At 52.0% G+C, this 44,693-nt stretch carries 37 protein-coding genes (1 of these 37 only partly in view); 21 read left to right on the top strand and 16 right to left on the bottom strand.

Going from position 1 to position 44,693, the window contains the following annotated elements:
* Positions 1–766, top strand: a 766-nt coding sequence (gene galE, locus IDAT_RS10355) for a UDP-glucose 4-epimerase GalE (RefSeq protein WP_034733379.1), incomplete at its 5' end; no start/stop codon positions are given.
* Positions 767–891: 125 nt separating this feature from the next.
* Here the strand turns inward: galE and IDAT_RS10350 are convergent.
* From IDAT_RS10350 to IDAT_RS10330, 5 genes are all read right to left on the bottom strand, one after another.
* Complete coding sequence (locus IDAT_RS10350) at positions 892–1,446, bottom strand: hypothetical protein (protein ID WP_051986723.1); 555 nt, start codon at positions 1,444–1,446, stop codon at positions 892–894.
* Positions 1,446–2,969, bottom strand: a complete 1,524-nt coding sequence (locus IDAT_RS10345) for an ATP-dependent Clp protease proteolytic subunit (protein WP_034733378.1) — start codon at positions 2,967–2,969, stop codon at positions 1,446–1,448. Before IDAT_RS10345 ends, IDAT_RS10350 begins: the two co-directional genes overlap by 1 nt.
* Positions 2,970–3,225: 256 nt before the next feature.
* Positions 3,226–3,522 carry an SHOCT domain-containing protein gene (locus IDAT_RS10340; protein WP_034733377.1) on the bottom strand — a complete coding sequence of 99 codons (297 nt, stop codon included), beginning with the start codon at positions 3,520–3,522 and terminating at the stop codon, positions 3,226–3,228.
* 1 nt (position 3,523) lies between these two features.
* Positions 3,524–5,488: a DUF7017 domain-containing protein gene (locus IDAT_RS10335; RefSeq protein ID WP_034733376.1), complete on the bottom strand. Its 1,965-nt coding sequence runs from the start codon at positions 5,486–5,488 to the stop codon at positions 3,524–3,526.
* Positions 5,475–8,207: an ATP-dependent DNA helicase gene (locus IDAT_RS10330; RefSeq protein WP_162178399.1), complete on the bottom strand. Its 2,733-nt coding sequence runs from the start codon at positions 8,205–8,207 to the stop codon at positions 5,475–5,477. Before IDAT_RS10330 ends, IDAT_RS10335 begins: the two co-directional genes overlap by 14 nt.
* Positions 8,208–8,405: 198 nt before the next feature.
* Here IDAT_RS10330 and IDAT_RS10325 point away from each other — a divergent pair, with 198 nt between their 5' ends.
* Positions 8,406–9,062 (top strand): hypothetical protein, encoded by a 657-nt coding sequence (locus tag IDAT_RS10325; protein ID WP_034733375.1) that lies wholly within the window; start codon positions 8,406–8,408, stop codon positions 9,060–9,062.
* Between the two features lie 149 nt (positions 9,063–9,211).
* On the opposite strand, the gene IDAT_RS10320 is transcribed toward IDAT_RS10325, so the two are convergent.
* Complete coding sequence (locus IDAT_RS10320) at positions 9,212–9,853, bottom strand: porin family protein (protein ID WP_034733374.1); 642 nt, start codon at positions 9,851–9,853, stop codon at positions 9,212–9,214.
* A 221-nt stretch (positions 9,854–10,074) separates the two neighbouring features.
* Between IDAT_RS10320 and IDAT_RS10315 the strand changes: the two genes are divergently transcribed.
* The 6 genes from IDAT_RS10315 (at position 10,075) to IDAT_RS10290 (ending at position 16,570) form a co-directional block, all read left to right on the top strand.
* On the top strand, positions 10,075–10,302 hold the full coding sequence (locus tag IDAT_RS10315) for a CopG family transcriptional regulator (protein WP_034733373.1): 228 nt from the start codon (positions 10,075–10,077) through the stop codon (positions 10,300–10,302).
* A 137-nt stretch (positions 10,303–10,439) separates the two neighbouring features.
* A complete protein-coding gene (gene csrA / locus IDAT_RS10310; RefSeq protein WP_034733372.1) occupies positions 10,440–10,634 on the top strand; it encodes a carbon storage regulator CsrA in 195 nt (64 codons plus the stop codon).
* Positions 10,634–11,551, top strand: coding sequence for a LysR family transcriptional regulator (locus IDAT_RS10305; protein ID WP_034733371.1), 918 nt, complete (start codon positions 10,634–10,636; stop codon positions 11,549–11,551). Before csrA ends, IDAT_RS10305 begins: the two co-directional genes overlap by 1 nt.
* 70 nt (positions 11,552–11,621) lie before the next feature.
* On the top strand, positions 11,622–14,345 hold the full coding sequence (locus IDAT_RS10300) for a TonB-dependent receptor (RefSeq protein WP_034733370.1): 2,724 nt from the start codon (positions 11,622–11,624) through the stop codon (positions 14,343–14,345).
* Positions 14,346–14,355: 10 nt separating this feature from the next.
* Complete coding sequence (locus tag IDAT_RS10295) at positions 14,356–15,207, top strand: N-formylglutamate amidohydrolase (protein WP_244441642.1); 852 nt, start codon at positions 14,356–14,358, stop codon at positions 15,205–15,207.
* Complete coding sequence (locus tag IDAT_RS10290; RefSeq protein ID WP_034733369.1) at positions 15,182–16,570, top strand: YfcC family protein; 1,389 nt, start codon at positions 15,182–15,184, stop codon at positions 16,568–16,570. Before IDAT_RS10295 ends, IDAT_RS10290 begins: the two co-directional genes overlap by 26 nt.
* Here IDAT_RS10290 and cysN read toward each other — a convergent pair whose 3' ends face one another.
* Genes cysN through cysQ form a run of 3 tightly spaced genes read right to left on the bottom strand, consistent with a single transcriptional unit; the run spans position 16,571 to position 20,216 of the window.
* A complete protein-coding gene (gene cysN / locus IDAT_RS10285) occupies positions 16,571–18,478 on the bottom strand; it encodes a sulfate adenylyltransferase subunit CysN (RefSeq protein ID WP_034733368.1) in 1,908 nt (635 codons plus the stop codon).
* Between the two features lie 17 nt (positions 18,479–18,495).
* Positions 18,496–19,440, bottom strand: coding sequence for a sulfate adenylyltransferase subunit CysD (gene cysD / locus IDAT_RS10280; RefSeq protein ID WP_280113586.1), 945 nt, complete (start codon positions 19,438–19,440; stop codon positions 18,496–18,498).
* Positions 19,437–20,216, bottom strand: a complete 780-nt coding sequence (cysQ, locus tag IDAT_RS10275; protein ID WP_034733367.1) for a 3'(2'),5'-bisphosphate nucleotidase CysQ — start codon at positions 20,214–20,216, stop codon at positions 19,437–19,439. The genes cysD and cysQ overlap by 4 nt, the downstream gene beginning before the upstream one ends.
* 156 nt (positions 20,217–20,372) lie before the next feature.
* Between cysQ and IDAT_RS10270 the strand changes: the two genes are divergently transcribed.
* On the top strand, positions 20,373–21,353 hold the full coding sequence (locus IDAT_RS10270) for a hypothetical protein (protein ID WP_034733366.1): 981 nt from the start codon (positions 20,373–20,375) through the stop codon (positions 21,351–21,353).
* Between the two features lie 93 nt (positions 21,354–21,446).
* On the opposite strand, the gene IDAT_RS10265 is transcribed toward IDAT_RS10270, so the two are convergent.
* Entirely contained in the window at positions 21,447–22,610 is a 1,164-nt protein-coding gene (locus IDAT_RS10265) for a porin family protein (protein WP_034733365.1), read from the bottom strand.
* A 340-nt stretch (positions 22,611–22,950) separates the two neighbouring features.
* On the opposite strand from IDAT_RS10265, the gene IDAT_RS10260 reads away from it, so the two are divergent.
* The 7 genes from IDAT_RS10260 (at position 22,951) to IDAT_RS13185 (ending at position 30,557) form a co-directional block, all read left to right on the top strand.
* Positions 22,951–24,114 carry an iron-containing alcohol dehydrogenase gene (locus tag IDAT_RS10260; protein WP_034733364.1) on the top strand — a complete coding sequence of 388 codons (1,164 nt, stop codon included), beginning with the start codon at positions 22,951–22,953 and terminating at the stop codon, positions 24,112–24,114.
* Between the two features lie 10 nt (positions 24,115–24,124).
* The gene (locus IDAT_RS10255; RefSeq protein WP_034733363.1) at positions 24,125–25,468 is read left to right on the top strand and encodes a hypothetical protein; all 1,344 of its coding nucleotides are present in this window, start codon (positions 24,125–24,127) and stop codon (positions 25,466–25,468) included.
* Positions 25,465–26,853, top strand: coding sequence for a sigma-54 interaction domain-containing protein (locus IDAT_RS10250; protein ID WP_051986719.1), 1,389 nt, complete (start codon positions 25,465–25,467; stop codon positions 26,851–26,853). Before IDAT_RS10255 ends, IDAT_RS10250 begins: the two co-directional genes overlap by 4 nt.
* The gene (locus IDAT_RS10245) at positions 26,846–28,294 is read left to right on the top strand and encodes an NAD-dependent succinate-semialdehyde dehydrogenase (protein ID WP_034733362.1); all 1,449 of its coding nucleotides are present in this window, start codon (positions 26,846–26,848) and stop codon (positions 28,292–28,294) included. Before IDAT_RS10250 ends, IDAT_RS10245 begins: the two co-directional genes overlap by 8 nt.
* 32 nt (positions 28,295–28,326) lie before the next feature.
* Positions 28,327–29,361, top strand: a complete 1,035-nt coding sequence (locus IDAT_RS10240; protein ID WP_034733361.1) for a cyclase family protein — start codon at positions 28,327–28,329, stop codon at positions 29,359–29,361.
* A 127-nt stretch (positions 29,362–29,488) separates the two neighbouring features.
* On the top strand, positions 29,489–30,028 hold the full coding sequence (gene abiEi, locus IDAT_RS10235) for a type IV toxin-antitoxin system AbiEi family antitoxin (protein ID WP_034733360.1): 540 nt from the start codon (positions 29,489–29,491) through the stop codon (positions 30,026–30,028).
* Positions 30,015–30,557: a nucleotidyl transferase AbiEii/AbiGii toxin family protein gene (locus tag IDAT_RS13185; protein WP_244441641.1), complete on the top strand. Its 543-nt coding sequence runs from the start codon at positions 30,015–30,017 to the stop codon at positions 30,555–30,557. Before abiEi ends, IDAT_RS13185 begins: the two co-directional genes overlap by 14 nt.
* Here IDAT_RS13185 and ilvY read toward each other — a convergent pair.
* Positions 30,470–31,351, bottom strand: coding sequence for an HTH-type transcriptional activator IlvY (gene ilvY / locus IDAT_RS10230; RefSeq protein ID WP_034733359.1), 882 nt, complete (start codon positions 31,349–31,351; stop codon positions 30,470–30,472). The genes IDAT_RS13185 and ilvY overlap by 88 nt on opposite strands.
* Positions 31,352–31,456: 105 nt before the next feature.
* Between ilvY and ilvC the strand changes: the two genes are divergently transcribed.
* The 5 genes from ilvC (at position 31,457) to ilvA (ending at position 38,666) form a co-directional block, all read left to right on the top strand.
* A complete protein-coding gene (ilvC, locus tag IDAT_RS10225; protein WP_034733358.1) occupies positions 31,457–32,941 on the top strand; it encodes a ketol-acid reductoisomerase in 1,485 nt (494 codons plus the stop codon).
* 253 nt (positions 32,942–33,194) lie between these two features.
* A complete protein-coding gene (ilvG, locus tag IDAT_RS10220) occupies positions 33,195–34,865 on the top strand; it encodes an acetolactate synthase 2 catalytic subunit (protein WP_034733357.1) in 1,671 nt (556 codons plus the stop codon).
* Positions 34,865–35,173 (top strand): acetolactate synthase 2 small subunit, encoded by a 309-nt coding sequence (gene ilvM, locus IDAT_RS10215; protein ID WP_051986717.1) that lies wholly within the window; start codon positions 34,865–34,867, stop codon positions 35,171–35,173. Before ilvG ends, ilvM begins: the two co-directional genes overlap by 1 nt.
* A 2-nt stretch (positions 35,174–35,175) precedes the next feature.
* Complete coding sequence (gene ilvD / locus IDAT_RS10210; RefSeq protein WP_034733356.1) at positions 35,176–37,038, top strand: dihydroxy-acid dehydratase; 1,863 nt, start codon at positions 35,176–35,178, stop codon at positions 37,036–37,038.
* On the top strand, positions 37,035–38,666 hold the full coding sequence (ilvA, locus tag IDAT_RS10205; RefSeq protein WP_081909818.1) for a threonine ammonia-lyase, biosynthetic: 1,632 nt from the start codon (positions 37,035–37,037) through the stop codon (positions 38,664–38,666). The genes ilvD and ilvA overlap by 4 nt, the downstream gene beginning before the upstream one ends.
* Here the strand turns inward: ilvA and leuD are convergent.
* From leuD to thrC, 5 genes are all read right to left on the bottom strand, one after another.
* Positions 38,606–39,232 carry a 3-isopropylmalate dehydratase small subunit gene (leuD, locus tag IDAT_RS10200; protein ID WP_034733355.1) on the bottom strand — a complete coding sequence of 209 codons (627 nt, stop codon included), beginning with the start codon at positions 39,230–39,232 and terminating at the stop codon, positions 38,606–38,608. The genes ilvA and leuD overlap by 61 nt on opposite strands.
* Complete coding sequence (leuC, locus tag IDAT_RS10195; protein WP_034733354.1) at positions 39,229–40,644, bottom strand: 3-isopropylmalate dehydratase large subunit; 1,416 nt, start codon at positions 40,642–40,644, stop codon at positions 39,229–39,231. Before leuC ends, leuD begins: the two co-directional genes overlap by 4 nt.
* Positions 40,635–41,717: a 3-isopropylmalate dehydrogenase gene (gene leuB / locus IDAT_RS10190; protein WP_034733353.1), complete on the bottom strand. Its 1,083-nt coding sequence runs from the start codon at positions 41,715–41,717 to the stop codon at positions 40,635–40,637. Before leuB ends, leuC begins: the two co-directional genes overlap by 10 nt.
* Complete coding sequence (gene leuA / locus IDAT_RS10185) at positions 41,714–43,279, bottom strand: 2-isopropylmalate synthase (protein WP_034733352.1); 1,566 nt, start codon at positions 43,277–43,279, stop codon at positions 41,714–41,716. The genes leuB and leuA overlap by 4 nt, the downstream gene beginning before the upstream one ends.
* Before the next feature lie 293 nt (positions 43,280–43,572).
* Positions 43,573–44,693 carry the 3' portion of a threonine synthase gene (gene thrC / locus IDAT_RS10180; RefSeq protein ID WP_034733351.1) on the bottom strand. 199 nt of this gene lie beyond the right edge of the window, so only the last 1,121 of its 1,320 coding nucleotides appear in the window; its start codon lies beyond the right edge, outside the window — the gene reads right to left on this strand; it ends in the stop codon at positions 43,573–43,575.

Here is a 44,693-nt window from a genome sequence, read left to right as displayed (position 1 = left end):
GTGGATCAATTTTACTCCGTTGGTAACACCGCTGATGTACTACCGCAACAATTTCAGTGGCACCGTGAGCCTGTGCGAAGTCATGAGCGAGTTCGGTGTGAAGCGCATCGTGTTCTCGTCATCGGCTACGGTGTATGGCGACCCAGCGAGTGTGCCCATCCGCGAAGACTTTCCTACGGGCAGCACCACCAACCCGTACGGCACCTCAAAGTATATGGTCGAGCGCCTACTTGCCGACCTCTGTATCGCCGACCCTGACTGGTCGGTCACTGTATTGCGTTACTTTAACCCGGTCGGTGCCCATGCGTCGGGCTTGATTGGCGAAAATCCGAATGGCATTCCTAACAATTTGGTGCCGTATATTGCGCAAGTGGCGGTCGGCAAACTCGAGGAGTTAAGCGTGTATGGCGATGATTACCCGACGCCCGATGGCACCGGTGTGCGCGACTACATTCATGTGGTCGACTTGGCGCGCGGGCACCTTGCTGCGCTAGAGCACATGCGTCCAGGCTTCGATGCGGTGAATTTGGGCACCGGTAGCGGTGTGTCCGTGCTGGAGATGATTCGCGCGTTCGAAGCCGCCTCAGGTCGTACCGTACCATTTCGCGTCGTTGCACGTCGCCCTGGCGACATCGCCCAATGTTACGCCGACCCAGCCTACGCCCTTGAGCGCCTCGGTTGGCGCGCCGAGCTCTCGCTCGACGCCATGCTGCGCGACACCTGGCGCTGGCAATCGCAAAACCCTGACGGCTACGATAAATCGTAGCCCGCAGTTCTACTGCGGGGCAGCGCATTCACCGCTAATCTCACCACCGCAGAAAGGGCTGCCCTTTTTTATAGCGGAAGCCGCAGCTGGCAAGGCGTGCGCGTTGTTAGAGTTTGGGGGTGGATTTAGCTCGTTTGGGCAGAGCTAGCGCTTTTTATCTGTGCACAATACTGCGCAAACCGCTCAAAATCTTTTCGGCTGTAAGCTCCGTCAGCGAGACTAAGTGGCTCGCCTTTCGCGTGCCGCTTGTGTTGAATGTAAGGCTCAAGCTTTGTCCATGCGTCGGTAAACATCGGGGCCCACATATTCGAAAAATGCTCTTTGCTGATAAGTTCAGCCTCAGCCAAATAGGATAACCGTTGCATGGTCACGCTTACTCGTTGAGCGGCAGCAAGTTCATCGTCCGACCATTTAACTTTGTGGTTTTTAGCTCCTAATTCACCAGATGCATAATCACCAGCGTTGGAAATCAAACGAATATCGGGTTTAATTTTCGTCATTTCTTCCATCGACCAAATGAGCAGGCTGCTGTCCCTGTTTTTAACCTCCTCTTTAATCGTTCGGTAGGCGAAAATGATTGAAATCAGCAAGAATAGGTTGATGAAAAGCATCAATATAGATGCGATAGCGGATACACCGTCCCAGTCTAATGGGTTTAGAACGACTTCAAGTGATTGCATTAGTTGTCATCCGTCAGTAAATACCGAGTGAGATTTGCGGCGCGTTGGATTGGCAGTGTGTCGTAAATGAGTTCGTAAAATTCGACGACCGCCTCACAATGCGCTTGATAACCTTCGAGAGTGGCTTCGGGAGGCGTGAGAGCATCCGCAGTACCCCCCATGGCGGCGATTATCATATCTAGGTCAGCTTGTCCTTGTGCTGCGTCGACGGCAACGTAATCGCGCTGAAATGCTTGCGTAAAAATCTCGTCCACCTCTGCGACCAGCTCATCCTCGTTCTGAAAGAGCATCACGTTCTCGTAGGTTGGATAACCATATTCCCAAGGATAAAGTGATTGCATGCATAGCTCGGGGCTCGATGTGTTCATCGCGCCATACATGCGTATTTCGCGCATGAGCGTTTTCATTACTAGTAAATCGTCGATACGAAGCAGGGCATCTGCGCGCAGTTGTGAGATGAAGTCTCGAGAGATTATCTCAACGTTCGTAAAATAGTCTTCGTTTTGAGGGATTGCATCAAGCAGTTCTATCAACTCTTCGTACTTAGCTGGCACCGTGCGCTTGATGATGCTCATGTAATCGGGCGAATTCGCGGCAGCTGCCTTCATCGCATTCCGCTTTGCCACCGACTCTTCCGAAATCACCTCATGCACCACATAGGTGTCGAGAAGCTCCTGTTTGTCGGGATACCACATGTCATCTGCGTCAGCTTGGAACATGACGCGAGTGAAGCGCTTGAGCACGCCTTGCTGCTCGAAGTAATCACTTACTTTGCTGTTCAGGCGAGCAATATTTTGCGTCGTAGATGAGTTTGCCGCGTACATCTGAAATTGATGAAAACCAAGCTTGGCGTCGACATGCAGCAGCCGCTTCGCCCCGCTCACGTAAATGATGGTGCAGGCTGAGGCACAGTGTTCGTGCACATAGGTGTTCAGCGGACGTCTGTTGGCCTGGTAAGTTTCGAGCGCATCGATGATCCTGAAGGTTTCATCCAGGTCGCCACCGTGGCTGTTAAGAATGACGGTTTTTAAATTGGGATGCTGCTCGAGAGTGCTGATGACCACGTCGGAAATCGTCACACCAATCTCACCGGAAATCGTCATGATCTCTTTGTTATCCGAGACTTTGACAACGAAGTTCTGCTCACTCGCATTTTCATGGCGCACGTTGAGTTCTTCAAGCGTCAGCATAATATTGCTAGACAGCGACAGCGCCCCAAACCCCATGAGCACTTTCACTAGCCCCGCGATAAAGCCCTTGCCACCGTTCTCACGATAACGCGTCGCGCTACTCCAGGTGCCCACAATTTGCCACGCACCAATGATGAGCCCCACAGCGATAGTGCCCACCAGCATTTTCTGAGTAGTTTGCCATGGCATCCCATCGAAGCTGCCTGCATACCAAAACAGGTTGATGACGAACGCTCCGACAAAATTCAGCAGCACCACATTCACCCAGAACGACACCGCCAGCGGCAACTCCCCGCGCCAATGCCGCACAAAATAATTCCCTTTCCCCGCCATATCCCTTCGCTCTCTTTTTGTTTTTATGTTGTCGTGCAAACCTCAAAGCCGAATATACCCTCCCGTAGCCCGTACTTCTAGTGCGGCGTAGCACGCATTCACCACCCCGCAGAAAGGGCTGCCCTTTTTTATAGCGGAAGCCGCAGCTGGAGCGGCGTGCGCGTTGTGGGAAGGTGGGGGTAGTTATGCTGAAGTAGCAAGCTTTTTGCGCTATACCAGAATCGATATAGAAGCGGAAAACGGCGATGCAATCTTGTTAGAACTTTGCCAAAATCTTCTCTTTTGCCCGTTGAAACTCTTCGTCTGACAGTGCGCCTTTCGCTTTTAAATTGGCTAGTCTTTCCAGAAGTTCAATCGGATCACTGGAAGTCACTCTGTTCTGCGGAACAGCCGCGCTCTGCTCGCGATAGCGTAACCATTTATTCGCCAAATCCGCCAGCGCCTCAATTTCTTTGCGCGTGCCAAAAGTATCGTGCACAACTCGATTGAGTGCGCTGATTGCGCGCCAATTGCGAGCCTCGGTCAGGCGTTGGTATTCGTCGAAGTTTTCCATGTTATCGCCGCCCCTCGATGCGAAAAGCTTTGAGACCCCATGTTTGTTTTTTGGGGTTGAAATTTACAACGGCGTAACCGCTCAACCGGTCGCCATCGTGAAGCTGGAACTTTTTGACGATATCGGGTGGCAGAAATACATCATCATCGACAAAACCAAAACCGTTGTCGGTAATCGTGCATTCGCCATCGAAATGTTGAATAGCTTTGCAGCTATCGATAGATGCGTTGCTTTTCTCAATCTGTGCGGCACGAAATGAGCTTCCTCGTTTTCCAATTGATTGAGCTAATTTAACGCTTACCAGATCGCCCAAGCGGAGTGGCTCGCGCAACTCATTTTCACGAACGGTAAAGTCAACACCTTTAGAGACTGTAATATGAACCAGCGATTTATGGCTGTTAACATGGTCAACAATACCTATTTCCTCATGAAAGATATCGAAAGCTTCGTCGCTTTGTCGCTTTTGTACTTTCAGTATTTTGAGTGTATTTTCTGCTGCGGTTTGCACTTTGATGGCTACTGAGTCACCGCATTTAAAACCTGTTAGTTCCGGTGATTGAGACGGTAAAGACAGACTAATTGGACGGGGTGCTCCAGCCAACAAAGTATAAATGGTGGTTCTTTTTTTGTGCGGCGTTTTAGGGAGGCTGAATGTTTCCCCAATACATGCGCTCTCCCATGGTAGATCCGCAAAAATGAAGTCTTCTGCTTGTGCCGACATCTCTTGATAGAATGCTGAATTATTGTTCTTAGTTACAGCCGATAGATAATCCGCAGATTGGGTCAGCAACTCAACGTCGTTACTAAGCTCTTTCCCGGATTCATTGAGAAATTTGCGTACTCGCTCAATCTCATATTTGGCCGCTGAATACTCTGATATCGAAAGCAACAGTTGAGCCAGCTTTATTCTCAGATTTGACGCATACATATCCTGAGGATTACAGCTCAGTGCTTTGCAATAACAAGATATAGCGAGCTCAATATCATCGTTTTTGTGAGTATCGCCGAGAAACTCCCAGACCCAATACTCGCTCGTTTTCGCCTTAATGACGGGGATTAAAGCTTGCTGAGCCTTGTTGAAGCGCTCGACAACTGCCAGCGCTTTCGCTTTCATCCAATATAACCACAACGGATCTGCTGAGTGTTCAATGGCTTTGTCAACGAGTGGTAGGCTGAGCTCTATAAATTGTCTATCTTGAGTTGAAATTGCATGTTTCAGCGCTAGCCTTGTCGTTTTTTCAACGAGGGGTTCATAAGTATTGCCGTTGTATTCGTTGGCTTCGAAGTCCTCTCCCTGGAAATTATCGAGGCCCCATAAATTCATAAACTTAGCTAAATTAAATTCTTGAGGGTTGTCGCTGGTTTTTGCTAATTTGTAGGCGAGGTCGAGTATCAAAGAGTGAAGTCGTGACGGCGTGGTTACGCCCAAGTGCAAATATTGTACTAACAGCGACTTTGTAGGTGACAAGCCTTGCTTGCCTTTGCCAAGCAAAAACTTAGCTTGACGATAAAAGTTCCAACCAAGTTGCTCTCGCAAATAAGAGTCGTCTGGATTTAACTTAACCGCTTCTTTTAGCAACCTGATGGCCTCCAGAAAATCCTCTCGGTCGCTAGCAGCTCTTGCCTGCAAAGCTAATTGTTTTGTGGGGTCTCTCAGTGAAGTTATACGTTGAAGATTTTCTTTGATGATGTCATCGTCTTCCGGAACTGGAATATCGGAAATCAGCTGAAGATATTCATCAAGAGAAGCTTGATTGTTCTGTTTTGCTGCAAGCTTACAGTAATCTATCAAGCACCATAGAATTGCGCGTTGAACCCAAGGATCACTGGGGGTTTTCGAATACAGCTCGCGAGCAAGATGATAAGCGTCATCAAGATCGCCGTTTCTTCTCAACTCAAACACTCGTTTGCTTGAAAAGTCGTTACTTCGTGAATTTACCGTACTCGGTTTACTAATGAACACCATTGATGCCACCATCGTCACCAAAGCCCTGTTCTATAGCATTCATGAGCTGATTTTTGAGTTCAGGATTTATACTGAAATTCGGCAGGGCATCAAACTTTGTAAATCTTCGCTTGCCGTTGTAATAGAATTTTAGTGTTATTGTGCCACCTTCATCATCGGCGAGCGTGTATCGTTGTTCAAAGCTCAACGATTTTAGATTTGTGATATGAACGGGTAAAGGGGTAACCAATTCACTCAGTCTGTCGTGGAAATCCCTAAGAAACGGCTGATCGAATTGGTAGGATTCGATGTCGTCTGCGCCCGCATTGATGTTTGCAAATTGCAAACCTTCTAATGCCTTAACGAGTGGAGCAAAAGTGTTCTCGCCGCGCAACAACCGGACGCGTGTCACTTCGCCATTTTTGTTGTAATAAAGGTCAATAGATCCCGTATGTCCTTCGTTTAATTGAATATGAAAACGTTCTAAAAACTGTAAATGTTGAACACTTTCAATGTTAGCACCAAACGATTTAATGATTGTTTCTGACTTGTGTTTTAGAGCTTCTAATTGGCTTTCCAGGTCAGTGATGTTGGCCCCGACTTTTTTAATTCCTGTTCCAACCTTGATGTGAGGCTCATCCAGCAGCAGAAGCTTTTCAGAGGTACGCGTAATTGCAGTGTATAGCCAGCGGAAATAGCCTTCCGTTAAACTACTGAATTGCGGTGCGGAACATTTTACGAACACATTCCGCCACTCGCTACCTTGAGCTTTGTGAGCTGTGATAGCGTACCCGAACTTGACGCGCAAGGCGTTGAAGTAGGGATCGCTGCGCAGGTGATTTTTAAATTCCAGACTCCCCTGCTTTAATTCCGGTCGTCGCATACAGAAGTCGACATAAAGCGCTTTGTTCTCGTCTGATGTTAGCGTGCCTTCTTTACTGAATAGCAAACTTTCGATGATTAACTTTTCAAACCGTAGGACTAGCCCAGCCTCATCTCGAAGTGCAAATTCGATTCGACGAAATTGCAGTGGTACTTGCGTAACCTCAACGGAACCGTCTGATTTTTTTCGTTTCAGCGGAATCGTGCGTGCTTCATGTTTGCTGCTGACGTTGGTGACATATATAAACTCACCGTTAGAAATAAACTGACCATCGATCTCAGTGTTCTGTACAACCAACAATTTCTCTTTTGGTTGCAGTTCTGTGCAATCAGGGAAGAGCTCTTCACGAATGCGTTGATTAAAATCTGCGACATCTGAATTAGAGCCACACACCACCATTGTATCGTCGCTGACAGCAGTACCATTCAACTCAAGATAACGCGTAATAAACTCACTGTATTCAATATGATCAACATTAGGGGCGGATGTATCAAAATCGAGTTTTGAGTAATCGTGCGCTTCAAGTTGTTGGCGAAGCATTGATGCATTGGCCAAGACACCGCTACCTTCTCTTTGCCGAACTATTTCTACGAGTTCGTAATCAGCGCAGGAGAGATTGAATTTTGTCCCCAAATAGTCCATGTCGAGAGCTGGCGAACGGTTCATACCTACCGGCGGTAACTGAGCATTATCACCGATGAAAATCATTTTCTTCTGATGGTCATTATGGTCGATATTCACAAATTTCATCAGATCAGAAAGAAGAAACCCGCTACCGAACCTAAAAAATTCAGACTCCTGATAACAGTCAGCGATCATTGAAGCTTCGTCGACTATAAAAATGGTATCGGCTGAGTATTCGTTAGGCGTCAGATCCGCATAGAATTTGTACGTTTCTGATCCATCAAGCTCTTCTTCTTTGTATTGTTTGATGTCGCGCATGGAGTAAATGGTGCGATGGATTGTGTAAGCATCAACATTTGCCTTTTTGTTGATTACTTTTGCAGCTTTCCCAGTCGGCGCTGCAACCACAAAGTTCCTGCCGATTAACCGTAAATACTCAGTTAACCCTTTAATGATGAATGTTTTACCTGTGCCAGCGTAACCACGAAGTAAGAAAGTATTGGTCGATTTACCGGCGATGAAATCCTCCAATGCACGGACAAGGTTAGTTTGGTCGGCTGTAAGAGAATACTCACTAAAATGATCGGTGAGTTTTAAATTGGCTCGCGTTGTTTGGTCTTCTAAAGACATTCGTCCAATTACAGCTTTGCTTCTGCTGGAAAACAAGTCTCTTTTTTGTCGCAGTTCATCACGAGTTTCGGACAACTCTTGCTGGGTTTTTTTATGTTGTTCTTCCAAAGCTTTTAATTCAGCTTTGGCTGCGCTTAATGCTCGTTCCGACGAATCATCGCTTGTGTTATCAGGCTGAGAGGGGGGAGGGAGCTGAAAATTAGGGAGTTCACTATCAACCAATTCCCGTGTCGTTAAGACATACCAGCTCGCAACAAGAAAGGCTTCTTTTAACAACCACTTTGAATCTGCTTCGTTTAACTCACTACCGTGTGCTGCTTTATTGCCTTTGACTCTTATGGCGTGCAGTTTTTTAATTATTGAATGTTCAACTACTTCTGAGAAATCGGAATTTGTGAGACGTTGATAAAAGTTATCCGTTTCCTCAACGTCGATGTGGAATTTTTTGAGGATATCTGCAACAAGCATTTCAGCAAAGCAACGTAACTTGATAATACATACCGTCGGTTCAGAATGAACAAACTTTTCAGCTTTGATCATGTGCTTATGGAGTTCTGGATGATTTCTCCGCAAAAACTCGAAATTGAGAGTAGTCTCACTCAATGTGCTCACCATATTGAAATATGCTTGTTGTTTTAATTTCTTACATTAACGCTTTTGAAACAACATGCCAACATTCAAGTTTAGATTGATTGTGTTGTGAGCATGTGTTCCGCGGTGTACGCATAATAGACCCGCAGTAGAACTACGACCCACATTACGGTAATTTATGCAGAATCAACGCGTAATGAGGCGACAGGCGTGACAGAACAAGAAAAACAGACTCCGAAACCTACGTTTATTGTCGACTTTTGGGAGACGGTCTTCCGTTGGCTCGGCAAAGTCTCGGTTTTTAATCTTATTCGCAAGGTTTTCAAAGGCGCACGTACCGGACGATTTGTCGATGCGTGGGCGTTGAGCCATGTGTTTCTGTCGGTGGCGGCGGTGCCGCTGGTGATTTATGTGCCGAGCGTGTGGGTCGGTGGAGTGATTGCTGGCTACGCATTTTTGCGGGTGTTTGAGGTGGTCGTTTATCAAATGAACGTGCTGCTGTTCGACGAATATCGCGCGAAAAAAGCAGGGCGTTCGTACGCTTTGCATGGCTACAGACGCATGATTTTGCTGTTAATGCAGAACTACTTCGAGATTATTTTCTGGTTCGCGGCACAATACGCGTTTTTCAGCCAGATTTTCGACTTTACTGTGCCTGGCTCCAACGAGAGCGTGTTCGGCGCGGTCTATACTAGCTTCGTGGTGATGACCAGCTTCGGCTTCTACAATGTGACGCCGCTAAGTGTGCTGGCCTACACTATCGTTATCGCCCAAGCCGTGATTGGCTTGTTTATGACGCTGCTGAGTTTGGCGCGCTTCATCGGCCTCATTCCTAATCCCGAGACCATGGACCAAACCGAAAAGTAGCCCGTACTTCTACTGCGGGGCAGCATGCATTTAAAGCACCTCCCACCTCCGTAGGAAGGGCTGCCCTTTTTAGGGGCTGCAGCCTTGACGAGCAAGGGCTGCGCGTTGTGGGGAGTGGGAGGTTGCTGCGTTAGTAATTAAGTGCAGATTTAGAAGTGATAAGCAGCACCAACGCCAAAGTAGCTGAGGTCGTCTTTGAAGCTTGCGTAGTTCGCACTTACACTGAATTTGTCGTTGATAAAGTAGCGACCTTCGATGCTGATTTCGCGATCGGTGGTGTCACTAATATCGATATGGCGCGCTTTCAAATCCACTTGGAACGCCGGAGTCAAAGCAGAGCGCACACCAACCGCTACGTTCCAGCCTGAATCGCTCTCATCGATGGTTTCAACACTGCCGTATGCAGCAACGGTTGCATCTAGTGCGATATTCGCAAAACCTGCTTCCACATACATGCTAGTTGTATCTGTTGTTGGAAAGCGGTAGCCCACGTTCGCAAATGATAGGCTTAGGTCAGCTTCGGCATCGACCATGATGCCATTTATACGGTCTGAGTATTCGTCAGACGCAGTTATGTAATCAAAGCTGGAAAACCAGTTATCGCCAAACGATTTCTCAAGTTCGAACATGAAGCCGTCGACTTTCTCACCGTCAAAGTCAACTTTGGTGTAACTCAGCTCAGCATAGTCAAAGTTGGGCTTCTGAGAGGCTTGATCTTGCGCCTGAGCGGTAAAAGGAATGGTAGAAAGTAAAGTTAGTGCAGGTAATGTCAGTTTTACTACAGAATTCATCAAACTATCCCTTATGTTTGAATTTTAAACACTTCATGTCAACACATTGTTGACGGCGCTAGTTTGCCATCGAGCTTGCGATTTGAGAAGTAGCAGATTGCAAAAAACTGTTTCAGCAGACTATGGCTAAATGTAGCTCGCAGCAGAACTACGGACTACCTATTTAGCGTTTTAACGCTACAATGCTATAACGTTCCGTTGAGAACCTTACCGAGGTCATTGTGAACGAATCTACCAAGCGCTCGACCATCTATTTTGATCCTCAGTTACACGCTGCATTGCGGCTGAAAGCTGCGCATACCGATCGCTCTGTGTCTGAGTTAGTAAACGATGCCGTGCGTGCTGCGTTAACTGAAGACCAGGAAGATCTTGCCGCATTTGATGAACGTATTGCCGAGCCAACGATGAGTTACGAAGCGCTACTGGCGGATAGCTCGTCACCGTTGTAAAGATTGCCCACCGCAAACACGTTTACCAACGTAAATCGTAGCCTGCCGCTGTGCGACAAGTCGGATTTCGTTGTAAGGCACTAGTAATTTGCTGACGATTGAGTAATCTAAAGTTTTTCAGTCATAGGACGACACTCATGCTTATTCTCTCACGCCGCGTTGGCGAAACTCTGATGATCGGCGACGACGTCAAAATCACAATTCTTAAAGTCTCCGGTAATCAAATTCGGATTGGCGTAGAAGCACCGAAAGATGTATCGGTGCATCGCGAAGAGGTGTATCAGCGGGTGTTGCAGGAGAAGCAAAGCGCCACAGATGCGCTAGAGACATAATGAAAAAGCTCAGTCTGAAATCACTCGAAGCCTTTCAAACAGTTATGCGCACCGGTTCGACAACGGCTGCCGCGGCACAGTTGGAGCTCACCCAACCTGCGGTCAGTCGTTTACTAGCCGGCTTTGAGGATTTCGTTGGGTTTTCACTGTTTTATCGTGAGCATGGGCGTTTGATACCAACCGAAGAAGCGCACGCTTTAAGTAATGAAGCTGAGGTCGCACTCGGCAGCATCGAACGCCTTGCGCAATTGGCGCACAACATCAAAAATACCAGCATTGGCTCGCTAAAAGTGGTGGCGCCAGTCAGCTTTGTCGCGGGTTTGCTTGCCGACGTCGTAGCTGAGTTTATGCGCCTGCATCCGAATGTGACCATTAATCTAGATTCGCGAAGTCCTGATTCAACGCGCGAATTGGTTGCTCATCGTGCGTTCGATTGCGGCTTTATTCAGTTGCCCGAGCGTCATCCTGGCTTGAATGCAACGCCGGTGTTTCAAAGTCAGATGATGTGCGCGTTGGCGCAGGATCATCCGCTCGCGCAACTCCCTCAGTTAACGCCAAGCGACCTGTCCAATGCGCAACTGATCCTGCTCGGTAAAGGCCGGACTTCTCGCGGTCAAATTGAGCAGGCATTTCGGGACCATAACCTGTCGCTACGGCCGAAAATCGATACGCACAATGTGGCTACAGCTTGTGCGTTCGCTAAACGTGGTTTGGGTATCGCGATTGTGAATGGTGCTCTGGCACAGCAGTACCTCGACCAAGACCTGGTATTACGTCCGTTTGCTCCTGAAATCCCGATTGAATACGGTTTTATTACCTCTAAACATGCGCCTATGTCACTCCTAACTCAGCGATTTATGGAATACTCCATTACAAAACTGCATACCCTAATCACAAAAACAGATAAGATTGCATAGTGTTTTCGCTCTTTGTTAGCTTGCCTGCGTCGTAACAAAAACAACGTATAACTAACTGCGGAGACGCATCATGAACAACCCTATTTTTATGAAGACGCTCGTAGCAAGTAGTATTGCGCTAGCACTCTCGGCCGCGTTAACCGCGCCAGTGCTGGCGCAAGAGCAAGCAACTGAACAAGCGGAACAGCCGCAAGCACAAGAAAAAATCACCGTTACCGGCTCGCGCATTGCGCGGCGTGAAGAGTCTGGCGCACCGATTCAGGTGGTCGATCAAGAAGATTTGCAAATCCGCGGTGCGTTAACCCTAGGCGAAATCTTACAAGAACTGCCATCGGTCGGTGCCAGTTTAAATGGCAACGGTACCGCAGGGACTTCTCACGGTTCGAGCACCATTAACTTACGTAACCTGGGCGAAAACCGCGCCTTAGTCTTGGTCAACGGCAACCGTTGGGTCAATGGCGCGGGTACGCGTGGTTTCCGTGACTTTGTTGATTTAAATACCATTCCTAGTGCAATTGTGCAGAGCGTCGAAGTGCTGCAAGACGGTGCGACCGCGATTTATGGCGCGGATGCCATTGCCGGTGTGGTCAACATTCAAACCTACAAAGACTATGTTGGCACCCAAGCCAAGGCCTATTATGGTCAAGCCAGCGAAGGCGACCGTGAATCAATGAATTTCGATTTGCTCCATGGCGTCGATATTGGCGCGAGCAATTTAATGGTAGCGCTAAGCTACGCTGACCAAGAGCCCATTTACAGTCAGGATCGCGCGCTAACTCGGGTACCTTTGAATGGTTTGGCGGCAGGTACTGCGCAAGGCATTTTCCGCGAGGCCGATCTGGCTTATTTGCCTTACTACGAAAGCGGTGGCATTACCCGTGACCCAAGTGTCGATGGCAGTAATCCAGACAATTGGCGAGCTGCCACTGGCGATGACCAGTACAATCGTTGGGACAATAACTACGTGGTGGGTCCGCTCGAACGGACAGCGGTTTATGCGCAATGGGTACAGCCGTTTCAAGACGTTACGATGCGTATTGAAGCCATGTACAACAATCGTAAATCGGACCAGCAATTTAGCCCAGCGCCGCCGGTGATTCAGGGGAGTCGAGGCTTTGTGATTGCCAACGATGCGCGCGTTAACCCGTTTGGCGTAGAGTTCTCTGGCAGTGACTTCCGCGTGCTGAATTTCTTTGATGAAGTCGGTCCGCGCGTCAACGCGCAAGACGTTGATACCATGCGCTTTGGGATTGGCTTCGACGGCTATGTTGGTGCTACCTGGACCTGGGATGCGTTTGCCAGCTATGCGCGCAATAAAGCCGAATTCGTCAGTAACAACCAGCTTGATCTCGACCGTTTGGCACTTGGTTTGCGTGCTTGTGACACCAGCGGCATTGCGGCTGATGTCAGCGATTTGGCCGCAGGTTGTACGCCAGTCAATCTATTTAATCCGCTCACGGCGGAGATGGCGGACTACATTCGTTTTCAAGGGCGTGATCAAAACGAATCGCGGCAAACCCATGCCCGCATTAACTTCAGTGGGCCGATTGCGCAACTGGATGCCGGTGAAATCCTCGTCGCAACGGGCTTGGAATATCGCAAAGAAGAAGGCATTGATACGCCAGATTCATACATCAACTCGGACCCACGGGTAAATAGCTATCGTGCCACCAGCTCGGCGCCACGCGACGGCACGAACGGCGAATACGACCTCTATGAGGCATACGCTGAGGCCACCGTACCCTTGTTAACCGATGCGGCGCTCGCGCAAGACTTAGAGCTGAATTTAGCGGCGCGTTTCAGTGATTATTCAACGTTTGGCAGCACGACGAACACCAAAGTTGGTGTGTTGTGGCGCGTGAATGATGATGTCATGTTCCGCAGCAATTGGGCGGAAGGTTTCCGGGCACCGAGTATTCTTGAATTGTTTGAAGGTCAACGCGCGACTTTTGCGCCGGTTAATGACCCGTGCTCAGGCAATACTGGGCTGCCGGGCTGCCAAGGTGTTCCGTCTGGATATGTGCAAGCCGATTCGCAAGAACCAGTGACGGTAGGCGGCAACCCAGATCTGCAACCAGAAACCTCTGACAACTTCAATATCGGTATGGTGTGGACACCGGAAGCTATTGAGGGCTTCAGTGTCAGTCTTGACTACTACGATATCGAAGTAACTGACACCATCAGTACCTTCGGCGCGCAGAATCTGGTGAACTTGTGTGCCAACACTGGCCGTAACTGTGGCGTGATCACCCGCAACAGCAGCGGTGAGTTGGTGAATATTGTCGATGGCCCGGTCAACCTGAACAGCACCACCACCAGTGGTCTCGATTTGCTGGCGAATTATCGGTTTGATAATCAGCACGGACGTTTTGACATGACCTTAAATGTGTCGTACCTCAACGAATTTGAAGAAGCCAGCACGCTCGCTGACGGCTCCGAACGTGTGGTTGATTTGGTTGGCATTGCGCGCTCGCGTGAGGCGTTCCCTGAATTACGTAGCAACTTCCAATTGCAGTGGTCGCAAGACGATTGGTCGGCAAGTTACAGCTGGCGCCATATTGGTGATACCACTGAAACGTTTGAAGGACAGGACTATCATATCGGCTCAGTGGTTTATCACTCGGCTTCGGCAGGATACGATTTTGGTAATGGCTTACGCGCCAAGTTTGGAGTGAACAACATTGGCGATAAGCAGCCGCCAACCAGTCGTACCAACTTGAATATCAACTTTGATATCAATACGTACAACGCGATTGGCCGCTTCTACTACACCCAGTTGACTTATAACTTCTAAGGAGCGCCGGGTGCTTAACGAAAAAGCTTTTACCATGAGATTGCCCCCCACGGGGCAATCACTGCCGTTGGTGTTCGATTCACCCCATAGTAGTTGTCGGTTTCCAGCGCACCCTTTGTTAGCAGTTAGCGATGCGCAACTGAAAACGGGCTGGGATGCGTTTGTTGACGAGCTTTGGCAACCCAGTGTGGGCAAAGGAGCAACTTTGTTGGCGGCGAATTTTTCGCGCATGTATATTGACCCTAACCGTGCTGCGACAGATATTGACGCAGCACTATTGGCCGCGCCTTGGCCCGGCGAGTTGAGCCCTACGCCATACAGTGGGCGCGGGATGGGACTTATTCGGCGCTTAGCTTTACCGGAAGTTCCTATGTATTCTGCGCCGCTAACCGTCGCTGACGTGCAACAACGGATTGCCGAGTACTATCAACCTTATCACGAGGCCTTGGCCGAACGACTGCAAGTTTTGCATGCCGAGTTCGGTAGTGTCTGGCACGTCGATTGCCACTCGATGAAGTCGACCGGCAATGCGATGAATATTGATGCCGGTGTTGCGCGCCCTGATGTGGTGGTCAGTGATGCATGTGGCACAACGGCATCGAGCGATTTCACGCAAATGGTCGCGACCGAGTTCGAACGCCTTGGCTTGCGTGTGGCGCTGAACCATCCGTATCAAGGCGGCTATATCGTGCGGCGCTATGGTGCTCCGGCTAACGGTGTACACAGCATTCAAATTGAATTGAATCGTGCGCTTTACATGCATGAGGCTGAATTTGAAAAATCAGCGAATTTTGCGCAACTGCAACAAGCGTTGGCGCAAGTAACGGAGGCAATTCTTGAGTACATCAAAGCAAACACGTAATCCGTTAGTGGTGCTGCTCGGCATCTTGCTGCTGGCCGGCTTGCTGACCTATTTGGTTGATTCGGGTAGCTATGCACGCGACGGCCGCTTGGTGGTGCCGGGCAGTTATACAGTGCTCGAAAAAGACGCCGGTGTCAGCAATATTTGGCGTGTTTCTGCGGTTGAGAATGGCGCTGCCCCAGTGAGCCTATCGGAGTTGTTTTTGGCCATTCCGGAAGGTCTCGAACGCGGTGCTGGCCTGATTTTTATGGTGTTGGTCATTGGCGGAATGTTCGGCATTTTAAAGCAAGCTGGCGCCGTTGATGCAGGGTTAGAGCGTTTGCTTAGCTCGGTCCGCGGCAATGTGTATGTGTTGGTGCCGGCGCTGATGCTGGTATTTGCCGCCGGTAGTACCTTTTTGGGGTTGGCTTCGGAATATCTATTGATTATTCCGTTGATGGTCGCGATGGCTGAGCGACTCGGTATGACCCGCTTGATTGGTCTTGGCATTGTGACAGTGGCGGTGAAAGCTGGCTATTTGAGTTCGGTCACCAATCCATTACCTTTAACGATAGCGCAGCCCTTGGTCGGCGTACCGATTTTTAGCGGTGCAGGGCTGCGCTTCGTGTTCTTTATGATTTTTACTTTGGTTGGCATTGCCTTCATGTTGTTGGTGATTCATCGCTACAGTAAAAAGCATGCGGTGCGCGAAAATCTGGTGGTAAGTTTTGACGCTAAACCTTTATGCTTACGCCACACCCTGATGTGGCTGGTGCTGTTAAGTGGCATTGGCTTTTTGGTGTATGCCTCGAATCAATGGCAGTGGAACAAAGAAGAGCTGACGGCCTTTTATTTGTTCTTGAGCGTGATTCTGGCGTTCATGAGCGGGTTGGGGCTCAGTGGGGCAGCCGACGCTTTTGTCGCTGGGATGAAGAAAATTCTACTGGCGAGTTTCTTGATTGGCGTGGCTTTTGCTATTGCCGTGACGCTCGAGCGTGGGCAGATTCTGGATAGCGTCATTTTCGGTTTGACCAGTATTGTTGGCGAGGACAATTCGTGGCTGGCAGCGCAGGGCATGTTGGTATCGCAGTTGGGATTGGATTTTCTAATTCCGTCAACCTCAGGTCAGGCGGCAGTGTCGATGCCGATTCTTGGGCCGCTCGGACAGTTGGCCGGGGTGGGTCCGCAAACGACAGTGCTGGCATTTTTGTTTGGTAACGGTATTACCAATATGATCACGCCGACGTCAGGGACTTTATTGGCTTATTTGGCAACCGCACAAGTGCCATGGACACAATGGGCAAAGTTTATTCTCCCGCTTTGCCTGGTGTTCATTGGCCTTGCCATGCTGATGCTGACCTATGCTGTTAGCTTGGGTGTTTGATCACAAATACCCATGCTCGCGCAGGTAGGCGATGACGCGTTCGGCGGCGTCATCGACGCTTAACGCGGTGGTGTCGAGCGTGAGCTCGGGGGCGGCGGGCGGCTCGTAGGGCGAGCTGATGCCGGTGAAGTTGGCGATGTCGCCTTTGCGGGCGGCGGCGTAGAGGCCTTTAACGTCGCGCTGCTCACACACGGCCAACGGCGTATCGACGAAGATCTCGACAAATTCGCCAGCGGCTAAGCGCGAGCGCACAAATTCGCGGTTGGCGCGCAGCGGCGAGATAAAGGCGGTGAGCACGATCAAGCCGGCGTCGACCATGAGTTTTGCGACCTCACCAATACGGCGAATATTTTCGATGCGGTCGGCTTCGCTAAAGGTTAATCCAGCGTTGAGACCGTGGCGTACGTTGTCGCCATCAAGCAAGTAAGTGTGTTTGTGCAATGCTAACAAGCGCTCTTCAACGGCATTAGCAATCGACGATTTGCCGGCGCCAGATAAGCCTGTGAACCACAATACCACTGGCTGTTGCTGTTTCAACGAAGCACGCTCAGCACGGGTGACCGAGGTCGACTGCCAAGTCACCGGGCCGACGCGCGCTGGCTCAACGGCCTCTTCCGCGTCGCTCAATGGCTGCGCCACCATGCCAGCGGCAACGGTGGCATTGCTCAGCTTATCAATCAAAATAAAGGAGCCAGTGGCCCGATTGTTTTGGTAGCGGTCGAACACTAGAGGTTGCAGTGCTTGCACGTCGATCATGCCGATTTCGTTCAAGCCTAGCTGGCTGTCGTCGACTTCTTTTAAGGTATTGATATCAACCCGATAGTGCACTTTTTCGCACCATGCTGTAGCACTTTGCGTTCCCATTTTCAGGACGTATTCGCGGCGCGGTTGCAGCGCTTCTTCATGCAGCCAGACAACTTTGGCGCGCACCCGACGCGACATGTGCGGTAACGCATCTTTGTCGGTGATCATGTCGCCACGACTGATATCAAGTTCGTCATTCAGCGTCAGCGTCACCGCTTGTGGCGCCACTGCTTGCGCGCATGCGCCATCGAAGGTTGCAATCGCTTTGACCGTGCTCACTTTGCCCGAAGGCAATACGCGAATGGTGTCGCCCGGTTTCACCGTGCCCGAGGCGATACTGCCAGCATAGCCGCGAAATGAAGCGTCGGGACGATTCACCCATTGCACGTTAAAGCGAAAATCATTGGCTTGTGCCTGTTGGATCTCCAGTGTTTCGAGGTACTGCATCAAGGTGCGGCCGCGGAACCAGGGTGTGTGTGCACTTTTATGCACTACGTTGTCACCCTGCAATGCACTGATCGGCACAAAATGGATGTCGGGAATATTCAACACCCCAGCCAGTTCAATGTACTGTTGCTGGATTTCTTTGTAGCGGGCTTGGCTGAAGGCTACCGCGTCCATTTTATTGACGGCGACAATCACATGTTTGATGCCGAGCAAGCTGACAATGAAGCTGTGGCGACGCGTCTGCGTTTGTACGCCTTTTTCGGCGTCGATGAGGATAATCGCGAGGTCGCAGGTGCTGGCGCCGGTTGCCATATTGCGCGTGTACTGCTCGTGGCCGGGGGTGTCGGCGATAATAAATTTGCGCTTGTCGGTGCTGAAATAGCGGTACGCCACATCAATAGTAATGCCTTGTTCGCGCTCCGCTTGCAGACCATCGACCAAGTCGGCGAGGTTGACGTCGGCATCGCTATGCGACTTTTTCAGCGCGGCGAGCTGATCTTCGTAAATGAGTTTGCTGTCGTGCAGCAGGCGGCCGATTAAGGTGCTCTTACCGTCGTCGACGCTGCCACAGGTGATGAACCTTAGCAATTGTTTGCGTTCATGCTGCTTTAGGTATTCTTCAATATTTTCAGCGATTAACGGTGACTGATGGCTCATGCGGCAACACGGTACTGTTAAAAGTACCCCTCCATTTTCTTTTTCTCCATTGAGCCACTGCTGTCGTGGTCAATCACCCGACCTTGGCGCTCCGAGGTGGTGGCGAGCAGCATTTCTTGAATGATTTCGGGCAGTGTCGTCGCCGTTGACTCAATCGCTCCGGTCAGCGGATAGCAGCCTAGTGTCCGAAAACGCACCATTTTGTGTTGCGGTTGTTCGCCCGGTTCCAGCGGCATGCGTTCATCGTCGACCATGATCAAGGTGCCGTTTCGCTCCACTACCGGACGCTTGGCGGCAAAATACAACTGCGGGATCTCGATACCTTCTTGATAGATGTACTGCCAAATATCCAGCTCGGTCCAGTTGCTCAGCGGAAACACCCGCAAGCTTTGCTTGGGCTTGATACGCGTGTTGTAAATATTCCACAGTTCGGGGCGCTGATTACGCGGGTCCCAGCGATGCTGCTCGTCACGAAAACTAAAAATGCGTTCTTTCGCGCGTGATTTTTCTTCATCGCGGCGGGCGCCGCCGAACACTGCATCGAATTGATGCTGATTCAACGCCTGCTTCAGCGCTTGGGTTTTCATAATGTCGGTGTGCACGGCGCTGCCATGCTCGAACGGATTAATGTTTTGTGCGAGGCCGTCGGGATTAGTGTGGGTCAGCAGCTTAAAGCCGTGCTTTTGCGCCATGGCGTCGCGAAAGGCGATCATCTCTTGGAATTTCCAAGTGGTATCGACATGCAGCAACGGAAACGGAATGCGCCCCGGCGCAAAGGCTTTGCGTGCCAAATGCAGCATCACCGAACTGTCTTTGCCGACCGAATACAGCATACCCGGATTCTGGCACTCGGCCACCACCTCGCGCATGATGTGAATCGCTTCGGCTTCCAGTTGCTGCAAATGAGTCAGTCGCATCGCTTTATCATTGTGGTTATCGATGCCCCGATTGTAGCCCGTCATCGCACCAAAAACCACGGGTTCAGCAGCGACTCTTTTTGGTTATAACGCAATGCTTCGCCATCGAGGGTCGTGACTTCGGCACCAGCGGCAAGCGCGACCGCATGTGCTGCCGCTGTATCCCATTCGCTGGTGGGTCCTAAACGCGGATACAAGTGCGCCTTGCTCTCGGCAACTAAGCACAACTTCAGCGAACTCCCCATCGGCACCAGTTCATACGGCTTACCTAGTTTATCCAAATAATCCTGCACATCTGGCGACGGATGCGAGCGCGATCCGACCACTTTAAGTGTCGGCGCTGCGCTATCTTGGCGCGCCGCGATTGGCGTACCGTCTTTGTAAGCGCCAATTTCGCGGGCGCCGCTGTAAATCGTCTGCAGCGCAGGCGCCGCAACGACTCCGAGTAGGGGCTGCCCTTTGTGGATAAGTGCGATGTTGACGGTGAACTCGCCGTTGCGTTTGATGAACTCTTTGGTGCCGTCGAGCGGATCGATAAGCCAATAGGTTTGCCAGTGCCGGCGCTCACGCCAAGGGATGTCTGCGGATTCTTCTGAGAGTTGCGGCAGCGCACTGAGCTGTGCGTCGCTCAGCCGCTGCAAACCCGCAGTGATAATGTGATGCGCTGCCAGATCAGCCTCGGTCAGCGGGCTATCATCGCCCTTGGTCTGCACTTGAATCCGCGCAGCAAAATCGGGCGCATGATAAATCTGCATGATCGCAGCGCCCGCAGCTTGGGCTAGCGCTTCTACTTCTGTTAGCGTTTCACGACTCACTCGCATCGGTGTACTCGGCAATGGATGTAGCCCGTAGTTCTACTACGGGTGCAACCATCATTCAAGTCGGACTGAATCGTATAAAAACTGTACAAATCGGAAACATGGTTTATACGTTTAAATTGCGCTGTGCAAAAAATAATCAATGACGAGACGGAAATCATGAAAACTCTATCTAAACTTATCACAGTGCCGTTGTGCGTGTTTGTAATGGCGATTTCTAGCCTATCGGCTCAAGACCTTGGCTATTATATTGAAGGTGAAGCGCTTGGCGTGAATATTTACCCTGAGCAATCGGAGCGCTTATCAGCATTGAGAAACGTGGCGTTCTACCGTGTTGAAGTTGAGTTCGATACATCGGTGGCGCCAACGGCATCGACGAATCCGCCGATGACCCTTTGGTCTATCCGAACCTATTACGAGAGTATCACAACTATCCGAGCTTACTTTTGGGATGCGCAGGGTGTGCCACTAAGTTCAGAGTTCTTTATACCCTTCGATGCTGCAACCGCCACTTTTTCACAAACCTACAATGAATCATTGCTGTTGATTTCAGGTGGAGACTTATTCGACAACGATAGATTTTATGCTTCAGCATCACAGGAAGTTGATGGGATCAACTCGCTAAACTTTATCAATTTTTATTCTCCCGACGTGCCCATACACGCAACTTTCGAGCCCTATCCGCAGCTTTTGAATACCAACGTTGTTGCTGGAGCGACGCTATCGCTCATGAACGGAACCGCCGAAGAATCATTTGAGTTAGTCGGTAATGTCAACTCCATCGGCACCTACTTCTTATCCAGCGATGCTGACGGCGACGGTATACTCGACGAGGTGGACTTATGCACTGCGAGCGTTGTCGCGGAAACCGTCAGCTTCAGTGGTTGGCTCGACTCGGGCGTGACCAACTACGTTGATGCCGATGGCTGCACCATTATGGACCACTACGCAGTATGTTTAAGCGAAGAGCAGGAGCAACCCGCCCCCCGGTTTAGTTCGATGCTGCCTCGATTAAGCGGGCCTTCGTATTGTGAAACGCAGGTGTCCTATAACTTGCTGAACACCGGCGTTATTGATTACACCGAAGCACGTATGCTGCGCGATGCCCTCTATATGTCTTATCGCAGCGGCGCTCGGTAACACAATAACAGCGCGATGGTGTGTAACAGCAACATCGCGCTGTGCGTTCTAAAACTGAGTGGCCCGTGGCGTTTGCCACAGGCCATTTGTTTACTAGAAGCTCAACGCCAAGCCCACGCTGAATGCCGTATTTTCAATGCTGTCGCCAGCATGACTTTCAGCTTCCATGCGCGATATTTCACCAGAAACCGTGAACATGCTCCACAGGGTGTGCCACACGCCAGCACTTAGCTTGCTTTGCTGCTCGACTTGTACCAAGGCATCAACGCCAGCCAAATCAATTTTAGACACACCATAGTTGATGCCAAACTTAGTGGCGCCGATAGTGTGCGTGGCTTGGGTAAACCAGCCAGAAGTATCGCGCGGCGTGCCGTTGATATCTGCACCATCGATAAGCAGGCCGTAATAGCCAAAGCCCTGACCGTCGAATGCAGAGGCTGCCAAACGCGTTGCGCCCAGTTGTAATGCCGCTGTTACGTCGATGCCACGCGCAGTGTAGTCACCGTTTGGGGTGGCAACATCTTGGCTGTAGAAAGTGCTCGAAATGTAGCCTTGTTCGTGATTGTAGCGTAAGCGGCCATGAATGCCGGGGCGCTCTGAACCTGAGTCGGCGACATAACCGTTACCGCCAAAGCTGACTGGATCGAGCGGTTGGAAGATACCGATATCCGCCTGTAAGTTAGCCCCCAATTGACGACTGTACGTGATTTGCGACAAGCGGTCGGCGAACACATAACCATAGCCGGCGGCACCTAGTGTGGTATTCAACGGGCTACGAATGGCCGCTGGGGCGCCGACGCCACCTAAAGCCATATCTTCAAGCACCACATCGATGCCGAACACGCCGTAATCACGACCGACTTTAATGGTACCCATGTCGGCGTTACCGACGGTAAAGAAAGCACGGTAGGCACGATTATCTCCGTTACCGTTAAACGCACTGTTGTCGGTAGTTCCCGGCTCAATAGCGAGTACGGCTTTAATGTCGAACCCTTCGCGCTGAGTGCTTGCAGAAAACTGGAAGCTTGCTGGGCTATAACCGTTTGACACTGAAGTTGCGTCTTCGCCAGTACAAAGCAAGGCGTTACCCGCAACTACGGCGCCTGAATCATCACAGTCTGCGAAAACTGCGTGAGCATTTACGTAACCATGAAAATCGAAGTCCCAAGCTGGAGCTGCTGTTTCTGCTTGTGCGGTCGTTGCTAACAGCGCTCCCACAAGCGCTGGTAAATAGAGCCGAGTTGTTTTGTGAGTCATAACCATTGCCTCTTGTAGTTGTTATTGTTGATGACAGATGTCAGCGATAGATGACGTCTGATGCATCTTCTTGGTGCAATGGCTGTGCCAACTTCATTAGCAATCGTAAACTTCTGTTTTTAATAGAGTTTAGTTTTTCACATCCGCTTAACAATGATGATAATATTCATCAAGTGTGGGTCTATGATGAAATAAATCATCAGCGGTTCTTCAGATTCAAGCATTCATTATTTAAAAGTCCATAAAAAACATAAAGTTAAATATTTGCTCAAAGTTGGTACGGTGTTTGCACCATAAACTGGCACCGAACGACGAGAACTAGAACAACAAAAGGAAGGCTATGCGTACTTCAACCGTTCAAACGTTTAAGACCGCGCGGCGTTTGCTTACCGGCGCACATGCGAGCCATGAATTGGCGCGTGAAATGCACCAGCTAGGCTGCAAATGTCCGTTGATTGTGACTGACCGAGGTGTGAGTCAAGCAGGTATTACCGACACTATTACTGCCCAACTGCAAGCATCAGGAGTGGAGCACTTTGCCGTATTTGACGCGATTTCCGCTGAACCAGAAATGGCTGTGGTTGAGGCTTGCCGTGCATTATTTGTCGAGCAAGGTTGCGATGGTATTGTCGCGGTCGGCGGCGGCAGCGCAATGGATACGGCAAAAGCAGTGGCGGTTTACGCCGGTGATGAGCGCCCACTCGCTGAACTATTTGGTGAAGATCAGGTTATGCCACGCCGCTTTCCATTAATTTGCTTACCCACGACAGCGGGCACTGGCTCTGAAGTCACGAATATTTCGATTCTCGCCGATAACGAAGCACAATTGAAAAAAGGTATCGTTAGTAACGAGCTCCTCCCTGATGTTGCCATTGTCGCTCCCGAACTGACCTTAAGTTGCCCGCCCAGTGTGACCGCCGCGAGCGGTGTTGATGCCTTAGTGCATGCGGTCGAAAGCTATCTCTCAAAATTTGCAACGGCCTTAACTGAACCCTATTCACTGGCAGCCGTGCAAAAGATAAAAGCGAGCTTAGTACGAGCGTATGAGCAGCCGAATGACATGAGTGCGCGCGAAGAAATGGCCACCGCCAGTTTGATGGCAGGCTTGGCTTTTGGTAATGCTGGAGTGGGTGCGGTACATGCGCTCGCTTACCCTTTGGGAGGGCGTTACCACTTGTCTCATGGCATGAGCAACGCAGTGATGTTTGTGCCAGTGATGCGATGGAATCAAGCTGCGTGTCCTGAGCGTTTTGTGGAATTGGCAAAGGCTTTTGGCGCTCCTGCAGACATAACTGCCGACGCCGCTGGTGAATTAGTAATCGACGAGATCAGTGCGCTGTGTTCCGCGGTTAAGATACCGGCGCAACTGCGTGCTTTCGATATTCCCGAATCAGCTTTACCAGAGCTTGCCGTTGCTGCCAGCGGCGTCACGCGTTTGCTGCGCAATAACCCGCGTGAGCTGTCGGTGCAGGACATCGAAGCTATTTATCGCGAAGCCTACTGAGGGACCGTTTATGTCGTTATGGAAACAACGCGTTACCGGCGCTGAAGCGCCGTATTTTGCGCTCGGTCCGTTCAAGGTTCGCTTACCTTTTGTGCATTATCGCTTCGAGTGGCCAGATTATTTTCAAGGGCTATTGATGTGTGCCGTCGATTTGGCGGCGATATCGCTGATGACTGAATTGTTAGGGATGCCGTTCGAGGCGGCGCTGGCGATTGTCGTACTGAATGGCTTGTTCTATTTACTCCACCATTTACTCGGTGACCCGGTAGTACCCGGCTGGATCACACCGGCGATTCCTTTATTAATGATGTACGTATCCATGTTCCCCGAAGGCGAAGCGCGGGTGCATGCGTTAATAGCCTTTCAAATGCTGCTTGGCTTGTTCGCGATCGTGCTCGGTGCTTCGGGTGCAGCGAAACGGGTGGTGCAGCTGATCCCGAGTGCGATTAAAGCTGGCATCATCATGGGCGCAGGTCTTGCGGCGGTTGCGGTGGTGTTTGATGATGGAGGACGCTTTGAAAGCTATCCGTTTACCATTTCGATAGCTGTTGGCATCGCGTTTTATCTTATCTTCTCGAAGCATTTCGCCGCCTTGCAGTCGCGCCATTGGGTATTTGGTTTACTCGGTAAGTTAGGTATTTTCCCGATTATTGCCCTCGCGATTGTACTGGCACCGCTGTTTTCTGAAGCGCCCTGGCCCGATATTGAGTGGGGATTCACTGCTCCTGATTTTGTCACCATGTTCACTCAGTACACCTTATTCGGGGTGGGATTCCCGCCGTGGAGCATGTATTTGAGTGCGATTCCGACGGTACTTGCCGCCTATATCGTGTTGTTTGGCGATGTGCTGCAAAGTAAAGCGATATTGGATGAAGCTGACGAGGTTCGGCAAGATGAGAAAATCGACTATGACCCGAATCGTGCCCATTTGATTTTCGGTGCGCGTAACCTTGGCATGAGTGTCATTGGTCCTGATGTGACCATGTGTGGTCCATTGTGGGCAGCGATGCATGTAGTGATTGTCGAGCGTTTTAAAAAGGGTCGGCAAGCGATGGATTCAATTTTTGGCGGCGCCGGTTCATTCCGCTGGGGCACCAATACAGGCCTACTCTTATTGCCAGTAGTGAGTTTAGTGCAGCCGATACTGGGTATCGCGCTGGCATTGACACTGCTGATCCAAGGCTATGTGAGTGTGCGCATCGGTATTCAAGAGGCGCAATCAGAACGTGATTTGGGAATTGCCGGGATCATCGCTGCAATTTTGGTCGTAAAAGGCGCGACATGGGCGTTTGCGGCTGGGCTGTTGTTATGTTTCCTCGTTTACGGCTGGCGCCTGCGGGAGCAACGCGTATGATGTCCGGCGACAATCTTCAGCGCGTGATCGATGCCATGAGTGATGGTGTGTACATCACCGACGGTAACGGTATCACGGTTACAGTTAACAAAGCTTACGAGCGCATCACTGGCATTCCACGCAGCGCTTTGGTGGGCTTGCATATGTCCGAAGTGGTGCAACGTGGCTACATTTCACGCTCCGTATCGCTTGAAGTACTCAAAGAAAAGGGGCCTGTCACCCTTACCCAAACCATTGGCGAAGACCATAAAATATTGGTTTCTGGCACACCGATGTTCGATAGTCGCGGTCGCATCGAATATATCGTTACGACAGTCCGCGACGTCACCGAATTACTGCAAGCGAAGCGAGCTGAGGAGCAACTCGAGCAGATATTGCACGTGCGTGACCATTATGGTGCTCGAGAGGCGCGCGAGGCGTTGATCATTAGCCGCGCCACCCAGCAGTGTTACGACTTAGCGAAACGGGTAGCGCCGACGGCCGCGAAAATATTGATACAAGGTGAAACGGGTACCGGTAAAACGCTACTCGCGCGTACCATCCATGAATACAGCGCGGTGGCTCAGGGGCCGTTCATTGAACTCAACTGTGCTGCCATGCCGGAAAGTTTGCTCGAGGCAGAACTGTTCGGCTATGTGCCAGGCGCTTTCACCGGCGCTGCGCAAAAAGGCAAAACGGGCCTGTTAGAGGCGGCGAACAATGGCACCTTATTTTTGGATGAAATAGGTGATTTGCCGCTCAGCTTACAAGCCAAACTGTTGAAGGTCATTGCCGAAAATCGCTTTATTCCAGTGGGTGGCACGCAGTTTAAGAAAACCAACTTTCGCCTTATTTCGGCGACTCATCATAATCTTCATGAACTGGTTGCTCAGCGTAAGTTCCGCGAAGACCTACTGTATCGCCTGAGCGTAGTGCCGCTTGAGTTGCCGCCCTTGCGTGAGCGTGCCGAAGAAGTCGAAGCGCTATTGAATCATTATTTGCACCACTTCAACTGTAAGTATGAATTTGACTGTCGCTGGCAACGTGAGGTGATCGAGCGACTGCGCCGCTATCAATGGCCGGGGAATATTCGTGAGTTAATTAATCTCACCGAGCGTTTGGTGGTGACGGCCGAGCAATCGTTAATCACTACTGCACAACTCCCCCGTGAGCTGCGTGTCGATAGCGCCATTGGGCGTGTTGGTGTGAGTTTAAAGGAACAGGTGGAAGCGCTCGAGCAGCAGCTGATTGAGCAGGCGTTGGAGCTGTATGGTACTACGCGACAGGCCGCTGCAGCGCTCGATATTGACCAGTCCACTTTGGTGAAAAAACAACAGCGCTGGCGTGCTCAGCAACAAGCAAAGGACGCCGGCAACGGCACTACTAGGGAGTCAACAGATGTTTGAAGGAGAGGTGATTGCATTGCGGGAGCAAGCATTCGTGAATGGCGAGTGGATAACCGCGTCAGATGATAGCGTGCAATCGGTACTTAACCCTGCCACTGGGGCTTATTTAGGGAGTGTTCCGCAATTGAGTGTGCGCCAGGTCGATGGCTGTATCCGCGCTGCGGAAACAGCGTTTTATCAATGGCGAGAAGTACCGGTTCGGGAGCGTTGTCGGTTACTCACTGCTTGGTACGAGTTGATCATGGCCGAGCGCGAGCGTTTGGCTCGGATTTTAACGCTAGAACAGGGCAAACCATTTGCTGAAGCACTAGGCGAAATTACTTATGCGGCTAGTTATATCCAATGGTTCTCGCAGCCGACGCTGCTTGATACCGGAGCCACATTACCATACGGCGAAACGCCGTTATCGATGCTGGTGCTTAGCGAGCCGGTGGGGGTTTGTGCGGCGATTACACCATGGAATTTTCCAGCTGCAATGATCACGCGCAAGGTTGCGCCGGCGCTTGCGGCGGGTTGCACCATGATCGTCAAACCCGCACCGGATACGCCATTTACCGCGTTGGCATTGGCGGAGCTAGCGCAGCAAGCGGGAATCCCTGTCGGAGTGCTGAACGTGATTACCGGCGATGCGCAAGTCATCGGTCAACGCTTGACGAGCTCACCGACGGTACGCAAGTTGAGTTTCACCGGGTCTACTGCAGTTGGTAGCACGCTGATGGCGAATTGCGCTCCCACGCTTAAGCGCTTATCGCTAGAGCTAGGCGGAAATGCCCCCTTTATTGTGTGCGATGACGCCGATATTGACGCAGCGGTAGAGGGAGCCATAGCGGCAAAGTTTCGCAATGCTGGGCAAACCTGCGTGTGCGCCAACGCTATTTATGTGGACGATAGCATCTATGACGTGTTCGCCGCGCGTCTTGTCGCACGAGTGCAACAACTAAAGCTAGGGCGCGGTGACGAGGCCGATGTGGTTATCGGTCCGTTGATTAATCGCGCGGCTGTGCACAAAGTCGAGCGTTTACTCGCCGATGCTGTCAGTAAAGGCGCGCGGGTACTGTGTGGCGGCCAGCGCTGGCGAGAAGATGCCAATTGGTTTGTTCCAACGGTTATTGCTAACGCCAACTTCGAGATGGCATGTGTAAAGGAAGAGATTTTTGGTCCCGTTGCGCCGTTGGTACGCTTCACCGATGAAACGTATTTACTACAGCAGCTGCGGCAGCAGCACGCGGGCTTGGCGGCCTACGTTTACAGTCAAGATTTGAAGCAAATTCAACGCTTTGCACGTGATCTAGAGGTTGGCATGGTGGGTTTTAACACCGGGCTTATCTCTGATGCAGCCGTGCCTTTCGGCGGTGTGAAAGCGTCGGGTATGGGTCGCGAAGGCGGCCGTCAGGGCATCGAGGAATACCTCGAGACGAAGTACATCAAATTGAGTAACTAAGTATAACTCCAATAACAAGAAGGACTTTAGCTATGAAAACAACGAAGAACGTTTTGTCTTTTACGGTAGCAGCAGCGCTGCTTGGTCTATCAGCGGGCGCCATCGCGCAAGAAACTGCTATTGAGAAACTACAGGCGGATATGCCGAAAAACTGGGGGAAGTGGGGTGACGATGACCAAATTGGTGCATTGAATTACCTTGACGATGCGCAGGCGCTACGCGGCGTACAAGCGGTGAAGCAGGGCGAAAAATTCACTTTGCAACTGCCGATGATTCACGGCGTCGGTCCGGTATTCCCGGGGCGCGTGCCGGCGATGCACTACATGACGCAAGACGAAAGCATGTACGATACCGGCAAGCTGGATGAACTTGCGGGTGGCGTGAAGTACTCTGATGACGCGGTGTTCATGTATCTTCAAGGTACGACGCACATGGATGCTCTGGGTCATGCTTGGTATGGCGATCAAGTTTATGGTGGTGTGAGTGCGGATAGTACCGTACATGGACATGATCATGTGGATATTGGCAGTCTTGCCAGTCACGGCATTGTTGGACGCGGCGTACTGCTGGATGTGGGTCTTCTCAAAGGTGGTGAGTCAGGTCGTATTGCACCAAGTAGCTGTGTAACCTTGCAGGACTTAAAAGATACCGCAAAAGCGCAGGGCGTGACTATTGAAAAGCGCGATATTCTGCTGATTCGTACAGGCTCGGTCGGTCGCTTCTACACCGATACGCCAGATGCAGAGTGGACAGCAACCACGGAGCCCGGCTTGTGCTATAGCAAAGAGTTGGTGAAATGGGTCGATGCTATGGAAATTCCAGTTATTGCTGCAGATAACCTAGCGGTAGAATTGGTTCCGCAAAAGATTGATGGCACCGACTACGTGATCCCTTTGCACGGTGCACTGATTCGAGACCTTGGCGTGGTTTTGAGTGAGTTGTATTGGTTAGATGACTTAGCTGCTGACAGTGCAGAGGACGGCCAATACACCTTCATGTTTACTGCGGCGCCATTGAAAATGGAACGTGGTTCAGGTTCACCGATCAATCCAATCGTCATTAAATAATAACCTTATGCAAGAAGCCCGTACCAGCGGTACGGGCTTAAGGAAGCTATTGATAACTTGCCTAGCTTATGCATTCGGTCTACACTAATAACATCTTTAAGTGTTGTTTAGGTTGACTAAGCAGAGCATGAAGCAACTCGACGCAATCAAAAAACTCACCGAATTCGATAAGAAAGGGCGCTGCGTATTTGCCCTTTCAGACTTGCGGAAGATCTTCCACGAAGACAGCGAAACGACACTTCGCGCTGGTCTCAATCGGCTTATCAAAGATGAAATCCTGGTGCGGGCCAGCAACGGTGTGTTTGTCTATCAGCAAGCGCGCTCGTTGGGTAGTCATACCCTTGAATTCATTGCTCGAACCCTACGCCGTGGCGAGTACAATTATGTGAGCCTTGAGTCAGCTTTGTCTGAGTACGGTGTCATTTCGCAAATCCCGATCGATCGATTGACGGTGATGACGACCGGGCGCTCTGGAGAGTTTAAAACACCCTTTGGAACCATTGAGTTTACCCATACCAAACGCAGTATCATCGATATTCTCGACAACACCGCAGACGCCGGGCGCCCGTTGCTGCTGGCGACACTGAATGCTGCACTACGCGACCTTAAGCAAGTGGGAAGAAACCTGCACCTGATTGACCAAGAGGTGGTAAATGAAATTGGATAAACAGAACTTCCTCGAGCTGGTCGAGCGAGCCATGGTGGATGGCGAGTTACGCAATATGCGCGCAGTTGTCGAAAAGGAGTTGTTGCACTACGACATCTTGTTTGCCTTGGAACAAGCTGGCTTACTCGACCATTTGGTGTTTCAGGGTGGTACCTCTTTACGGCTTTGTTACGGCGGGAATCGCTTTAGCGAGGATTTAGATTTTGCCGGAGGGGTGGATTTTAGTTCTGCCCAATTGTCCGCGATGAAAACCTGCATTGAAGACTACGTGGGCGCACGCTATGGTCTTGAGGTGACGGTAAAAGAGCCGAAAGATTTGCAAGATGAACCGACCTATTCGGAATTACGGATCAACAAATGGCAAATTGCAGTGGTGACAGCACCAGAGAATAGAAGTCTACCGCAACAGCGCATCAAGCTTGAGGTTGCTAATGTTCCAGCTTATACCAGACAGCCGCAGGCGTGCCAGAAGGCGGCGATGACGGGGTCTTGCAGGCGGCGCTCGAGGCAGCAAATGCTGACGTGGTAGGGCGGTACGTCGGTGGGGCGTTTAAATACTTCGATTTGTTCCCGTACTAAGCTTTGTTCGAGCACCACTTCTGGCACTAAACCTATGCCTAAACCGAGGCCGACCATAGCAACAATGGCTTCGTGGCCGGCCACTTCGGCGTACACGTGCGGCTGTTGTTGATGGCGCGCAAACCAAGCAAATAGCCGTTCTCGCGATAACCCCAGACGCGCCACAATCACTGGCACCGCTGACCAATCGAGCTTATTTGTAAGCGTCTGCGCGCGCACTGCGCAGTCGGCACGTGGGCGAATAAACACCAGTGGTGAGGTGTTGAGTTCGCGCATCAATAGGCCGTCAGGAACTTTGTCGGGGCGCGGGGCAATGGCGATATCGGTTTGTTGTTGTAGCACATGTTCGATCGACAAAGCCGCATCGCCGGTTTCCACCGTAAGTGCAACATTGGGGAACAGCGGGCGAAAGCGTTCGATAAATTGCCGCATCAGGGTTTGTGCAGCGGTAACTGAGCAGTACAAGCGTAATTGTCCGCGCAGTTGACTGTCGTCGCCAAGTTGCTGCTGCAATTGTTGCCAGCTAGTCACCAACGCCTGACAGGTGATAAGCGCTTGTTTACCTTGTTGGGTCAGTTCAACCGAGCGGTTGTCGCGCATAAACAAGCGCACACCGAGGGCTTCTTCTAAGCGTTGGATCTGCCGCGATAGCGCCGAGGGGCTGACGTGCATGGCTTCGCTGGTGCGGCCAAAATGCAAGCTTTCGGCAAGCGCGACAAATAACTCTAAGGTACGTAGGTCCATAAGATTCTCAAATATTGCGTATATAGCAATACTCTATTGCAAATGATTCACTATACGCAACATAAATCCTGGCGTAGGCTCAATGCAGACCACAGGAGAAAAGTCATGAGTGACAATTACTTTAATCAATTACCTTTTCGTCAGCAGTTAGCGCAACTGCAACAATGTCGTTTTATGCAAGCCGCGGAATTTAACGAGGGCTGCAAGGCACTGCTCGGGAAGAAGATAGTGATTGTCGGTTGTGGTGCGCAAGGTTTTAACCAGGGCCTCAATATGCGCGACTCCGGGCTTGATGTCAGTTATGCCTTGCGCCCCGAGGCGATAAAAGAGCAGCGCCCGTCATGGCAACAAGCAACTGGTGCAAACTTTACCGTTGGTACCTACGAGGAGTTGATACCCAGTGCCGATTTGGTCATCAACTTAACTCCAGATAAACAACACAGCGCCGTGGTTGAGGCGGTGATGCCGCTGATGCAGGCGGGCGCAACGCTCGGCTATTCGCATGGCTTTAATATTGTCGAAACAGGCCAGCGGATTCGCGCTGACATCACCGTCATCATGGTGGCACCCAAGTGCCCCGGTACCGAGGTACGCGAGGAATATTTACGCGGTTTTGGCGTCCCCACGCTGATTGCTGTGCATCCAGAGAATGACCCCAATGGCCATGGCTTGGCGTGGGCAAAGGCATGGGCGGTCGCCACCGGCGGGCATCGTGCCGGGGTGTTAGAAAGCTCATTCGTGGCCGAGGTGAAGTCCGATTTAATGGGCGAGCAAACGATTTTGTGTGGCATGCTGCAAGTCGGTTCGTTGCTATGTTACGACCACATGGTCCAGCATGGTATCGATAAAGCTGAAGCTGCGCACTTGGTACAGCACGGTTGGGAGGAAATCACTGAAGCGCTGAAGTTTGGTGGCATCAGCTTGATGATGAGTCACCTTGACAGTGCGGCACGGTTGCGCGCCAACGCGCTGAGTGAACAGGTCAAGCAAGTGCTGACGCCGCTGTTCGCCAAACATCAAGATGACATCTTAAGTGGTGCGTTCTCGGCGCAGATGATGGCCGACTGGGCCAACGACGATCACGATCTACATGCCTGGCGTGAACAAACCCGGCAAAGTGCCTTTGAGCAAGCACCTACTTACGCGGGAACCCTTAGCGCAAAAGACTACTTTGACCGCGGCATTGTCATGGTAGCGTTGGTGAAAGCGGGCGTTGAACTGGCATTTGAGACTATGGTCAGCGCCGGAATTCGGGCCGAGTCGGCGTACTATGAGTCATTGCATGAGTTGCCATTGATTGCGAATACCATTGCGCGCAAGCGCTTGTACGAGATGAACGTGGTGATTTCAGATACTGCTGAATACGGTAATTATTTGTTCGCCAACGCCGCGCATGAGCTGTTACAGCGTGAGCTGTTTGCGCACTTGAGTACTGAGGTTATCGGCACCGGGCTGCAACATGCAGAAACGGTCGACTACAGCGAATTAAATCGGGTCAACGAAGCCATTTATCAGCATCCGATCGAGCAAATCGGTCGTACCTTGCGCGCTTACATGAAAGAAATGAAGCCAATTGGAAAAAACCGTTGACATTCAAGCTGACAATGTTAGAAATAGATAAGACTTGAACAAAACTTGAACTGTTAAGAAGAAAACACACAATGCGTTTATTTGCTGTTGCAAACATCAACATTCTAGTGCTCCTCGTGGTGATTATTAATCGCTGCGCGGGCAGGTATTGGAATTTGTAAAGCAACAGCCAAACAAGCAAAACTCCAAAAACCCCCGCTTCACCAAGCGGGGGTTTTTGCGTTCTAGGGCCGAAGAAAAAGGGAAAATGGCAATGACCGGTGCTGAGTTCATCATCGATTTTTTACACCGACAACAGGTGCAACACGTATTTGGCTATCCCGGCGGCGCGATCATGCCGATTTACGATGCGCTCTACCAATCACCGGTACAGCATTTTCTCTGTCGCCACGAGCAAGGCGCTGCCTTCGCTGCGATCGGCTATGCGCGGGCCAGCGGTAAAACCGGTGTGTGTATGGCAACTTCGGGCCCAGGTGCGACCAATTTATTGACTGCACTGGCGGATGCCAAATTGGACTCGGTGCCGGTGGTCGCTATCACCGGGCAAGTGGACCAAGCGGTAATGGGCACCGATGCTTTTCAAGAAATCGATGTTTTGGGATTAAGCTTGGCGGTCACCAAGCACAGCATTTTAGTCAGCCACCCCAGTGAACTTGCCGATGCGTTGCAACAAGCCTTTCAAATTGCCGCTGAAGGCCGCCCCGGTCCAGTGCTTATCGATGTACCGAAGAACATCCAACTGGGCGACTGCCCAGCGCAGCCACCCACCGCGGTGACACGCAGCGTTGCACCGCCACCGCAATCGACCCACGGTATCGACAACGCCGCCGCCATCGCCTTGGCCCGCCATTTAATTGCGCAAGCAGAGCGCCCGGTGGCTTACATCGGCGGTGGGGTGGTGATGGCCGATGCCGTGCAGGAGTTACGTGCGTTTTTGGATGCTACCCAGATCCCAGCGGTGTCGACTTTGAAGGCCTTAGGCAGCGTTGCACCTGACTACCCACATGATTTGGGCATGTTGGGTATGCATGGTCGGCAATGCGCAAACATGGCGGTGCAAGAATGCGATGTGCTGATTAATCTAGGCGCGCGCTTCGATGATCGGGTGACTGGCAAATTGGCAGAATTCGCGCCCCACGCCAAAGTCATTCATATCGATATTGATGCCGCTGAGCTGCATAAACGCCGCCGCGCGCTGTGCGGCATTCATGGTAATGTGCGCGACATTTTGCCGACGCTGCAAGTGACCACTCACTGTGAGGCTTGGCGGCAGCGTTGTCGCGCACTCGATGCTGCTTGCCCGTGGCGCTATGACGCACCGCCACCGGGGGTTTATGCGCCCAAGTTGCTGCGCAGCATCAGTGAGCAGATGCCCGCCGATACGGTGGTGTGCCCCGATGTTGGACAACATCAAATGTGGGTGGCTCAGCATATGCGCTTTAGCCAACCCAACAATCATTTAAGTAGCGGTGGTCTTGGCACCATGGGCTTTAGTTTGCCGGCCGCAGTTGGTGCACAGATCGCCCGCCCTGAGGCGACGGTGTTTGCTATCTGCGGCGACGGCTCTTTTATGATGAACGTACAGGAGCTGGGCACCATCAAACGCTTTCAGTTACCGGTCAAAATCGTCATCATCGACAACCAACGCTTGGGTATGGTGCGGCAGTGGCAAGAGCTGTTTTTTGACGGCTGCTACAGTGAGACCGACTTAAGCGATAACCCTGACTTTTGCGCCTTAGCGCGCGCTTTTGGCATTCCTGCCTTGTACTTGGAACACGCTGCCGATATGCCGGCGGCGCTGGAACAACTCTTTGCCAGTGACGGCCCCTTCTTATTACACGTGCGGATTGACGCGGCTGAGAACGTTTGGCCCTTGGTACCGCCCGGCGCTGCTAACCACGACATGCTTACGGAGAAAAACTAATGCACACCACAGTTACTTTACTTGTTGATCATCATCCGGTTGCCATCGAGCGAGTGCTGCAAGTCGCGCGCTACCGTGGTTTTAACGTGGTCGGTATGAACCTGACCCGCGACAGCGAATTGGAGCAGCGGCTGGTGCTGGAAATCGCCAGTGAGCGCAATATCGAGCTGCTGGTAAAGCAACTTGCCAAGATCTACCACGTGCGTGAACTTAAAGTGGGCGCTGAGTTTCAATTGGCCGCTCGCCCCACGCCTGTGGCCGCAGCGCGATCGCTGGTTACGCCAGCCGCGCAAGCACAACGAGGTTAATGATGCCGAAATTACGTTCAGCAACAGTCACGCAAGGTCGTAATCGCGCAGGTGCACGAGCGTTGTGGCGTGCCACCGGCGTCAAAGACACCGATTTTGGCAAGCCGATAGTCGCGGTGGTCAACTCCTTCAGCGAATTTGTCCCGGGGCATGTACATTTGCGTGAAGTTGGACAAATTGTCGCGCAAAGCATCGTCGCAAACGGCGGCATTGCCAAGGAATTCAACAGTATCGCGGTCGATGATGGCATTGCCATGGGGCACGACGGCATGCTGTATAGCCTGCCCTCGCGCGACTTGATTGCCGACTCGGTGGAGTATGTGGTGAATGCCCATTGTGCCGATGCCATGGTGTGTATCTCGAACTGCGACAAAATCACGCCCGGTATGTTTATGGCGGCGATGCGACTGAACATTCCGGTGGTATTTGTCTCGGGTGGTCCGATGGAAGCGGGTAAGACCAAGTTGTCGGAGCAAATTATCAAGCTCGATTTGGTCGACGCTATGGTCGCCGGCGGCGATCCTAAGGTGTCCGACGCTGACAGCGAAGCGATTGAACAAAGTGCCTGTCCGACCTGCGGCTCTTGCTCGGGGATGTTCACCGCAAATTCGATGAACTGCTTGCTCGAGGCTTTGGGTTTGGCGCTACCGGGCAATGGTTCGTTGTTGGCAACCCATCAGCTGCGCCGCCAATTGTTCGTGGATGCCGGTAAAACCGTCATGGATTTATGTCGGCAGTATTATCAGCAGGACGATGCGAGCGCCTTGCCGCGCAGCATCGCCAATCGCCATGCCTTTGAGAACGCCATGATGCTGGATATTGCCATGGGCGGCTCGACCAATACTATTTTACATTTGTTGGCAGGGGCTTATGAAGGCGAAATTGATTTTGCCATGGCCGATATCGACGCGCTGTCGCGGCGGGTGCCAAATCTATGCAAAGTGGCTCCAGCGACGCCGCAGTACCACATGGAGGACGTGCACCGCGCCGGTGGGGTGGTGGCAATTTTAGGAGAGCTGGAGCGCATTGGCTTGTTGCACGAGGACGTTGGCCACATTGCTTTTGCTTCGCTGCACGATTGGCTAGCTACCTGGGACGTGCGCCGCACTTCATCGGCAGCCGTACAGCAGTTTTATCGAGCAGGACCCGCCGGCATTCGGACCACCCAAGCATTCTCGCAAGATTGTTACTACCCGAGTGTTGATGTGGATCGGGTGCAGGGCTGTATTCGTGCTGGTGAGCATGCTTATTCAACTGAAGGCGGCCTGGCCGTATTGCAGGGCAATTTGGCGGCAGATGGTTGCGTAGTAAAAACCGCCGCTGTGCGTGAAGAAATGCTGCAATTTAGCGGTCCAGCGCGGGTATTTGATAGTCAAGATGCGGCGGTCGAAGGGATTCTCGGTGGCGTGGTCAAAGCGGGCGATGTGGTGGTGATTCGCTATGAAGGCCCAGCCGGAGGGCCGGGCATGCAAGAAATGTTGTATCCGACCAGCTATTTGAAATCGATGGGGCTGGACAGCCAGTGTGCGCTCATTACCGACGGCCGTTTCTCTGGCGGTACTTCGGGCTTGTCGATTGGCCATGTCTCGCCGGAAGCGGCAGCAGGTGGTGTGATTGGCTTGGTCGAAGACGGCGATCGTATCGCGATTGATATTCGCCAACGCGCGTTGACGCTACAAGTGCCGGAGCAAGAACTCGCGGCCCGCCGCGCCGCCATGCGAGCGCGAGGCGCTGCTGGGTGGCAACCGCAACCGCGCGAGCGCGCGGTGAGTACTGCATTGCGCGCCTATGCGGCCTTTGCTAGCAGTGCTGACAAAGGTGCAGTACGGGTGTTGCCGGTGACACTGGCAGGTGGTGCACGATGAGTGAATTTACCTCGGTAGAGGCGATGAAAGCCCATTACTTGCGGCAAATTTTGCTGGCGCCGGTCTACCAAGCAGCGGTCGAGACGCCATTACAAGAAATGCCCAAGCTCAGCAAACGGTTACAGCACCAAGTGCTGTTGAAACGCGAAGATCAGCAGCCGATTTACTCATTTAAGCTACGTGGTGCCTTTAATAAGTTACACCAATTGCAGCAACAGGGCGTGCAGGGAGTGATTTGTGCCTCGGCAGGCAACCATGCCCAAGGCGTGGCGTACTCAGCCAAACAGCTTGGGCTCCATGCGGTGGTGGTGATGCCGGTCACCACTGCGGAAATCAAAGTGAGTGCGGTGCGCGATAGAGGCGCTGAGGTGATTTTGCACGGCGTTGATTTTGACAGCGCCAGTGATTTTGCCCACCAGTTGGCTGCTGAACGCAAGCTGAGCTATGTGCCGCCATTTGATGACGATGCAGTGATTGCTGGGCAGGGTACCGTGGCTAAAGAAATGCTGGCCCAGCAGCATTTTGATGCGGTGTTTGTGCCCGTCGGCGGCGGTGGCTTGTTGGCCGGTATGGCGGCTTATATCAAAAGCATTTGCCCAGAAATTAAAGTGATTGGGGTAGAGCCCGCCGATGCGGCCTCGTTGACTGCCGCTTTGGCGGCACGCTACCCGTTGAAACTCAAGCAAGTTGGCCTATTTGCCGACGGTACTGCGGTGAAGCAGGTCGGCACTTTGCCATTTAGCGTGGCTGCGGCACTCTGCGATGAAGTGATCACGGTGTCGTCTGACGAGATTTGTGCGGCGGTGAAAGATATTTTCGACGATGCCCGTGCCATCGCCGAGCCTGCGGGTGCACTGGCGTTGGCAGGTTTGAAAGTGTATGCCCGCCGTGCTGAAGTGAGGCCAGGTTTGCGCTTGGCGACGGTACTGAGTGGCGCTAATTTGAATTTTGATCGGCTGCGTTACATTGTCGAACGCAGTGAAATTGGCGAGTTGCGCGAAGCCTTGTTGGCGGTGACCATTGCCGAGCGCGTGGGCAGCTTTCGGCGCTTCTGCGAGGTGCTTAATGGCCGCGTGATCACCGAGTTTAACTACCGTTACGCCGATGATCAGCAAGCTCAGATCTTTGTCGGCGTGAAGCTTACCGATGGCTTGCATGAACTGAATGAAGTCAAGCAGCTGTTGGCACAGGCGGGCTATGCCTTTGTTGATTTGTCGCAAGATGAACTAGCGAAGCAGCATATTCGGCATATGGTCGGTGGGCGGCCACGGCAGCCGCTGCAGGAACGCCTGTTTCAGGTGACTTTTCCTGAACATCCGCAAGCACTTAGCGATTTTTTACAGGCGCTTGGCGATAGCGCCAATATCAGCTTGTTTCACTATCGTAATCATGGCGCCGCGTACGGTGATGTGTTGGTCGGTTTTGGTGGCATAGATGCTGCGGCGGCGAGTGCTAGCGAGCTGCAGCAGCTGTTACAGCAGCTTGGCTACCCGTTTGTGGATGTCACGACGCAGCCAAGCTACCAATTCTTTTTAGCGCATTCGGAAAAGACTCACACCGCAAACGCTCATACCGTAAAGGAAAGCGGCATAAACCAAGGCACTGTGGTCGCCCGATCGTTCTCGTAACGATCGATGGCGTCCAAGTGCTGCTCCGCTACCCCAATAAAGTCACAATCATCTAACAGTTGATCACGATCGCTGCTCGCGATGCTGAACGGAATCGCTTCACCGTTACTGAGCACCAATTGCTGCTGTTCTAAATCGACTTTGATCGCTTCGGCGCGTTGTTCACAAACAGCCGTCAGACGCTTGAGGTCGGTCGTGCTGACCTGTGCTGGTAACAACTTATTGTTAATGCAATTGCGGTAGAAAATATCGGCGAAGCTACTGGCAACCACCACTTTAAAGCCGAACTGCGCGAGCGCCCAAGGCGCGTGTTCACGGCTTGAACCGCAACCGAAATTATGCCCCGCAACGAGAATGCTGACGCCTTGGAACTGTGGTTGATTCAGCACGAAATCAGGGTTGGGCGCGCCATCGTCAAGGTAGCGCCAGTCGTAAAAGAGTGCCGCGCCAAAGCCGTCGCGCGAAATACCGGTTAAAAACTGCTTTGGAATGATTTGGTCCGTGTCGACGTTATCTATGGGCAACGCGCAGGCGCTGCCTTGGTGAAAGTACTGTTGTTGGCTCATATTAAGCCCTCCCCGCTGACTAATGGATTGGTCGATAAGTAGCCGTGAATGGCGGCGCTGGCGGCCACTGCAGGGCTAGCTAAATGGGTGCGCGCCAAGCGTCCTTGGCGGCCTTCGAAGTTGCGATTACTGGTAGAGACACAGCGTTTACCCGCTGGCACGATGTCGTCGTTCATCGCCAAGCACATCGAGCAGCCCGGCTCGCGCCATTCAAAACCGGCGGCACGGAAGACATCGGCTAAGCCTTCGGCTTCGGCTTCGCGTTTCACTTGTGCCGACCCGGGTACTACTAACGCACGTACGTGGGGGGCGACGCGACCCCCTTTGACCACGGCGGCGGCTTGGCGCAAATCAACTAAGCGGCTGTTGGTGCAAGAGCCGATAAACACCACATCGACTGGGTAGTCTTGCAACAAGCTACCGGGAGTTAAGCCCATGTATTCCAATGCTTTGGCGACGCTGCGTTGTTGCTCAGTAGCAGGGAAGTTGGCCGGATCAGGCACCCGTTCGGTGACTGCCATGACTTGCTCGGGTGAGGTGCCCCAAGTGATCTGTGGGCGAATGCTACTGGCGTCAATGTGCACGGTTTTATCAAACACCGCATCGGCATCAGATTTGAGCGTCTTCCAGCGTGCTAAGGCGCGCTGCCATTGGTCCCCACTAGGCGCGCGTGGACGCCCTTGTAAGTAGCTGAAGGTCACTTCATCAGGCGCGATAAGCCCCGCTTTGGCGCCCATTTCGATGGTCATATTGCACACCGTCATGCGTTCTTCCATGTCCATGGATTCAATGGCGCTGCCGCAATACTCGACCACGTAGCCACTGCCACCGGCGGTGCCAATACGACCAATCACCGCTAAGATCACGTCTTTGGCAGTGACCCCCATCGGCAGTTGTCCGTCAATTTGCACTTTCATGTTCTTCGCCCGTTGCTGCGGTAAGGTTTGCGTCGCCAACACGTGCTCCACTTCGCTAGTGCCGATACCAAAGGCCAAAGCACCAAAAGCACCATGGGTTGAGGTGTGCGAATCACCACACACAATGGTCATGCCGGGCTGGGTAATGCCTTGTTCGGGGCCAATCACGTGTACAATACCTTGGTCGCGGTGGGTGATATCAATCAACGGGATCTGAAATTCGCGGCAATGTTTTTGCAGTGCCGTCAATTGCTGTTGAGAAACCTCACCGGCGCCGTCAATGCGGCGATTCTGTGTCGAGATGTTATGGTCCATGGTCGCCAAGGTAGCGACTGGATTGCGTACCGTGCGTCCTGCTTGTTTCAGCCCAGCAAACGCCTGCGGTGAGGTGACTTCGTGAATAAAGTGAAAGTCGATGTAGAGCAGGTCGGTGCTGTCGTTCAACTGTGCCACTTGATGTTGGTCATAGATTTTTTCGTATAAGGTCATGCCCATGCTGCTACTTCCTCAGTGATAAATTGCGCGACGGCGTCGCCAACGCGCGCGGTGGATACGGGATTGGTTGAAGTTAAATCGGCGGTGACTTGCTGCTGCTTGAGCGCGTGTGTGACTCCGGTTTCGATGGCGCAGGCGGCCGCTTCATTGGCAAAGCTATAACGCAGCATTAAGGCGGCACTTAAGATTTGCGCGATCGGATTGGCACTGCCTTGCCCGGCAATGTCGGGGGCACTGCCGCCAGCTGGCTCATATAAACCAAAGCGACTGGCATTGATACTGGCTGATGGCAACAGTCCTAAGGAGCCGGCGATCGCGGCCAGTTCGTCGGATAGAATGTCACCGAATAAGTTGTCACATAGCAGCACGTCGAACTGGCTCGGGTCACGTATCAACTGCATCGCAGCGTTGTCGACGTACATGTGCTCTAGCTGGACTTGCGGAAACTGCTGGGCTACCTCGCTGACGACTTCGCGCCATAACACACCGGAAGCCATGACGTTGGCTTTGTCGATGCTGGTGACTTTGCCGCGGCGGTGCACCGCAGTTTGAAATGCCTTGATTGCGATGCGACGAATTTCGTCGCGCTGATAGGTTTGGGTATCGCTGGCGCTCTGCTCGCTACGCTCTTTGGCGCCAAAATAGATGCCACTGGTTAACTCGCGAAAGCAGACAATATCCATACCTTTGGCGGTGGTTTGTGGCTTTAACGGGCTTAAGTGTTCAAAGCCAGCGTACCAGCGCGCCGGACGGATGTTACAGAACAAGTCAAAGTGCTGGCGCAGTTTTAACAAGGCTGCGCGTTCAGGTTGTTGTGCTGCGGGTAAATGGGTCCACTTGGGGCCGCCGACCGAGCCGAATAAAATTGCATCGCTTTGTTCACAGGCTTGTAAGGTTGCCGCTGGTAAGGCTTCGCCATAGGCGTCAATGGCCGCACCGCCAACTTTGACTGCTTGGTATTGGGGTTGAAAATGAAAGCGTTGCGCACAAGCATCAAGCACTTTGATTGCCTCGGCCATCACCTCGGGACCGATGCCGTCGCCGGCTAAAACCGCAATTTTATAAATGCTCATGACGCTTGCTCCTGTAAATGTTGTTTCAGCGCGCGCACTTGCGCTGCGCGCGCGGCGGTATTCAATACGTGCACATAGGCTTTGGCCGAAGCTTTGACAATGTCGGTGGCCAAGCCGATGCCGTGGATCTGCTGCCCAGCGTAGCTCGCGGTGATGTCCACTTGACCTAAGGCATCGGCGCCGCTGCCTTTCGCGCTCAACTGGTAGCTGACGATTTCCAGCGGCTGTTCAATAATGCTTTGTAAGGCGTTGTAGCTGGCATCCACCGGACCATTGCCGGTGGCGGTGTAGCTGCGAGCTTGGCCGTGGCAGGTCAATTGCACCGTGGCACTGGCTTGACCGCTACTGTCGGTCTGCGTGGTCAGTTGGCTCAAGCTGTAGGGGTCGTCTTGCTCTTGCAACGACTGTTCGAACACCAACGCCTCCAAGTCGTAGTCGAACACTTGGCCTTTTTTGTCGGCCAGCTTGATGTAGCTAGCGTACAGTTGCTGCAGGTCGTAATCTTGGTCGCGATAACCCAATTCGGTTAAGCGGTGTTTGATCACATGCTTGCCGCTGCGCGAAGTTAGATTGAACTGATTGGCACGCATACCGATGCTCTCTGGGGTGATGATTTCGTAAGTATTTTGCGCCTTTAACACGCCGTCTTGGTGGATCCCCGAGGAATGGGCGAAGGCGTTGCTGCCGACGATCGCTTTGTTGGGTTGAATCGGCATATTGCAGATGTGGCTGACCAACTGCGAGGTGCGGTAGATTTCTTTGGCGTTGATCTGGGTGCGGTAGTTAAAGCTGTCGGCGCGGGTGGCCAAGATCATGGCGATTTCTTCTAAGGCGCAATTGCCGGCGCGTTCACCGATGCCGTTCACGGTGCCTTCGATTTGCCGCGCGCCTGCTGCGATGGCCGCCAAGCTATTGGCGACTGCTAAACCCAAATCGTTGTGGCAATGCACGCTGATGCGCGCTTGGTCGATATTAGGCACTTTGTTTTTCAACTGGCTGATGATGTGGGCAAATTCGGTGGGTACGGTGTAACCGACGGTGTCGGGAATATTGATGGTGGTGGCGCCGGCGCTGATGGCGTGTTCGACCATGTAACACAAGTCATCGATGGGGGTGCGGCCAGCGTCTTCACAGGAGAACTCGACATCGTCAGTATAGTTGCGCGCTAACTGGATGCTGGCAACGGCTTGTGCGGTGGCCTCGGCTAAGGTTTTGCGCAATTTGTACTGCAAGTGCAAGGGCGAACTGGCGATAAAAGTGTGGATACGTTTGCGTTCGGCGGCTTTTAACGCCTCGCCACACGCGTGAATGTCGCTTGCCACGGCGCGAGCCAAGCCGCACATGACTGGGCCTTTGATGCTGTTGGCAATCGCTTGCACCGCATCGAAATCGCCGGGGGATGAGGCTGGGAAGCCCAATTCCATGACGTCGACACCTAAGCGGCTGATGGCTTCGGCGAGTTGGATTTTCTGCTTTTTGCTTAAGCTAGCGCGCAGTGCTTGCTCGCCGTCGCGCAAAGTGGTGTCGAAAATCCAAATGCGATCGTCTGTTGCGGTGGTCATTGCTCTTCCTCGTTACGCCTTTAGCTGTTGTTGCGCTTTTGCGCTGTTGGCCGCCGAGGTCGGGCTAAAAAAAAAGCCCCGACCTGATGGCGGGGCTTTCTTTTTGCTTGGTTCGTTTCTTAGTTAACTTTCACAAATAGCAGCTCCCGCGCGTCTGATGAGAAGCACGAGGAGGAGGTTAATAATAATTACGAACGAATTTTTTAACATTTGTAAGTTTGCTACTTGCTGTTGGCTATTTGCTGTTGGTTCAATCAATCTGCTTTAAGGTTTATCACGGTGATATTTTTAGATCAACCTTTGTTTTGTGATTGTTTTAATAAATGCGCTTTCAGTTGCTGGTAATCGGCGTTCATACGCAGGTTGAGCTCTGGTTTTTCAAGCACTTGTTGTAAGGCGGCTGGTAGCTCGACGGGTGCTTTGATGAGGTGCTCGACGCGTTCGGCGAACTTAGCCGGATGAGCGGTGCCGATAATCAAGCCATGCTCTTCTGGTTGCTGGGTTTGCTGCAGCGCCGCCCATGCCACCGCAGCATGCGGCTCACTGAGGTAGCCTTGCTGGTGGAGCGCTTGGGTGGCTTTGATGGTATCGGCCTCGCTGATGGCAACCGCGCTGAACTTGTTTCTCAACTGCGGATTGTGATTGAGCAGCGCTTCGACGCGCGGCCAATTGTTCGGGGCACTGATGTCCATGGCATTCGACAGCGTGGCTTGCGTTGGTTGCGGTTGCCATTGCTGATTTTGCAGGTAACGCGGCACGGTGTCGTTGCTGTTGGTGGCGGCGATGACACGTTTGACTGGCAAACCGAGTTGCAGCGCGATTAACGCGGCGCAAACGTTGCCAAAGTTGCCGCTCGGCACACAAATGACGGTGTGTTCGCGTTGCGCTTGTGGTAGCTGTGCCCAGGCTTCGAAGTAGTAGCACACCTGGGCAAATAAGCGGCTGATATTAATCGAGTTTGCCGAATTAAGCTGCAGTTGTGTGGCGGCCTCTGGGTCGTTAAAGAGCTGCTTGACCAGCGCCTGGCATTGGTCGAAATCACCGTTGATGGCAATGCTCTGCACGTTGTCGTTCAAGGTGGTGAAGAGCTTGGCTTGCAAGGGGCTGACTTTGCCCTCGGGATAGAGCACCACGACATTGACGTTGGGCTGGCGGTAGAATGCCGCCGCCACGGCAGCACCGGTGTCGCCGGAAGTGGCGGTGACGATGGTGGTGGCTGGCGGGCTGGCTTGTTGGGCTGCGGTTCGTTGGGCTGCGGCCAGCGCGAGGGCCATAAAACGGGCGCCGAAGTCTTTAAATGCTAAAGTCGGACCGTGAAACAGCTCAAGGCAGCTGACGGTTGCGCTAATTGGCACTACCGGTGCTGGGAAATTAAACGCCTGCTCGGTCAATTCGCTCATACGTGTTGGGCTGA

The sequence above is a fragment of the Pseudidiomarina atlantica genome (genome assembly GCF_000753735.1).
Taxonomy (GTDB): Bacteria; Pseudomonadota; Gammaproteobacteria; order Enterobacterales; family Alteromonadaceae; genus Pseudidiomarina; species Pseudidiomarina atlantica.
Note: the sequence above shows the minus strand (reverse complement) of the source record. Positions and strands in the feature narration are given on the sequence as shown.

What these genes read in the sequence shown, in the direction of transcription:
- IDAT_RS10350 (WP_051986723.1), bottom strand. Translation starts at nt 1,446, where the DNA reads ATGCAATCACTTGAAGTCGTTCTAAACCCATTAGACTGGGACGGTGTA.
- IDAT_RS10345 (WP_034733378.1), bottom strand. Translation starts at nt 2,969, where the DNA reads ATGGCGGGGAAAGGGAATTATTTTGTGCGGCATTGGCGCGGGGAGTTG.
- IDAT_RS10340 (WP_034733377.1), bottom strand. Translation starts at nt 3,522, where the DNA reads ATGGAAAACTTCGACGAATACCAACGCCTGACCGAGGCTCGCAATTGG.
- IDAT_RS10335 (WP_034733376.1), bottom strand. Translation starts at nt 5,488, where the DNA reads ATGGTGTTCATTAGTAAACCGAGTACGGTAAATTCACGAAGTAACGAC.
- IDAT_RS10320 (WP_034733374.1), bottom strand. Translation starts at nt 9,853, where the DNA reads ATGAATTCTGTAGTAAAACTGACATTACCTGCACTAACTTTACTTTCT.
- csrA (WP_034733372.1), top strand. Translation starts at nt 10,440, where the DNA reads ATGCTTATTCTCTCACGCCGCGTTGGCGAAACTCTGATGATCGGCGAC.
- IDAT_RS10305 (WP_034733371.1), top strand. Translation starts at nt 10,634, where the DNA reads ATGAAAAAGCTCAGTCTGAAATCACTCGAAGCCTTTCAAACAGTTATG.
- IDAT_RS10300 (WP_034733370.1), top strand. Translation starts at nt 11,622, where the DNA reads ATGAACAACCCTATTTTTATGAAGACGCTCGTAGCAAGTAGTATTGCG.
- cysN (WP_034733368.1), bottom strand. Translation starts at nt 18,478, where the DNA reads ATGAGCCATCAGTCACCGTTAATCGCTGAAAATATTGAAGAATACCTA.
- cysD (WP_280113586.1), bottom strand. Translation starts at nt 19,440, where the DNA reads ATGACGGGCTACAATCGGGGCATCGATAACCACAATGATAAAGCGATG.
- cysQ (WP_034733367.1), bottom strand. Translation starts at nt 20,216, where the DNA reads ATGCGAGTGAGTCGTGAAACGCTAACAGAAGTAGAAGCGCTAGCCCAA.
- IDAT_RS10270 (WP_034733366.1), top strand. Translation starts at nt 20,373, where the DNA reads ATGAAAACTCTATCTAAACTTATCACAGTGCCGTTGTGCGTGTTTGTA.
- IDAT_RS10265 (WP_034733365.1), bottom strand. Translation starts at nt 22,610, where the DNA reads ATGACTCACAAAACAACTCGGCTCTATTTACCAGCGCTTGTGGGAGCG.
- IDAT_RS10260 (WP_034733364.1), top strand. Translation starts at nt 22,951, where the DNA reads ATGCGTACTTCAACCGTTCAAACGTTTAAGACCGCGCGGCGTTTGCTT.
- IDAT_RS10255 (WP_034733363.1), top strand. Translation starts at nt 24,125, where the DNA reads ATGTCGTTATGGAAACAACGCGTTACCGGCGCTGAAGCGCCGTATTTT.
- IDAT_RS10250 (WP_051986719.1), top strand. Translation starts at nt 25,465, where the DNA reads ATGATGTCCGGCGACAATCTTCAGCGCGTGATCGATGCCATGAGTGAT.
- IDAT_RS10245 (WP_034733362.1), top strand. Translation starts at nt 26,846, where the DNA reads ATGTTTGAAGGAGAGGTGATTGCATTGCGGGAGCAAGCATTCGTGAAT.
- IDAT_RS10240 (WP_034733361.1), top strand. Translation starts at nt 28,327, where the DNA reads ATGAAAACAACGAAGAACGTTTTGTCTTTTACGGTAGCAGCAGCGCTG.
- abiEi (WP_034733360.1), top strand. Translation starts at nt 29,489, where the DNA reads ATGAAGCAACTCGACGCAATCAAAAAACTCACCGAATTCGATAAGAAA.
- IDAT_RS13185 (WP_244441641.1), top strand. Translation starts at nt 30,015, where the DNA reads ATGAAATTGGATAAACAGAACTTCCTCGAGCTGGTCGAGCGAGCCATG.
- ilvY (WP_034733359.1), bottom strand. Translation starts at nt 31,351, where the DNA reads ATGGACCTACGTACCTTAGAGTTATTTGTCGCGCTTGCCGAAAGCTTG.
- ilvC (WP_034733358.1), top strand. Translation starts at nt 31,457, where the DNA reads ATGAGTGACAATTACTTTAATCAATTACCTTTTCGTCAGCAGTTAGCG.
- ilvG (WP_034733357.1), top strand. Translation starts at nt 33,195, where the DNA reads ATGACCGGTGCTGAGTTCATCATCGATTTTTTACACCGACAACAGGTG.
- ilvM (WP_051986717.1), top strand. Translation starts at nt 34,865, where the DNA reads ATGCACACCACAGTTACTTTACTTGTTGATCATCATCCGGTTGCCATC.
- ilvD (WP_034733356.1), top strand. Translation starts at nt 35,176, where the DNA reads ATGCCGAAATTACGTTCAGCAACAGTCACGCAAGGTCGTAATCGCGCA.
- ilvA (WP_081909818.1), top strand. Translation starts at nt 37,035, where the DNA reads ATGAGTGAATTTACCTCGGTAGAGGCGATGAAAGCCCATTACTTGCGG.
- leuD (WP_034733355.1), bottom strand. Translation starts at nt 39,232, where the DNA reads ATGAGCCAACAACAGTACTTTCACCAAGGCAGCGCCTGCGCGTTGCCC.
- leuC (WP_034733354.1), bottom strand. Translation starts at nt 40,644, where the DNA reads ATGGGCATGACCTTATACGAAAAAATCTATGACCAACATCAAGTGGCA.
- leuB (WP_034733353.1), bottom strand. Translation starts at nt 41,717, where the DNA reads ATGAGCATTTATAAAATTGCGGTTTTAGCCGGCGACGGCATCGGTCCC.
- leuA (WP_034733352.1), bottom strand. Translation starts at nt 43,279, where the DNA reads ATGACCACCGCAACAGACGATCGCATTTGGATTTTCGACACCACTTTG.